Origin of the sequence: Eubacterium multiforme (assembly GCF_030813415.1) — a bacterium.
Classification (GTDB): domain Bacteria; phylum Bacillota; class Clostridia; order Clostridiales; family Clostridiaceae; genus Clostridium; species Clostridium multiforme.
Map to the genome: position 1 here is coordinate 57,672 of NZ_JAUSUF010000013.1, position 42,637 is coordinate 100,308.

At 25.7% G+C, this 42,637-nt stretch carries 38 protein-coding genes and 1 riboswitch (1 of these 39 running past the window's edge); of the genes, 7 read left to right on the forward strand and 31 right to left on the reverse strand.

Going from position 1 to position 42,637, the window contains the following annotated elements; all coding sequences use genetic code 11:
- The 5 genes from tyrS to J2S18_RS13910 form a co-directional block, all read right to left on the reverse strand.
- On the reverse strand, positions 1-267 hold the 5' portion of the coding sequence (tyrS, locus tag J2S18_RS13890; RefSeq protein WP_307487673.1) for a tyrosine--tRNA ligase. It extends 960 nt beyond the left edge of the window; the window shows 267 of its 1,227 coding nt (coding positions 1-267); its start codon is at positions 265-267; its stop codon lies beyond the left edge, outside the window.
- Between the two features lie 290 nt (positions 268-557).
- Positions 558-971 carry a hypothetical protein gene (locus J2S18_RS13895; protein ID WP_307487675.1) on the reverse strand — a complete coding sequence of 138 codons (414 nt, stop codon included), beginning with the start codon at positions 969-971 and terminating at the stop codon, positions 558-560.
- An 86-nt stretch (positions 972-1,057) separates the two neighbouring features.
- The gene (locus tag J2S18_RS13900; protein WP_307487677.1) at positions 1,058-2,191 is read right to left on the reverse strand and encodes an AlbA family DNA-binding domain-containing protein; all 1,134 of its coding nucleotides are present in this window, start codon (positions 2,189-2,191) and stop codon (positions 1,058-1,060) included.
- Between the two features lie 198 nt (positions 2,192-2,389).
- On the reverse strand, positions 2,390-3,520 hold the full coding sequence (locus J2S18_RS13905; protein WP_307487678.1) for a Ger(x)C family spore germination protein: 1,131 nt from the start codon (positions 3,518-3,520) through the stop codon (positions 2,390-2,392).
- Positions 3,492-4,925, reverse strand: a complete 1,434-nt coding sequence (locus tag J2S18_RS13910) for a spore germination protein (protein WP_307487679.1) — start codon at positions 4,923-4,925, stop codon at positions 3,492-3,494. Before J2S18_RS13910 ends, J2S18_RS13905 begins: the two co-directional genes overlap by 29 nt.
- Positions 4,926-5,027: 102 nt before the next feature.
- Here J2S18_RS13910 and J2S18_RS13915 point away from each other — a divergent pair, with 102 nt between their 5' ends.
- The gene (locus J2S18_RS13915; RefSeq protein ID WP_307487681.1) at positions 5,028-6,134 is read left to right on the forward strand and encodes an endospore germination permease; all 1,107 of its coding nucleotides are present in this window, start codon (positions 5,028-5,030) and stop codon (positions 6,132-6,134) included.
- A gap of 107 nt (positions 6,135-6,241) precedes the next feature.
- Positions 6,242-7,246: a tryptophan--tRNA ligase gene (trpS, locus tag J2S18_RS13920; protein WP_307487682.1), complete on the forward strand. Its 1,005-nt coding sequence runs from the start codon at positions 6,242-6,244 to the stop codon at positions 7,244-7,246.
- Positions 7,247-7,391: 145 nt separating this feature from the next.
- Here the strand turns inward: trpS and J2S18_RS13925 are convergent, their stop codons facing one another.
- From J2S18_RS13925 to galU, 6 genes are all read right to left on the reverse strand, one after another.
- Positions 7,392-8,348 (reverse strand): ABC transporter ATP-binding protein, encoded by a 957-nt coding sequence (locus tag J2S18_RS13925; RefSeq protein ID WP_307487684.1) that lies wholly within the window; start codon positions 8,346-8,348, stop codon positions 7,392-7,394.
- Positions 8,349-8,354: 6 nt separating this feature from the next.
- The gene (locus tag J2S18_RS13930; RefSeq protein WP_307487686.1) at positions 8,355-9,368 is read right to left on the reverse strand and encodes an ABC transporter ATP-binding protein; all 1,014 of its coding nucleotides are present in this window, start codon (positions 9,366-9,368) and stop codon (positions 8,355-8,357) included.
- A 16-nt stretch (positions 9,369-9,384) separates the two neighbouring features.
- Positions 9,385-10,302 carry an ABC transporter permease gene (locus tag J2S18_RS13935; protein WP_307487688.1) on the reverse strand — a complete coding sequence of 306 codons (918 nt, stop codon included), beginning with the start codon at positions 10,300-10,302 and terminating at the stop codon, positions 9,385-9,387.
- Between the two features lie 9 nt (positions 10,303-10,311).
- The gene (locus J2S18_RS13940; RefSeq protein WP_307487689.1) at positions 10,312-11,259 is read right to left on the reverse strand and encodes an ABC transporter permease; all 948 of its coding nucleotides are present in this window, start codon (positions 11,257-11,259) and stop codon (positions 10,312-10,314) included.
- 25 nt (positions 11,260-11,284) lie between these two features.
- The gene (locus tag J2S18_RS13945) at positions 11,285-12,931 is read right to left on the reverse strand and encodes a peptide ABC transporter substrate-binding protein (protein ID WP_307487691.1); all 1,647 of its coding nucleotides are present in this window, start codon (positions 12,929-12,931) and stop codon (positions 11,285-11,287) included.
- A 720-nt stretch (positions 12,932-13,651) separates the two neighbouring features.
- Complete coding sequence (gene galU / locus J2S18_RS13950; protein ID WP_307487693.1) at positions 13,652-14,530, reverse strand: UTP--glucose-1-phosphate uridylyltransferase GalU; 879 nt, start codon at positions 14,528-14,530, stop codon at positions 13,652-13,654.
- Positions 14,531-14,869: 339 nt separating this feature from the next.
- On the opposite strand from galU, the gene brnQ reads away from it, so the two are divergent.
- The 4 genes from brnQ to J2S18_RS13970 all read left to right on the forward strand — a co-directional run bounded on the left by brnQ (position 14,870) and on the right by J2S18_RS13970 (position 18,991).
- Positions 14,870-16,138 carry a branched-chain amino acid transport system II carrier protein gene (brnQ, locus tag J2S18_RS13955; RefSeq protein WP_307487695.1) on the forward strand — a complete coding sequence of 423 codons (1,269 nt, stop codon included), beginning with the start codon at positions 14,870-14,872 and terminating at the stop codon, positions 16,136-16,138.
- Between the two features lie 142 nt (positions 16,139-16,280).
- The gene (locus J2S18_RS13960; protein ID WP_307487696.1) at positions 16,281-17,111 is read left to right on the forward strand and encodes a Cof-type HAD-IIB family hydrolase; all 831 of its coding nucleotides are present in this window, start codon (positions 16,281-16,283) and stop codon (positions 17,109-17,111) included.
- Positions 17,112-17,306: 195 nt separating this feature from the next.
- A complete protein-coding gene (locus tag J2S18_RS13965) occupies positions 17,307-18,236 on the forward strand; it encodes an LCP family protein (protein WP_307487697.1) in 930 nt (309 codons plus the stop codon).
- Between the two features lie 182 nt (positions 18,237-18,418).
- Entirely contained in the window at positions 18,419-18,991 is a 573-nt protein-coding gene (locus tag J2S18_RS13970; RefSeq protein ID WP_307487699.1) for a sigma-70 family RNA polymerase sigma factor, read from the forward strand.
- A gap of 82 nt (positions 18,992-19,073) precedes the next feature.
- Here the strand turns inward: J2S18_RS13970 and J2S18_RS13975 are convergent, their stop codons facing one another.
- The 20 genes from J2S18_RS13975 to J2S18_RS14070 form a co-directional block, all read right to left on the reverse strand.
- Positions 19,074-19,595, reverse strand: a complete 522-nt coding sequence (locus J2S18_RS13975) for a CpsB/CapC family capsule biosynthesis tyrosine phosphatase (RefSeq protein ID WP_307487700.1) — start codon at positions 19,593-19,595, stop codon at positions 19,074-19,076.
- A gap of 426 nt (positions 19,596-20,021) precedes the next feature.
- Positions 20,022-21,449 carry an NCS2 family permease gene (locus J2S18_RS13980; protein ID WP_307487701.1) on the reverse strand — a complete coding sequence of 476 codons (1,428 nt, stop codon included), beginning with the start codon at positions 21,447-21,449 and terminating at the stop codon, positions 20,022-20,024.
- A gap of 102 nt (positions 21,450-21,551) precedes the next feature.
- Positions 21,552-21,652: riboswitch (purine riboswitch) on the reverse strand.
- Between the two features lie 96 nt (positions 21,653-21,748).
- A complete protein-coding gene (locus J2S18_RS13985; protein WP_307487703.1) occupies positions 21,749-22,750 on the reverse strand; it encodes a GNAT family N-acetyltransferase in 1,002 nt (333 codons plus the stop codon).
- A gap of 34 nt (positions 22,751-22,784) precedes the next feature.
- Positions 22,785-23,861 carry a DegT/DnrJ/EryC1/StrS family aminotransferase gene (locus J2S18_RS13990; protein WP_307487705.1) on the reverse strand — a complete coding sequence of 359 codons (1,077 nt, stop codon included), beginning with the start codon at positions 23,859-23,861 and terminating at the stop codon, positions 22,785-22,787.
- Positions 23,862-23,977: 116 nt separating this feature from the next.
- Positions 23,978-25,114, reverse strand: coding sequence for a DegT/DnrJ/EryC1/StrS family aminotransferase (locus J2S18_RS13995; RefSeq protein ID WP_307487707.1), 1,137 nt, complete (start codon positions 25,112-25,114; stop codon positions 23,978-23,980).
- A gap of 24 nt (positions 25,115-25,138) precedes the next feature.
- Complete coding sequence (locus J2S18_RS14000) at positions 25,139-27,010, reverse strand: polysaccharide biosynthesis protein (RefSeq protein ID WP_307487708.1); 1,872 nt, start codon at positions 27,008-27,010, stop codon at positions 25,139-25,141.
- Between the two features lie 2 nt (positions 27,011-27,012).
- Positions 27,013-27,663 (reverse strand): CpsD/CapB family tyrosine-protein kinase, encoded by a 651-nt coding sequence (locus J2S18_RS14005; RefSeq protein ID WP_307487709.1) that lies wholly within the window; start codon positions 27,661-27,663, stop codon positions 27,013-27,015.
- Positions 27,663-28,370, reverse strand: a complete 708-nt coding sequence (locus J2S18_RS14010; protein WP_307487711.1) for a YveK family protein — start codon at positions 28,368-28,370, stop codon at positions 27,663-27,665. Before J2S18_RS14010 ends, J2S18_RS14005 begins: the two co-directional genes overlap by 1 nt.
- Before the next feature lie 156 nt (positions 28,371-28,526).
- Positions 28,527-29,579 carry a glycosyltransferase gene (locus tag J2S18_RS14015; protein WP_307487713.1) on the reverse strand — a complete coding sequence of 351 codons (1,053 nt, stop codon included), beginning with the start codon at positions 29,577-29,579 and terminating at the stop codon, positions 28,527-28,529.
- The gene (wecB, locus tag J2S18_RS14020; RefSeq protein WP_307487715.1) at positions 29,579-30,703 is read right to left on the reverse strand and encodes a non-hydrolyzing UDP-N-acetylglucosamine 2-epimerase; all 1,125 of its coding nucleotides are present in this window, start codon (positions 30,701-30,703) and stop codon (positions 29,579-29,581) included. The genes J2S18_RS14015 and wecB overlap by 1 nt, the downstream gene beginning before the upstream one ends.
- A 28-nt stretch (positions 30,704-30,731) precedes the next feature.
- Positions 30,732-31,856, reverse strand: a complete 1,125-nt coding sequence (locus J2S18_RS14025; protein WP_307487716.1) for an EpsG family protein — start codon at positions 31,854-31,856, stop codon at positions 30,732-30,734.
- 9 nt (positions 31,857-31,865) lie between these two features.
- Positions 31,866-32,984, reverse strand: coding sequence for a polysaccharide biosynthesis C-terminal domain-containing protein (locus J2S18_RS14030; protein ID WP_307487717.1), 1,119 nt, complete (start codon positions 32,982-32,984; stop codon positions 31,866-31,868).
- Positions 32,984-34,006, reverse strand: coding sequence for a polysaccharide biosynthesis protein (locus J2S18_RS14035; protein WP_307487719.1), 1,023 nt, complete (start codon positions 34,004-34,006; stop codon positions 32,984-32,986). Before J2S18_RS14035 ends, J2S18_RS14030 begins: the two co-directional genes overlap by 1 nt.
- A complete protein-coding gene (locus J2S18_RS14040; RefSeq protein ID WP_307487720.1) occupies positions 33,999-35,213 on the reverse strand; it encodes a glycosyltransferase family 4 protein in 1,215 nt (404 codons plus the stop codon). The genes J2S18_RS14035 and J2S18_RS14040 overlap by 8 nt, the downstream gene beginning before the upstream one ends.
- Positions 35,214-35,237: 24 nt before the next feature.
- A complete protein-coding gene (locus tag J2S18_RS14045) occupies positions 35,238-36,194 on the reverse strand; it encodes an ATP-grasp domain-containing protein (RefSeq protein WP_307487721.1) in 957 nt (318 codons plus the stop codon).
- A 51-nt stretch (positions 36,195-36,245) separates the two neighbouring features.
- The gene (locus J2S18_RS14050) at positions 36,246-37,430 is read right to left on the reverse strand and encodes a type III PLP-dependent enzyme domain-containing protein (protein ID WP_307487722.1); all 1,185 of its coding nucleotides are present in this window, start codon (positions 37,428-37,430) and stop codon (positions 36,246-36,248) included.
- A 60-nt stretch (positions 37,431-37,490) separates the two neighbouring features.
- On the reverse strand, positions 37,491-38,873 hold the full coding sequence (locus J2S18_RS14055; protein WP_307487724.1) for an MATE family efflux transporter: 1,383 nt from the start codon (positions 38,871-38,873) through the stop codon (positions 37,491-37,493).
- A gap of 31 nt (positions 38,874-38,904) precedes the next feature.
- On the reverse strand, positions 38,905-39,774 hold the full coding sequence (locus J2S18_RS14060) for a LicD family protein (protein ID WP_307487725.1): 870 nt from the start codon (positions 39,772-39,774) through the stop codon (positions 38,905-38,907).
- 177 nt (positions 39,775-39,951) lie between these two features.
- The gene (locus J2S18_RS14065) at positions 39,952-40,917 is read right to left on the reverse strand and encodes a GNAT family N-acetyltransferase (RefSeq protein WP_307487727.1); all 966 of its coding nucleotides are present in this window, start codon (positions 40,915-40,917) and stop codon (positions 39,952-39,954) included.
- A 28-nt stretch (positions 40,918-40,945) separates the two neighbouring features.
- Entirely contained in the window at positions 40,946-41,578 is a 633-nt protein-coding gene (locus tag J2S18_RS14070; protein WP_307487729.1) for a sugar transferase, read from the reverse strand.
- Between the two features lie 167 nt (positions 41,579-41,745).
- On the opposite strand from J2S18_RS14070, the gene J2S18_RS14075 reads away from it, so the two are divergent.
- A complete protein-coding gene (locus J2S18_RS14075) occupies positions 41,746-42,543 on the forward strand; it encodes a CapA family protein (RefSeq protein ID WP_307487730.1) in 798 nt (265 codons plus the stop codon).
- Positions 42,544-42,637 lie beyond the last annotated feature (94 nt).

Sequence of the window (42,637 nt, forward strand, 5' to 3'; positions counted from 1 at the left end):
CATTTTTCTCATATCAGTTTTTCCACTTGGATCTCCAACCATAGCTGTTCCACCACCAAGTAGTGCAATTGGTCTATGTCCTGCTCTTTGCATGTGTGCCATAAACATCATTGCTATAAAATGTCCAACATGTAAACTATCTGCAGTTGGATCAAATCCTATATAAAAAGTTATTTTTTCTTTTTCTAATAACTCTCTAGTTTCTTTCTCATGAGTAAATTGTTTTATGTACCCACGTTCTAATAATTGGTCTAATACGTTAGCCATATTTATGTCCTCCTAATTGTAATTTTTCCATACATTTTCATATAAATAGTATATATTCTATATGTTACTTTTGCAATAAAAATAGTGTTTATTCTAAACTTTATCATTATTGACTATTTTTACCTAGTGATTTGTTAATTTTTCTCTAAAATACAAACTACCTCAAATATAAAATTATAAATTTTTATAATTCCATACTTAAGGTAGAAGTTAAATTTTATATAATTATCTTGACCTATATCCCATGCTAATATACTCAAGTGTATTTCAAATTTAAATATTTTAAAGATCTACGCAACATATAATTTTATAAATTCTGGAATATTATCCTCTTCTTCATAATTTATATTTATAAATATATTTACTCCAAATCTAATTGAAAGTGATCGTAATTGATTAAATAATTGTGAAGTTTCATTAAGTGCACATGACACTATTCCAAGTAACCCATCAACATAAACATTTTCTATATCATAATTATTAGCAATAACCCCGCAAAGCATTCCATAAAAGCTATTGCAATCAGTTACATTAAATTCATCTGTTGATATAAACCTTATTTTCCTATTTAATTGCCTAACGTATCTTGAATCGTCATCTATATATACTGAATCTCCCTTTGCCTTCTCTAAATGAGAATTTGCAAGCTCAATTAATCTTTTTGTTTTTCCTGAGCCTCTTCTGTTACAAAATACTCGAATCATTAGGACCACTCCTTATTTTTAGTTATATTACATTATATTCATAACTTTTAATTTAATCCTAATTAAAATAAGTTTTTATCTATTAATTAAAAATTTTTTGGTAATATAACTTTAAAGGAATTTTTAGATTTGGAATTAATAAACCTAACTCTATCCTTACCTTTAAAAGCACCTTTAATTCTTAAAAGACCTCTTCCATCATTTAAAAATCTTTTCTTCTTATCTAAAGTTATTAACTTTTCATATATCCACATATTTCGTTTACTACAGGAAATCTTATTAAAGTTAATATTTTTATCTATAAATCCACCGGGACTTGTTATAGTTATACTTTTATCTGTAATATCAACTTCTATAATCTTATTTACCTCTGCATATTCCCTATATAAAATAGCATTTTTTATTGCTTCAACAATTGTATTTTTAGGATAATTTTTAGGTAAAATATTATTTATCTCTTCTTCAGCCTTATCTATCATAGTTAAAAGGCTTCCTTGAATTATTTTTATATTGTTTTTTTGCTTGTCTACAATTTTTATCATATTGTTTGGAATTGCTAAACTATTTATTTCTGAAAAAACAAGAAGTCCACCATAGGTACATCTATAATCATTAAGTTTATTTACATAATTTATTATTCCAGCACTTTCAAGAAGAAAATCTCTATTTTCATCATTTAATTCTATTCCCTTTTGTTTAAAATATAGTTTTAATAAGTTATCATCTAACATATTTACATTACTTCGTATTACACTGCTTGTTTCAACAGTTAACTCCATATTTTCCTCAAAGGCTGCTATAAGCTCACTTCTCCTCATAACATCAGTTGTTGATCCTCTTCTAATATAAAATATACCATGTTCTTTTATTTGGTAAGGCTTTTGTTCTCCATCACATATTGTAATTACACCTATTATTTTCCCATCAACATTAAGGAAATCAACAATAAGAGGAATTGGTGGATCGCATCTTGAAGAAATAATTTGCTGAACTTGTTCTTCACTAAAAATATCTTCTTTTTTTATTCCCTCTAATCTTTTGCTTTTATCCCTTATTCCAACTACTATATAGCCTCGTCCCCCACCTGAATTTGCAATTGCACAAATATCCTTTGCAAATTCTTTTTTTCCACTATCACTTACTAAATCCAGTTTTAATTTAAAATCTAATTTTTGTCCTTCTTCACGTTTAATCAAGGAGTTTAATTTTTTTCTATCCACAATATTTATTCTCCTTTTCATTAAAATATATAATCATTTAATTTATTTCTAATATCACTTAATATATTACTATTTTAAAATTATTAAAAGGTGATACATAAATGAATTTAATTATAAATCATTCTAAATCCATACTACAATATATCACCTTCATTAACAATTATTTATATATTTTACCTATTTAAATCATAACCCAAACTAGAAGAAACTACTTTTTACCTTTTCACTTCCATCAATCTCTAAATCTATTTCAACCTTTAAAGCAGTTTTTGAAATAGCATCTTCTATAACTAATTTAGGATATTTAATTTCTAATAACCTTTCAACTTGAAGAATATCTATATTTTTACTAGAAAATTTATAAAAAAATGTATTAAGATAATTTCTAATATTTTCTTCCTCTTCTTTTTTTAACATTTCAATTGATTCTTCAGATGAAATAAATCTACCTTGAGCCTCTGCAATAGTAGTCTTTATTTTTATTTTTTTAGTAAGTATTACGTTGTTACCATCATACTCTATTTTAGTTTTAGTTTTGTTACGGAGTATTTCCAAGGTAATGAAACCATTATCCATCTGTGGATTTTGCACTTCTAATGTTCCTGTTTTTATGTTGTCTGTTAAGAAATTATAGCTAAGTCCATCATCTATGCTTATTTTCTCTACCATAAAATTATTTCTCATAAGAGCTGCTCCTGAAACTTCTATTCTTTTATCTATAACATCTTTTCTAAGTTCTAATCCACTAATTAGTGCATAATTATTTCCTACTTCTGATTTTACAAGATAATCATTTATATTAGTAATTGTAAGTCTAGAATTAGCTTTATTTTTTTGAACTAATTCACTTAAAAATATTCCAGTATTCTCTTCATCATTTGCACTAATTTTAATTAAATTTTCAATATCTCCAAAATATACAAACATATAAGGCTTAACTTTAAATTCTTGATCATTATTTATTAAGTTTAAATATTTATTAATTCCCTGCTTTGCTGCAGCTTCAGTAAATATTAAAGCTCTATTTTGAGAAAAATTAATTTTATAGCTTGCAGCTACATTTATGTCTCTTATTGCCTCTAAGGCAGTTTTCCCAACACCTTTATATATTATCCTCTTTCCATTGTCAGAACTTTCACTTGTATTTCTATAAGGTTTTACGCAGTCTAAATATATAACTACCCTTCCTAAGTCATCAATATCAAATATTGCACTTGTTGTAAATGTTACTGTATTAATCTCATTATAATTAAAACAACCAGATAATGTAGAAGCTATTAAAATAAATACTAAAGTTAATTTAAATATTTTTTTCCCATTCTTCTTCATACTTTTGTCCCTCTCCAATTATAGTTCTAGATATCCTTTTAAGCTTTCCTCTAAAAAATACATCTTTAAATTTAAATGTATCTAAACTTCCAATAGGAAAAAGATAAGAGTATCCAGTTGATTTTAAATCTGCAAGCCTTGTTAAAAATATAATAAATCCTATAAATATTGCTGGAAGTCCATATAATGATCCTAAAATTACAAATATTATAGACCAAATTGATAATGCTCCATACATTTTAGGAATTAAAAAATAACTTAATGCACTAAGAGCTACAATTATTATAGTTATTCTTGAAGCTATTCCAGCTCCAACTGCTGCATCACCTAAAATAAGGGCAGCAACAATACTCATAGCCCCTCCAATAGGCTGTGGAAGTCTAAGTCCAGCTTCCTTAATAATCTGAAATGCAAGCATCATAACCAAAACCTCTACTATTGTAGGAAGAGGAACTCCTGCTCTAGATACTGCAAGCCTAAATAGAAAGGAGGATGGAATTAATCCAAAATGGTGAGTTATAACAGCCACATATAACCCTGGAACAAAGGTTGCAAAAAAGAAAGCTAACCATCTTAAAAGTCTAGTAAAGTTTGCAAATAATCTATTTGTATAATAATCATCTGGCATTTGAAAATTTTCAATAAAAAAATAGGGTGCCGTTATTACAAAAGGTGTTCCATCAACTAAAACAGCCACTCTGCCCTCCATCATTTTAGCTGCAACCTCATCTGGTTTTTCTGTATAGCCAATAGTATCAAAAACTGATTGTGATTCCTTAAGCTGACTTTCTATATAGTTGCTATCTAGTATAAACTCCATATCTATATTCTTTATAACATCTTTTATATAGTTAATTAAATTATCAGGTGCAACTCCTTTTATATATGAAATACATACAACAGTTTGGCTCTTATCTCCAACATATATAGGTTCAAATTTAAGATCTGGATTTTTAACTCTTCTTCTAATAAGGGCAATATTATCAACAAATAACTCATTAAAACCTTCCCTAGGACCCTTTATTACTGATTCAGTAAGAGGAATGGATACGCTTCTTCTTACAAACCCTTTAACTTCACAGTAAACTATCTCTTCATACCCTTCTACAAATATAACAACATCCCCTGAAACAATATGAAGCATAGCATCATCTATGTTAGTCTTATCCTTTACAAAATCAGCAATATTAATTTCTAATACATTAGTAATTAAATCTTCCATATCATAACATCTTGTTCTTTTATTTTTTATTGGTGTTACAATATAATCACTAAGAAATTGGGTACTACAAAGATTATCAATAAAAACTAAAGTAGTTTTACCTAATATTCCATTAATCTCTCTATATTTAATATCAAAACTATCTTTGAATCTTTCTTTAATAATATCTAAATTATTTTTCATACACATCACCTAAAAATATTATTCCTCAATAAATGTTTAATATTCATTATTTTGTTAATACTATATGTGAATGTTGTAACTTACAGATTTAGAGGTGATGGAATGAACAAACTATCAAACAAACATTATTTATTTTTTATATTAATAGTATCTTCCATAAGTTTAAGAAGTTATTCTTCCGTCTTTATTAACTTAGGAGGTAGAGATACTTGGATTGCTAGCATTATCGCTGGTATTATATACATAGCATACATATATTTCATTATTTATGTATGCAAAAAAACAAACTCATTTGATATTAAAGAAATTTTTAAAAATACTTATCCAAAGACAATAGGAAACATACTATTATTTATTTTTGCTTTTGCTTTATTTCTAACTTCAGTTGAAACTGCTGCTGTCCAAAGTGACTCAATACACTCTACTATATTTCTTGAAAGCCCTGTTTGGTATTGTTTATTATTTTTTATAATACCAGCAGGTTACTTAATTACAAGAAGAATTGAAACATTATTAATTGTAATAATAATTACTGTAATATTAGTTTTCTCCTCTATATTTTTTGTTGAAATTCTTACATTAAAATATCATAATTTTGAATATTTATTACCTTTTTTTGAGTTAGGAGTTAACAGAGGCTTTATTATTTCAATTTTACTAATACTAGGTTCCTTGTCATCAACTGCAATAACCTTCCCCTTTTTAAAATACATAAGCAAAAAGGATAAAATATCAAAATATAGCACTATAGGTACAGTAATTATTGTTGTTATTTCAACTTTAAGCATATTATCTGCCATATCAACCTTTGGTCCAATACGTGCAAGTAATATTTATTATCCTGAATTTTTAAGGGTTCAAAGAATTCAAGTTAGTGGATTTATTGAATTTGGTGACTTATTTTTTATATCTAAAACAGTTTGTGTATGGTTTATTAAATATGTTTTATGTGCAGTTGCCATACTATACCTTTATAAAGATATTTTTACAAACAAAAAGATATTTGCAATAGGCTATTCTTTTTTAGCCTATATATGCTCTTATTTTGTTTCAAAAAAACATTATTTACTATTTGAATTTTTAAAATATTATGAGCTAATAGCCTTAGCATTACTTTGCATACTTCCTTTTGTAACATTTTTTATTTACTACTTAAAGTGGAAGAAAAAAGCTAACTCAAATAATAAAGAAAAAATAGTATCTAAATAAATTTAAAACTTCTCTCCTTAAACAATAGCCTTATAAATTGACATTACTTAGGTGTAAACATATAATTTATATTATGACTTTAGTTTAAATTTAAGGAGTGACGTACTATGGAAAATAGCGAAGCTAAAAAGGTTATCTTTAGTGGAATACAGCCATCTGGAGACCTTACACTTGGAAATTATCTTGGAGCTATAAAAAATTGGGTTAAACTTCAAGATGAATATAACTGTTATTTTTGTGTTGTAGATTTACATGCAATAACAGTTCCTCAAAAAGCTGCTGATTTAAGAAGAAGAACATTAGAACTTCTTTCAATATATTTAGCTTGTGGAATTGATCCTGAAAAGAATACACTTTTCATTCAATCTCATGTACCTGCTCATTCAGAATGTGCATGGCTTTTAACTTGTAACTCATATATGGGTGAACTTTCAAGAATGACTCAATTTAAAGATAAATCTAAAAAGGCTGGTAATTCAGTAGGTGCAGGTTTATTTACTTATCCTGTCCTTATGGCATCTGATATACTACTATATCAAACAGATCTAGTTCCAGTTGGAAAGGATCAAATGCAGCACTTAGAACTTGCAAGAGATATAGCAATTAGATTTAATAACACTTATAGCCCTACATTTAAAATACCAGAAGGATATATAGCAAAAGCTGGTGCTAAAATAATGAGTTTACAAGAACCAACTAAAAAGATGTCAAAATCAGATGATAATTTAAATTCATTTATATTAATAATGGATCCACCAGATGTTATAAGAAGAAAAATTTCAAGAGCTGTTACAGATAGCCTAGGTATAATAAATTATTCTGATGACCAACCGGGAGTTAAAAACTTACTTAATGTTTTATCTGCTATAACTAATAAAACTCCAGAAACTCTTGTTAAAGAATATGAAGGAAAAGGCTACGCTGATTTAAAACTAGATGTTGCTGAAGCTGTAGTTAATGAATTAGCTCCAATTCAAGACAAAGTTAAAGAGCTTTTAAATAACAAAAAAGCCTTAGAAACTATTTATAAAGAAGGTGCATCTAAAGCATCTTATATAGCAAATAAAACATTAAGAAAAATTCAAAAGAAAATTGGATTTATTCCAAGATAAAATAGAAAAACCCTCTGTGCAAGACAGAAGGTTTTTTATTTTTTATAAAGTGAAAAAAGCACCCATACTAATATACATGATGGGTGCTTTTTCTAATGTAATATTTATTTAATGAAATTCCACTAAATATTTAAATTTACATTTATTAATACAAATGACAAGCAACAAAATGATCCTTTTCTAATTCCTTTAACTCTGGTTGCTTTTCATTACAAATAGGTTTTGCATATTTACATCTACTTGCAAATCTACAACCTGGTTTAGGATTTATTGGACTACTTACTTCCCCTTCTAGCTCTATTCTTTCTTTCTTCTTTCCACCATTATATTCCGCTACTGGTATTGAAGACATAAGAGCCTTTGTATATGGATGAATTGGATTTTTATATAACTCATTACTTGGAGCTACTTCCATTAAGTTTCCTAAATACATTACTCCTACTTTATCTGAAATATGTCTAACCATAGATAAATCATGAGCAATAAATAAATAAGTTAATCCCATTCTTTTTTGAAGATCTATCAATAGATTTACTACCTGTGCTTGTATTGAAACATCAAGAGCTGAAATAGGCTCATCACAAACAATAAATTCTGGTTCTACTGCAAGTGCTCTAGCTATTCCTATACGCTGTCTTTGACCTCCTGAAAACTCATGAGGAAATCTTGATGCATGTTCCTTGTTAAGTCCAACTAAATTTAATAATTCATATATTTTTTCTGTTCTTTCTTTTCCTGTGTATAGCTTGTGTATATCTATTCCTTCAGCTATAATATCTCCTACTGTCATACGAGGATCTAATGAAGCATATGGATCTTGGAAAATCATTTGAGATACTCTTGAATATTTTCTCTTTTCCTTATTACTTAATTTAGTAATATTTTTCCCATTTAAGATTATATCTCCTCCAGTTGCATCATAAAGTCCTATAACAGTTCTTCCACAAGTTGTTTTTCCGCACCCTGATTCACCAACTAACCCCAATGTTTCACCCTTATTTATAGTAAAGCTAACACCATCTACCGCCTTCAGTGTTTTCCCTTTTCCTACATTAAAATATTTTTTTAAATTTTTTACTTCTAAAAGTACTTCTTTGCTCATTAAACCCTAAACTCCTCTCTTTAAAGGTGATTCTACTTTTGGTGCATTTTCATGCATTAACCAACAATTTACCTTATGAGAATCTGTAACAGTTGTTTCTTCTGGCATTGATTCTTTACATATTTCCATAGCGTATTCACATCTTGCTGCAAATGGACATCCTGTTGGTGGATTTAATAAATCCGGTGGTGTCCCACTTATAGAATACAGTTCACCTTTATGTTCTGTATCTAAAGTTGGCATAGATTTTAATAATGCCCATGTATATGGATGCTTTGCATCACAGAATATTTCTTCAACTGTTCCCCTTTCAACTATTATTCCAGCATACATAACTTGTATCTTATCAGAGAATTCTGCAACAACTCCTAAATCATGAGTTATTAATATTACAGAAGTATTAAACTTATTTTTTAATTCATCTATAAGATTCATTATTTGAGCTTGAATAGTTACATCAAGAGCTGTAGTAGGTTCATCTGCTATTAATATTTTTGGATTACATGCAAGTGCTATTGCAATCATCATTCTTTGTCTCATTCCACCTGAAAATTCAAAAGGATATTGATTTACCCTAGCTTCAGCATTAGGAATATTAACTAATTTTAATAGTCTAACAGCTTCCTTCTTAGCCTCTTCTTTATTCATCCCTCTGTGTATTTTTAAAACTTCAATTATTTGCTTTCCAATCTTCATTGTTGGATTTAATGAAGTCATAGGATCTTGGAAGATCATACTTACTTCTCCACCTCTAAAATTTTGAAGTTCTTTTTTATTTAAAGATAATACATCTTTTCCATCACATATGATTTTTGAATTTTTACCAATTTCAGCTGGTGGAGTAGGAAGTAATCTCATTAGTGATTTAGCTGTTATACTTTTTCCGCATCCTGATTCTCCAACTATAGCTAATGTTTCTCCTTCTTCTAAGTCAAAGCTTACTCCTCTAACAGCTTTAACTTCTCCAGCATAAGTGTGAAATGATACTGCTAAGTCTTTTACCTCAAGTATTTTTGACATTTCCTTCGCCTCCTAATTATTGTCTTAATTTAGGGTCTAATGCATCCCTTAATCCATCACCAAATAAGTTAAATGCTAACATTGTTAATGCAATTGCAAGTGATGGGAATATTAGCTGACTTGGGTAAAATTGCATAACCTGTTGTCCAGCCGATGCCATAGCTCCCCAACTTGTTTCAGGAGGTTGAATACCTAATCCTATAAAGCTTAAAAATGCTTCAGCAAATATATAACTTGGTATATCAAAAGTAATATATACTATTATTATTCCAAGTGTATTAGGTAACATGTGTTTCATTATTATTCTAAAAGGACTTGATCCTAAAGTTTTAGCCGCCATAACATATTCTGATTCCTTAAGCTGCATTACTTGTCCACGAACCATTCTAGCTATTCCTGTCCATCCTGTTATAACTAAGGCTAATAAAAGTGGTACTATACCATTTCCAAGTCTTACTGCTATTAGTATAACTATTATTAAGTATGGAACACTATTTAGTATTTCAACAATTCTCATCATTACGCTATCTACTTTTCCACCAAAGTATCCACTTATTCCACCATACAATATTCCAACTAAACATTCTACTAATGTACCAACAAAGGCAATTATTAATGAAACTCTTCCACCAATCCATAATCTATCAAATAAATCTCTTCCTAGATTATCAGTTCCAAAAAAATGTTTTGCTGAAGGTCCTTGATTTGCCTCAGCTAAATTTTGAATTTTATAAGCTCCATTAGATATAATAGGTTGAATTACACACATTAATATTAGTATTGCCAAAACTAAAAGTGAAAATAAGGCAACTTTATTTTTCTTAAGCCTTCTCCAAGCATCTTGCCAATATGTTAAATTTGGTCTTGTAATTTGTTCTGCTTTTGTTTTATCTATTCCAATAATTTTAAATTTGTCTTTACTTATCTCTGCCATATATACCCCCTACTTTCCCTCTAATTTTATACGTGGATCTATAACACTGTATAAAATATCAACAATTAATATTGAAAGTATATAAAGAGCTGAGAAAAATACTGTTAAGCCCATTATAATGTTATAATCCTTAGCGTATATTGCATCAATTAGAGCATTTCCTATACCTGGTATAGCAAATATTCTTTCAATTACAACTGTACCTGTAATTATTGTAGCAATTTGAGGTCCTAATATTGTAATTATTGGTAATATAGCATTTCTTAAAATATGCTTTACTGAAATTGCAAAGGAAGATAATCCTTTTGCTTTAGCAGTTAATATATAATCTTGACTTATAACTTCTAAAACTGATGCTCTCATGTATCTTGCATATGTTGCAATTCCTCCAAAGCTTAAAGCTAATGTAGGTAGTATTACATATTTCATTTGTTGGAAAAATGGAGTTGAAGGATCGTACCATCCCGCAATAGGTATTCCACCTTTTCCACCAAAAGTTAGCTGTATTAATGTAGCTAGAACAAAACTCGGTATTGATACACCGAGTATTGCTATGAACATAACTACATAATCTATAGGAGTCTCTCTTTTAAATCCGGCTATAACTCCAAGTAACACTCCAACTATTAAACCAAAAGCAACTGATTGAAGACCTATTCTAACAGAAGGTGGAAAATTATCCTTCAATTTATCATTAACACTTATTCCTGGTGTTACAAATGAATCCCCTAAGTCTCCTTTTATTAAGTTTTTAAGATATATTACATATCTTTCAGTAACTGGTTTATCTAATCCATATTTAATTTCCATATTTTTTGCAACTTCTGCTGGTAACTTTTTTGCTTGAGATGTTACTGGATTACCTGGCATACTGTTCATCAAAAAGAATGTAGCAGTAGCTATGACAAACAAAGTAACAACCATTAAAGATAACCTCTTTAAAAGATATTTAACCATATAGTATCGCTCCTTAATATTTTGCTTATTCTTGAATTGATGTCCATCTTAATTGGTATGTTCCACCAAATTTAGGAAGTTGTAATCCCTTTACTTTTTTCTTTTGGAATGAGAACACATCCTTATAGTAAGTAGGTGTTACTGCTGGGTTATCAACAACTTCTATCTTTTCAATTTCCTTATACATTTGAAGTCTCTTGTTGTTATTTGTTTCATTGTCTAATTGTTTTAATAATTTATTTACTTTAGGATCATTATATTTACCAGTATTATTTGTATTTTTATTTCCAAATAAATCTAAGAATGTTATAGGATCATTAAAGTCTGCTCCCCATCCTGCACTTGCAATTTCATAATCTCCATTATCTGTCTTAGTTAAGAAATCTGAGAAATCTGCTGATGTAACTAATTCAATCTTAACACCAAGCTTCTTTTCCCATTGGTTTTGCATATATTCACCTTGGCTCTTTGCTGTTGCATCACTAGTTTGTAGTAAGAACTTAAAAGTATGTTTTGATGGGTCTGGATTTAATCCTGCCTCTTTTAATCCTTCAATTAATAATTTCTTAGGATCTTTATTCATAACAGCCTTTAATGGTTGCTCAACTTTATCACGATAATCAACATCACCAACAACAATTCCTTGTGGCACTAATCCATAAGCTGGAATACCTCTCTTTAATACGTCCTTTGTATATCCATCCCTATTAGAAGCAATTGATAATGCTAGTCTTACTTTAGGATTGTTTAAAGCTTTATTTTTACTCTTTAAATTATATTGTCCATAGAAAACTGATGGAGTTATATCTTTTATTTCATTCCATTTACCATCTTTTGCTCCCTCTTTAAGCTTGTTTAAGAATTCTCCTGTACCACTCATTACATCTAATTGATTGTTAGTAAACATTTGGAAAGCAGTACTTGGTTCTTTAACTACCATTAAATCTACTTTATTTAATTTTATATCTTTTTCATTCCAATAATTTGGATTCTTCTTTAATTCAATTTTTGATCCACGTTGCCAATTTGATACTGTAAATGGTCCACTATAAACAAGTTTTGATGGATCACTACCATATTTATCTCCTTGAGCTTTAACTATATCTTCTCTTTGTGGTGCTAAAGCTGGGAAAGCAACAAGTTGGTCAAAATAAGGTACTGGATTTTCTAATTGAACAACTAATGTATTGTTATCCTTTGCCTTTATTCCAATATCTTCAGCCTTTGCCTTTCCATTAAAATACTTTTCAGCATTTTTTACCTTAAATAAAAAGAATGCATATGATGATGCAACTTTAGGATTTAATAATCTCTTCCATGCATATTCATAATCTTTTGCTGTAAGTTCCTTTCCATCACTCCACTTTAGTCCTTTTCGTAAATGGAATGTGTAAGTCTTACCATCTTTACTCTTCTCAAATGATTCTGCTGCACCAGGTACAGGTTTGTTATCATTATATACAAGTAATGTTTCTTGTGTATTTTGTGCAATATTAAATGAAACTTCATCTGTTCCTTTTACAGAGTCCATTGTTTTTAACGCCCCAGATGTTAATTTTAATGTCTCTGAACCTCCAGATGATGCTGATTCATTTTTTCCTCCACATCCTACAAATAATGATGCAGTTAATCCAACTACAATCAATGCACTGATAATTTTTTTCATTTTCATTTTTAATGCCCCCTTTTTTTAAGTTATATTTTATCAAATATCTCCCTTAAAAATTATATATTTTTTGAAAATTTTTTATCCTGATATAATTCTTCTAAAATTTAGCCTAAATTTTTATCATCTTAACATATGTATTTCAACAAAATACACATGTATTTTCATTGTAAGTGTATCAATTTTAAAGTTATTTTTAATATAATATTTAATATATAATAAGTAAATTTAATACATAAATTCAAAATAATCGATTTCATTAAAATTATTTTCCAAATAAAAAAAATGTTATCTAATCCTTTTATATAAAGACTTTGATAACATTTAAATTTTATTTACTTTAATATTTTTACAATTAATACTTAAATAGTCATATTTATTTTTTACTTTTGTGTATTAATACACTTTTTGTAATTTTTTTCAATATATCGAAATATGAAGAAAGTAATCATATATTTTTTATTAAAATATTTATATAATATCAATATTTTAATGAAATTATATGATTTTATGGCCTTTTTGTGAAGTTTTGTTCATAAAGTTAACTTTTAATTCACATATTTAGTTTTTATTTTTATAATTTTTTATTATAAATTTTTATACTTTTATAATGATTAAGGTAAAGTAAAATTTTTCACTCGCTAAAAGGACTATCTAAGATAAATAACTTATTGAATAATTTATCTTAGATAGTCTATTATATGTTTTCTATATAATATTTTTATTTTACTTAAGAACTTTTTCCCATTCTTTATCTTCTAAATATTTTAATAATTGAGGTCTTAATTCATCTTTTCTTAAACCAAATTCAATTGTAGCTTGTAAAAATCCAAATTTATCCCCAACATCATATCTTCTTCCCTCAAAGTTATATGCATACATAGCTTCTTGAGATATTAAAGTTTTTAAAGCATCAGTAAGTTGAATTTCATTTCCCTTACCAGGCTTAGTATTTTCTAATATTTCAAATATTTGTGGAGTAATTATATATCTTCCAAGTATTGCTACATTAGAAGGAGCTTCTTCCTTCTTTGGTTTTTCAACTAGGTCCTTAACTTTATATACTCTATCTTCTATATGAATACCATCAACTATACCATATTTTGATACATCTTCCTCTGGTACTGTTTGAACTCCTAATATTGAAGTCTTATATTCTTCAAAACAATCCATAAGTTGTTTTAAACATGGTGTCTTACTATCAACAACATCATCTCCAAGTAAAACTGCAAATGGTTCATTGCCAACAAAAGTTTTTGCACAATGTATTGCATGACCTAATCCCCTAGGTTCCTTTTGTCTAATGTAATGGATATCAACCATGTCTGAAATATCTCTTACAAGTTCTAATAATTCAGTCTTACCTGACTTTTCAAGTTCAAGTTCAAGTTCAATAGATTTATCAAAATGATCTTCAATACATTTTTTATTTCTTCCTGTTATTATTAATATTTCTTCAATTCCTGATGCTATTGCTTCTTCTATAATAAATTGAATTGTTGGCTTATCAACTATTGGTAGCATCTCTTTTGGTTGTGCCTTTGTTGCAGGTAAGAATCTAGTTCCAAGTCCTGCTGCAGGTATTATCGCCTTTTTTACTTTCATTATTTATCACCTTCAACTAAAATTTTTGCCAAATATAAACTTTTATTAAAATTTACAATATAAATTGATTATATCATAATACATGCCTTTTTTTCCATTTAACATATTTATAATATAAATGGTATTTTTTTATCAATTTGTTATTAACCCTTTTGTTTATTTTAATATTTTCCATATTTTTTCGTAATTTTTTATTGATTTTTGTATATTTCAGTGATATTATAGTTGATATATTAATTTTAATTAATATTTAGAAGGAATCAAATAAGTTATTAACAAACTATTTGTTTTAATTATAATCTAGTATTTTTACTATATTAATAAGAAAGGATTGAAATTATGAATAAAAGAACAAAAGATTTTTTAGTAGTGGGATTTGCTTTATTTGCTATGTTTTTTGGTGCAGGTAATTTAATCTTTCCACCATTTTTAGGAAATATGGTTGGAAGTCAATATATTTTTGCAATAATTGGTTTCACATTAACAGGAGTTGGTGTTCCCCTACTTGCAATAATAGCATGTACAAAGGGAGATGGAACTTTTGAAACAATGGCTTCAAAAATAAGCCCAAAATTTGCAGTAATTTTTGCAACACTTTTATTTGTAGCAATTGGTCCAATGCTTGGAATCCCTAGAACTGCTGCAACTACTTACGAATTAACTATTCATCCTATAATACCTGGTATATCACCTCTTGTTTGGATGTTTATATATTTTGGAATAAATTTATTCTTCGTTTTTAGAAAATCAAGTATTATAGATACAATTGGTAAATTTTTAACTCCATGCTTACTTATTTTATTAGCAATAATAATTGTAAAAGGAATTATTTTCCCAATTGGTAATATTACTTCAACAGGTGCTACTTCAGTATTACCTCATTCTTTACTTGAAGGATATCAAACAATGGATGCTCTTGCCGCATTACTTTTTGCAGCTATAGTATCTGGTAATATATTAGCAAAAGGTTATAAAAATAAAGATTTAGTTCCAATGACAATTAAAGCTGGTGTTGTTGCTGCAATTGGACTAGCATTTGTATATGGAGGTTTAACTTTTATAGGAGCTCAAACTACAGCTTTAACTTCAGGAGAAGTTACAAAAACAGGTTTACTTCTATTAATATCTCAAAATATTCTTGGAAGTATTGGAACAATAATAATTGGAATAGCAATGGGACTTGCATGTCTTACTACTTCAATTGGATTAATAACAGCTGGATCTTCTTTCTTTGAGCAAGTATCTAAAGGAAAGTTACCTTATAAAGTTAATGCAATTATTATTTCAATTATAAGTATAGTAATTGGATGCCTTGGAGTTGACAATATAATAAAATTTTCAGGTCCAATATTAAATATTTTATACCCTGTTGCAATAACACTTATAGCAACTACTCTATTAGATAATATATTAACTAACCTTAATGCTGTAAGACTTGGTGTTTATACTTCTTTAGTATTTGGAATACTTGGACAAGTTCCTGGAATTAACTTAAGTTTCATTCCTCTTGCAAGTGTAGGTTTTGCTTGGTTACTTCCAACTTTAATAGCAATAGGAGTAGGTTACGTTATTTTTAGAAATAAATGTTTAGCTCCATCTGAAATGTAAATAAATACTAAAAAAATGGGTTGTATCAAAACTTTGTTTTGATATGGCCCATTTTTTCTATAACTTTACATTATTTATTAATAATGATAAAATTTCCATGGACATATTAGGGTAAAATACCAATAATAAAGGAGGCTATAATATGGCTATAAAATTAATTTGTATAGATATGGATGGTACATTATTAGATAATAACCACAATATATCAGAAGAAAATAAAAAAGCTTTACTTGAGGCTACAAAAAAAGGTATAGTTGTTGCAATAACAACTGGAAGACTTTTTGCATCTGCAAAATATTATTCTGATTTAATAGGAATTAATGCTCCAATAATTTCATCAAATGGTGCTTATATAAAGGAGAAGGACTCTTCTAAAGTTATATATGAAAGCACCCTTTCATTAGATGAATGTTTAGAAATATATAACATATCAAAAAAATATAAATTTGATTCATATTTTAATACATATAATACAACTATTTCTTCAAGTGAAATAAAAAAAGATCATGCTTATTCAATTACAAATGAATTAGTTAATGAAGAAGATAAAATTATTTTTAAAATAACTGATGACTTAACAGATATACTAAAAGAATATAACCATGATATATTAAAATTTATTGCAGTAGATCGTTCTGAAAAATATAGAAACGAGCTAAATGAAGCTAAAAATAAATTTATAAATCTTAATAAATATGAAGTAGTAAGTTCTGGATTACACAACTTTGAAATTATGAAAAAAGGAACTTCAAAAGGTACTGCTGTAAGTAAACTTGCAGAAATTTTAGGAATTTCAAGAGATGAAGTTATGTGTATTGGAGATAGCGAAAATGATTTATCTATGATTCAATATGCTGGTATTGGTGTTGCTATGGGTAACGGTATGGATTTATTAAAAAATGAAGCTCAATATATAACTGATACTAATGTAAATTCTGGAGTTGCAAAAGCAATAAAAAAATTTGCTCTTTAATTAAATATAAAAAAGTCTATTACAAAATAAAATTTATTTTGTAATAGACTTTTTCTTTTCTTTAAAATATCTAATATCTCAAATATACTTTTCTAGTTGTACATTAACCTTCCATTGATAACTTTTATTTACATTAAATACTTAAAATGGTATACTGTTATTGTATTTGTTAAATAATGGTTTAAGGAGATTAATATGAAATTTTTTAAAAATATGGCTACTTGGAAAAAAGTTATTTTAAGTTTTACTCTATTAGCTATATTATTTATAGGAGGAAGCTTTATCTATTTAAATTATCTATTAAATAAACCAACAAAAGTAACAATAAATAAAAATAACTTATCAGTAAATACAGAAATATCAAAAAATTTAGATACTAAAAAAGAAATAAAAAATATTGCTTTATTTGGGATAGATGCCCCTGAAGGTAAAAATGGTCGTTCAGATTCAATAATGATACTAACAATTGATAAAAAGAATAATGAATTAAAGCTTTCATCTATAATGAGAGATTCCTATTTAGATATTAAGGGTTATGGTAAGGATAAAGTAAACCATGCTTATGCCTTTGGCGGCCCAGAACTTGCAATAAATACATTAAATAGAAACTTAAATTTAAATATTGAAAATTTTATAACTGTTAATTTCACTACACTTCCAACTATAATTGACGAGCTTAATGGAATAGAATTAAATATTACAAAAGGTGATTTAAAATACCTTGGATCTTCTATTACAAAAACAGGACTTCAAAATTTAAATGGTGATGAAGCTTTAGCTTATTCTAGAATTAGGTATGATGGTGGAGATCAGATGAGAACTCAAAGACAAAGAAATGTTATAGATGCTATATTTAAAAAAGTTATTGCTATACCTGTTTCAAATTATCCTTCTATATTAAATGAATTATTACCATTTGTTAAAACTAATTTAAGTTCAAGTGAATTCATGGCAATTGGAAAAGATATAGCTTTTATGAAAATATCTAAAATAAAACAATACAGATTACCTTGTAATACTCATTCAAAAGGTAAAAATATTAATGGAGTATATTATATGACTTTTGATACAAATATTGAAAAAAAGGAGCTACATGATTTTATATACAACAAAAATTCTAAATAAAAATATTATTAACTAAGTATATATTATTGCTTGGTAATTTTAAATATAAAGTTACTAAGCATATTTTTTGAATTTTAATAGAACATATGTTCTATTTTCTTTCTAGTAAATTCCAATATATGCATATATATTAAGTATAAATATTAATTTTAATCTTATTTAAATAAAAGGGGGGACATCATATGTACGACATAAATTTAATAAAGTTAGCTAAAGAAAATGACTTTGAAGCAAAGGAAAAATTAATAATTAAATATTCTCCTATTATAAAAAAGCAAATAAAAAAATATTCTTTTATAGATTGTTATGATAATGAAGATCTTATGCAATATGGTATTATGTCTATACTTAAAGCTATTAATACCTTTGATATTGAAAAAAGCCCTTCCTTTTCATCTTATGTAAAATTTGCAATTTACAACAACTTTGCTTATCTTTGTAGACAAAATAATATTACAACCAAAGCTTCCAGCTTAAATATACAAACTGAAGAAGGTTCTGAAATTATAGATTTAATTGAAGATAAACTAACTGTTGAAGATATATTTATGAATAACTATGAGAATGAAAAACTTTTTAAAGCTTTAAATATGTTAGACTATGAAGATAGAAGGCTATTTAAATTCTTAATGTATAGTGGGGTTAAATGTCCTCTAAAAAGATACTCTGAAATCTATAATATAAAGTATTCAGCCTGTTTATATAAAAAAAGTAAACTATCAAAAACACTTAAAAATCTCCTATTAACACTATGAGTACTAAAAAGGCATTGAAAGAATAATTTATCTTTCAATGCCTTTTAATTTTATCTAAGTTAATAATATTCATTTTATTACTTTAGAATACTCCTAATATCTTCTTTCTAATATTTACCCTTCTGCCCAAAAATTCAACTAAATCACAATTAATTAAATTCTTAAAACTTTCCTCTAAAACTTCACTACAACCTTCATATTTGCTTATTATATTTCTTATTTTTTCCTCAGCTACTCTATTTTTATTTATAAAATTATATATTCTATTTTTCAAAATAATTTTTGAAACTTTTTTAATTTTACTACCATAATCGCCTTCTAAACTTTTAGCATCCAATATAAATAAACAGTTGGCATCAATAAAATCATTTATATTATTTACATCTTCAACTATAGATTTTAATTTTTCTGGATAAAGAATTATTGGTATATATCCATTTAATTGAATATCATATATCTTTTTAAATATACTTGGTAAATAATCTTCTTCTAAATCTAATAACTTATACATTTCAAAATTTATATTTTTATCATTAAATTCAATATTATTAGGATTATACATGTTTTTAATATCCATATCCTTTATTTTTATTACCTTTTTCATTTTACACTCCTCCTTCTTCAAATTTTATATACACTTAATTAATATTATTCACAATTTATTCATTTGATTATATCATCTTCCTTTTTACTTTGTCCACTTAATTTATATTAAACAAAGGGGATAGTTAAATTCTATCCCCTTTTGTGAAGTTATTCAATTTTTGGTCTTTTCTTTTCCTTTTATTTCTGGAACTTCTGGTAAATCATTTTTTTTTGGACTTTTAAATCTTTTACTATTCCATGAAGATTGTTGATCTTTCTTAGCCAATAAAATCTCCTCCTAACAAAATACTCCTAATAAGTTTTTGTATTTAAAGGATTTTTTATTCTAATAATATTCTTCTCTTATTAAGATTTTACTCCTATAATATTACTTTTGAATTACAAAAAAATTAATTTTAATTATATTTTATATAAGTATTAATTTTTATTGTGGAAGTACTGTAAATCTTAAAATAAATAATAAAGCCAGTATATATACTATAGGATGTACTTCCTTATATTTTCCTGTAACTATCTTTACTATTGGATAAAATATTATTCCTGCTGCTATTCCATTTGCTATGCTATAACTAAAAGGCATAATTGCTATTGTAAAAAATGCTGGAAGTGCCTCTGTAAAATCGCTAAAGTTTATTTTTGTTATTCCACCTATCATAAGAACTCCAACTATTACAAGCGCTGGTGCTGTAGCTTCTGCTGGAACTACTCCAACAAGTCCACCAAAAAATAAAGCTAAAACAAATAAAATTCCTGTTGTTAAAGAAGTAAGTCCTGTTCTTCCTCCTTCTGAAACTCCTGCTGTAGATTCTACATAAGTTACTACAGTACTTGTTCCAAGTGCTGAACCTACTGTTGTTGCAACTGCATCTGATAATAATGCTTTATGCATATTTTTAACTCTTCCATTTTTATCTACCATTTTTGCCTTTTGCGCTGTTCCTACTAGTGTACCTATTGTATCAAATAAATCAACTAAGCTAAAAGTAATAACTACCATAAATAAACTTGAAAATGCTCCAACTATTCCAGCCTTTCCAAGACCTAATAATCCTTTAAAATCAAAAGCAAATAAAGTTGGTGCAAGTGATGGTGGTGCACTTATAACATGTATTCCTGTTAAGTTAGTTACTCCAAGTGGAATACCAATTATTGTTGTAAGAACTATCCCAATAAGTATTGAACCTTTCACTCCTCTAGCCATCATTATAGCTGTTATAACTATCCCTACAAGAGTTAAGATTGTATGTGGGTTTGTAAAGTCTCCAAAACTAACTAATGTAGCTGGATTTGAAACTATTATTCCACCACTTTTAAATCCTATAAGAGCAATAAAAAGACCTATTCCTCCTGATATTGCAAGCTTTAAATTATTAGGTAAAGCATCAACAATCTTTTCTCTTATAGATGTTAATGTAATTATTATAAATAATAATCCTGAAATAAATACTGCTGCTAAAGCTTGTTGCCATGTATATCCTAAAGTTAAACATACACTATATGTAAAGAAAGCATTTAAACCCATTCCTGGTGCTTGAGCAAAAGGTAAATTTGCATAAAGAGCCATTATAAATGTTCCTATGGCTGCTGCTATACAAGTAGCACCAAATACTGAAGCTATAACTGGATCATTAATAGCTGAAAGTCCTGAATGAATTGCCGCCTCTCCCATTAACCCTTTTGAATTCATTCCAGCTTGCATTAAAATTGATGGATTAACAAATATTATATATGCCATTGTTATAAATGTTGTTATACCTGCTATAATTTCTGTTTTCACCGTTGTTTTGTTTTCTGTAAGTTTGAAAAATGAATCTAAAAATGATTTTTCTTTTTTGCTTTGCTCTTTTTTCATATGTTATTTTCCTCCTCTTTAGCTTAAATAATTTAATTGTCTAAAAAATAAAAAGATTCTATTTTAGATTTATGAGTAAATCCAAAATAGAATCTTTAAAATTACAATCTTAGATTCACCCATAGTCAGAGATTTATGGTACTCTGGTAGATACTCCCAAACCTTATTTTTGGGATTATACGGATGAACTATTCTTTTTACAGTTGAATATTATCACCATACACGAATATTGTCAATTAATTTTTATTTAATTTTAGTATATTTATAAAATTTTAAGGATATTTACTTTATTTTTCTAATTATAATTCGTTTTTTCTGTAAGCTGGAAAGAATTTTTCTACTTCACTAACATTTTTACTCTCACAAAGTTTTCTATAAATACCTTCATTCCAAATCTTTTTTCCTATATAAAAATCATAAAATGTATTTTTTGAAAAATTCTTTTTAAACTTATAAAGTCCATCTTCTAAAGATGAAGTCCTACCTCCTCCATAAAAAACTAATTCATATCCATTTTCTTTTCCCCAAAGAGTTACTGCATATCTTAATACATAAGTTGGAGATAAGGATAGATAATCAGTTAAACTTCCTGATAAATGAATATGAATTGTTTTATTTGAAAGAAAACAAAATTCTGATGCAATTACCTTATCTTTAAATATTGCTTTTACAATTACTATATTATCCCTAAACCTTTTTAAAATATTATTAAAATACTCTTTATCAAAATAGTAGTATTCTAAAGCATTATTTCTATCCATTGTTAAATAATATATTTCAATAAATTCATCTAAATTTTCAGGAGATTTTTCTACTTCAAAGGTTACCCCATCCTTTAAAGCTTTTTTAATTTTCCTTCTACAATTTTTGCAAAATTCACTTCCTATAGGATCTTCAAAATCCTTTAAATTAGTTCCTAAGGTTATTCTGTTTTTTTCTATATTATAAATTCTTTTAAAATCTAATGCATTTTTCTCTATTGGATGAAACCTTATAAATTCACTAACTATATTATTATCCATACAAAATTTAAAAAACTCTTTTTCATATTGATTAATAAGATTTTCCTTACTATGCTCATCACAATCTAAAATTATTGGGCCCCCATAACCATAAGGTGTTATTATATCATTATATATTTTTCCATTTATAACTATTGGAATCTTCCTTCTAATAAATATATTTTTTATTTTTCCAAAATTACATTCTAATTTAAAAGATTTTAAAATTCCACCTTCTATTTTTTCATATAGTCTTCCATAATCTTCATTGAAATATATATCTAAATCTTTTTTAGTCATTATTTCCCCTTATATTAAAATTGCTAAATAACTATTAAAGTAACTTTTCTATTTCTTTTACTATTCTTTTCATATCATTAATATCATATCTTTGATCGCAAGGAATACAAAGTATATGGTTATATACATACTCTGTATCATCATTAATTTTTGAAATTGGATACTTAGACATTGGCCATATTACAGGGCAATATATTTTTTTACTAGCTAGTTTACTTTGTATTTCTTCTCTACTTTTATCAATTAATACTGGAAAATATAAAGGCACTACTTCTAGTGTTATATTAGTTAATATAGGCTTTATATTTTTAAAGTTTTTAATATTTTCTAATAAAAACTTATAATTTAATTTTCTTTGCATTTTCATATACTCTACATTTAATCCATTATATATTCTCTTTGAAATAGGTGATATCTTATATATTGCATTCCATTCTTCCATTTCCATAATTCCATTTTCAAATAAAGCTCTAAATTCATTTTTTAAATCTTTATTTCCATTTTCCATATATAAGCTTTTCTTTTTAAAAGCTTTTAAATTATATTCCACTAACTTATTATTAGTATTTAAATTTTTATCTCCTTTAATTTCTATATCCTTACTAAAAAGAAATCCCCCATCTGGAATAGCCATCCACTTTCTTAAACTTCCCACTAAATAATTAGCCTCTTCCTTAGGAAAATTTGAATACATATCCTGAGTAATATCCTCTATAAGAACTATCTCACTTTCTCCTATTTTCTTTAAAATATGTCTTATATTTTTTAATGTATCAAAGCCAAAATATGAATGTACTAATATAATACTTGGTTTATTTTCATTTATTTTATTTACAAACTCATTTACATTTACTGTTAAATCCTTATTTATATCATAAAAGGAAACCTCAAAGCCTGCAGCTATAAATGGTTTTATTACAGTCTCACAAGTAAATCCAGGTAATAATGCTCTCTTTGCTCCATTTATCTCTTTTATTGCAAGCTTTATTGCATCTCTTCCTGAAGATAAATAGGCTTTGTATTTAAAATTTTCAGTTAATAAAACTTTTGGATTATTTTCATTTTTAAAATCTTTATAATCAAAAAAATAACTACCTATTTCTTTTCCCATAATCCCTCCTAATTTATTTAAATTTTATTAATTACATTTAATAATCAATATATTAAAATATTAGACTTTAGTTGAGTTTTTATTTTAGATAGCTAAACATTAAAATACTTTTTTATTTATATAAATAATTTTTTTATAATTTCTATAATTCTTACCATGTCCTTTTCAGTATTTTTTGTATCTGATGGTAAACATACTCCCCTATTAAAAATATCCTCTGCTATAGATTTCTTACCCTTTGTAAAAAACTTATACTTATTATATAAAGGTTGCATGTGCATTGGTTTCCATATTGGTCTTGCCTCTATATTTTCCCTTTCAAGAGCTAAAATTATATCTATTGGTTTAACCTTTGATTCTCTAGATAAAGTTATACAGCTTAGCCAATAATTTGGAGTCCCATAATCCTTTATAGGCATCATTTTAATATCAGAAATATCTTTAAATCCTTCTTTATAAGTTTCAAAAATTTCTTTTTTCTTTTTAATTCTTTCATTTAAAACCTTAAGCTGTCCTCTTCCAATTCCTGCAACAATATTACTTATTCTGTAGTTAAATCCTAATTCCTTATGCTCATAATGCCTTTCATTTTCTCTAGCTTGTGTACTCCAAAACTTAATTTTTTCAATTTTTTCTTTATCATTAGAAACAATCATTCCTCCACCAGATGTTGTTATTATTTTGTTTCCATTAAAAGAAAAAATACCAAAGTCTCCTAAAGTACCTGTTTGTATACCTTTATAAGTAGCTCCTAAACTTTCTGCTGCATCCTCTATTATTTTGCAATTATACTTATTGCATAACTTAATTATCTTATCCATATTTGCTGATTGTCCATAAAGATGAACTACAATTATAGCTTTAGGAAGTTTTCCTTCCCTTTCACATTCTAAAAAGGCTTTTTCAAGAGCATAAGGACACATATTCCAAGATTCTTCTTCTGAATCTATAAATATTGGTTCTCCACCTTCATAAATAATAGGATTACAACTTGCCGAAAAAGTAAGGGTAGAACATAAAATTCTATCCCTTCTTTTTATTCCAATAGCTTTAAGTGCCATATGAATAGCAGCCGTTCCAGAAATTAAGGCAGCTCCATATTTTATTCCTAAATATTTTGAAACCTCTTTTTCAAAATTATTTACATTAGGTCCAAGTGGTGCAATCCAATTAGAATTAAAGGCCTCTTTAATAAATTTTTCTTCATCCCCACCCATATGTGGAGATGAAAGAAATATTTTTTTATATTCCATATAACTTCCCCCATAGCATATACTTTATATTCTTTGTGCCATATCTATTTTTTCATCTTTAGATATATTTACATAGGTTGGTACTATTTCTTTTATCTTTACTCTTAAAGCTTTTTCATCCTCATTTAATGTAATAGTTAATAAATCTTCTATATCTCTCTTTATATCATTAATATTAAATTTTGAAGGTTTTCCTATAAATATACTTTTATTTTTTGTAGCTTTTAACCCTTCCTCCTTCATAAGAAGTTCCTCATATAATTTTTCTCCAGGTCTTAATCCAATCTCTTCTATATCAATATCTCTATTAGGTTCAAATCCAGAAAGTTTAATAAGTTTTTTTGCTAAATCATATATTTTAACTGGACTTCCCATATCAAGAACAAATATTTCTCCACCTTTTGCATAAGCTCCAGCTTGAAGTACAAGTTGTGCAGCCTCAGGAATTAACATAAAATATCTTGTTATATCCTTATGAGTTATAGTAACAGGGCCTCCAGATTTTATCTGCTCTTTAAAAAGTGGAATAACTGATCCATTACTACCAAGAACATTTCCAAATCTAACAGCAACAAATTCTGTTTTACTTGAATTATTCATACCTTGAACTATCATTTCACAAAGTCTTTTAGTTGCTCCCATTATATTAGTTGGATTTACTGCTTTATCTGTAGATATAAGTACAAATCTACTTACTCCATATTTACTAGAAACTTCACAAGTATTTAATGTACCAATAACATTATTTTTTATAGCTTCTTCTGGATTTCCTTCCATTAAAGGAACATGTTTATGTGCTGCTGCATGAAATACTACATTAGGTTTATATTTCTTAAATATCTTTTCCATTCTATTTTTATCTCTAACTGAAGCTATAATTATTCTTTTATTTAACTCTTTAAAATTTCTAGTTAACTCATTTTGCAAATCATATACATTGTTTTCATATATATCTAAAATAAGAAGTAATTTAGGTGAAAATTTAGCTATTTGCCTGCAAAGTTCTGAGCCAATGGATCCCCCTCCGCCTGTAACTAAAACTATTTTATCTTTTATATAATTTTCTACTCCACTTTTATCTAAAGTTATTTCTTCTCTCCCAAGTAAATCTTTAAAATCCACATCTCTCATTTTATTAATATTAACTTGACCTTGAATATTTTCATAAATTCCAGGTAATATTTTAACCTTTGCCTTTGTTTCACTACATATTTCTATAATTTCTTTTTTATCTTTAGCTGATATTTTAAAAATAGCAATTAAAATAACTTCTATATTTTCTTTCTCTACAATATTCTTTATATCATTTCTATTTCCAATTACTTTTATTCCTCTTAAAATTTTCCCAAGCTTTTTTTTATCATCATCTATAATTGCTACAGGAATCATATTTCTTTCTTCATTATTAAATATCTCTTCTATAACCATCTGACCACAATATCCTGCACCTATAATTAAAGTCTTTTTCTTGTTTTCATAATTTTTTATTTTTTTATATAAAGATAATCTAGTAATTATTCTATAAGATAACCTTGCTCCCATAATTAAAATAAATATTATAATAGAGCTAATTATTATTACTGAATTAGGTATACCTTTATGAAATACTACATTGTAAATTAAATTTAAACTTCCTCCAATTAAACAAGCAGTAGCCCCTTTGATAAATTCATCAATTCCAGCACTACTCCATATACTTTTATACATATTAAAAAAATATAATGGCACAAAATATAAAAAAAATAAAATTAGAACAACTTTTAGGTAGTTATTTAAATATATGTTAGGTATATTCAAATCAAATCTTAAATAAAAGCTAAAAAGATATGCTAAGTTTATTAATATAAAATCTATAAAAAATAAAATTGGCAATTTAAATTTATTTAATAAATTCATTTTTATTCTCCATAATAAGCATAATAGCTTTCTCTATTCTTCTCTCTTCCATTTAAAACAGCTCCTAAAATTTTTGCATTAACTTTATCTAAAATAGATTTTGCTGAAGCTAATGTTTCTACCTTTGTTTTTCCTGCTCTAACAACTATTAATGTCCCATCAACTTTGGTAGATATAATTTGAGCATCTGTAACTGCAAGTATTGGAGGACTATCTATTATAATTAGATCATATATTTCTGAAAGTTTTTCTAAAAGCATATCCATAGTCATTGATCCAATCATTTCTGATGGATTTGGAGGTGTTTTTCCTGAAGGGAGAATATCTAGGTAATCAGAATATTTTATAATTGCATTTTCTAAGTTTCCCATATTAATAATTACATCAGAAAGTCCTATATTATTTGATATTTTAAATTTTTTATATATACTAGGTTTTCTTAAGTCACAATCTATTATTAATGTTTTCTTTTTATCTTGTGCAAAAACTATAGCAAGATTTCCAACTGTAGTTGATTTTCCTTCACCAGGTTCTGAACTAGTTATAAGTATTCTCTTAATCTTATTATCAAAAGACGAATATTGAATATTAGTTCTTAATGCTCTATAATCTTCAGCTACTTGTAAATTTGGATTTTTATCTAGTATAATCATTATTTATTTCTCCTCTTTTTATTTTCTTTTATTTTGCTCACACTATTTTTTAAATTTGGTATATCTCCTAATATTGCAATATCATTAATATCTTCCTTTGTTTTTATAGTGTTATCCATAAAATCTAATATAAGTACTAACCCAATACTAATCATTATTCCCAAAATAAATGCTATAGATATATTAACCATCTTATTAGGACTTACAGGTTCAAGTGGTATTTTTGCCTTTTGTATAACTTGAATATTTCCCATAGGAATTAGTTTTTTTGATTGTTCAGTAAACTTACTAATCAATCCATTTACAAATTTAAGTGCTGTATTTCTATCTTCATCTATATACGCTACTTCAATTATTTGAGTATCTTCCCTTGGAATAACCTTTAAATTTTTATACACATCTTTATCTTCTATATATATTTTTTCTGAATCTAATGCATCATTAATTAGATCTTCTGATTTCATAATTTCTGCATATGTAGTTAAAAGTCTTTTGTACATTTCTACATCGCTACTATCATATTCTTTATTTAAACTTCCTTCCTTTCCAATGAATAGTTTAGCTTTAATTTCATACTTAGGTGTTATTACAAAAAAACTAATTAATGCTGTAACTACTGTAATTAATGCTGTAATTCCAATAATTAGTTTTAATTTTTTCTTTAAAATAGAAATAATTTTTCTTATATTTATATTTTCTTCATTCACTATAATCCTCTTCCCCCTTTTTAATTAAATTATTCTATATGGATATATAATATTTATTCAATCTTCAATTAATTAATTACTTTTAATTTTATTTAGATAAATTTTTATAAAAAAATAAGCTAGAAACTAAATTTCTAACTTGTAAAACTTATAATTCTATTCTAATATTTCTTTTAAACACATTTCCCAACCAGAATTTTTTATTATTAGATTTTCTCTTTCTAACACTAATGGTTTATTTTTTTTTATAAACTTTTCCATAAGATATGCCAATTCCATAGAATTAAATGGATTAAAATAGTATGCATTTTTATACTCACCTAATACTTCCCGTGAAAATTCGCAATTTGAAGCTAATATTATAGTTCCTACTTTTCTACTTTCAAGTAATGGCAATCCTACAGTTTCTATATAAGATGGAAATATTAATATACTATTCTTATAAATATCGTATACGTTATTTATATTTAAATTGCCCATGGCATATATGTTACTTAAATTTCTATTTAATTCATCTGGATTTATTGTAAGGATTACTTTAAAATTATTTATCCCTTTATCATTTAATATTTTACATGCCTCAAATATACAATTATGATTTTTATATATTTCATTTGATGCTGGATAAAAAAATAAATTATCCTTTATTTTAATTTTATCATCATTAATATTTTCAATTTTAATGTCTGGTAATATATCTACTACCTTTGTTTTATCTAAATTTGAATACTTTTCTATTTCTTTTTTCATCCATTTAGTTTGAACTATAACTTTATCAGATACACCAATAGACTTTTTTATAATCCAACCTATTATATATTGGTAAATAGCTAGAATTCTTTCTTTTGATTTGAAAAATGAAAATTTTTTAGATTTTTGGAAGGGTATAGATTGATGTATATATAGTATTTGAGGAATTTTTAATCCAAATATTGCTGTATTCTGAAGAGATACCACTCTATCTACCTTAAGATTATTTATTAATTTTTTTCCTGATATATAGTCAAACTTTAACCTTTTTAACCAAGATTTTTTAATATCTTTTCTAACTATTATTTTTATTTTTTCTGTCTCTTTTAAATAGTCATCACCAATTAAAAAAATCCATTCGTTTCCTATATCATTTTCTTTTATATACTGATAAAATTCCTTTAATATTGTTAATGCACCACCATTACTTGCTGCTATATCATTTACTAAAATCCTCATTATTTTCTCCATAAAAATTTATTTATTATTGAAGTATATCCTTGGATAATATTTATAACTTTAGTAGATACATTGCAATCATTATAATCATTAACTTTAACTATTTCCTCATTATTACCTTTTTCTTTTGTTATAACTTCAATAGATTGAGTTATACTATTAAAATTTATTCCACCTAATATAAATGATCCTTTATCAACAGATTCTGGTCTTTCTGTACTTGTCCTTATTGATACTGCTGGAAATCCTATAATATTTGATTCTTCTGCAAGAGATCCTGAATCTGAAAGAACGCAAAAAGACTCTTTTTGTAGTTTATTATAATCATAAAATCCAAATGGTTTTAATTGTCTTATATTTTTATGAAATTTGACATTACTTTCTTTAATTTTTTTCCAAGTTCTTGGGTGTGTTGAAAATATAATCTGCATATTATATTTTTCTGAAATAAAATTTAATGTTTTTATTAAATTATTAAAGTTACTATCATTATCTATATTTTCTTCTCTATGAGCGCTAACTAATATAAATTTTCTTTTTTCAAGATTAAGTCTTTTAAGAACATCGCTTTCATCAATTTTATTTATATATCTTTTAAAAACTTCTGGAAGAGGTGAACCTGTAACAAATGTATACTCTCTTCTCATTCCTTCTGCTAAAAGATATCTTCTTGCATGTTCTGTATAAGCTAAGTTAACATCGCTTGTTACATCAACTATTTTTCTATTTATTTCTTCTGGAACATTTTGATCAAAACATCTATTTCCAGCTTCCATATGGAATACTGGAATTTTTAATCTTTTAGCTGAAATAGCACTTAAAGAACTATTAGTATCTCCAAGGATTAATAATGCATCTGGTTTTTCTTTAACTAAAATATCATAACTTGTTGCTATAATATTCCCCATAGTTTCCCCTAAATTATTTCCTACAACTCCTAAATAATAATCTGGTTTCCTAAGTTCTAATTCTTCAAAAAATATATCATTTAATGTATAATCCCAATTCTGCCCTGTATGAACTAATATATGATCAAAATACTTATCACATTTTTTTATAGTTTCTGAAAGCCTTATTATTTCAGGTCTAGTTCCAACTATAGTCATTAATTTTAAACTTCTCATAAATAAATTACCCCTATTTTCTTAAACATTATATATCAATGTTAATATTCATATTTCTATACAAATATATTTCATCTTTATTAAATATACTTATATATTTATAATCTAAAATATTTTTACTAAAATATGATCCTTGTTCTAAAAAGCTTTTTGTATCTTTTATATATATACTGCTACAAATAATAATATAAAAAGCTACGCAAACAGTTCTTTTCGATAAATTTACTCCTTTTAAATAAGTTAATAAATTGGGTATAAGTATTACTTCAATTATAGAAAAATACTCTGTTAATCTAGACATAATATTAATTCTACAAAAAATAAAATATATAATTAATCCTATATAAACTAAGTATATTTGAAGCTTTTCAAATTTTCCTACACTATTCTTTTCAGAGTTTACATAAAGATATATAATAAACATCAATATTAATACTCTTAATAAAATTGCTAATATTTTTACTTCTTCTGGCTTATAATTTATATTAAATAAAGTTACAATCAACCCTTCACCTTGAAATAAAAATATAGTTATAGCTGTAAATAAAAAAAATATATTTAATTTTGTTTTATGAAATAAAAATTCTATTTTATTATTAATTAACACTATAATTAATGTTATTAAAATAGATTTATGAAATAAGGCTGCAAACATTATTGCTATAATATATTTTTTAATTTCTTCATTTTTTAGATATTTATAAAATGCATAAATAAAAATACTTAGTGCTATTCCTTGCCTTATTGCACTATTAATATATATTTGATAATATATAGAATAAAATACAAATAAAGATAAAATTCTATTTTTTGAATTACTAATTATCATGTAAGTTACTAAAGCTATCATTATAAATGAAATAATCATTATAAAACCTTCAAAACTTATTCCAAGTTTCTTACTTATTCCCATAAAAATTCTATATCCTATATCCATATGGTTATTGAATTTTATACTATTAATTACGCCTACTTGGTTAACCTTATAATAATTTAAATAGGCAATATAATCGGTACCAGTTCCATATCTAAACATACTTAAAATAAGAATAATAAAAGTAAATATAAAAAAAATTATTTTACTATTTTTTTTGTAAATTGTACTAAAAAAAGCTATATACCCCATAATAATTAATATAGCTAAAAATATCATAAATTTATTTTATACCTCCCTAAAATAAGTATCAGGTATATCTTTATCAAATATTTCGTTTACCCACATAATAGTTACCAAATCATTTTTTCCCGTATTTATTATATTATGGGTATATCCAGCAGGGATATCTATAACTTCTAATTTTTCACCTGAAACCTTATATTCTACAATTTCCTCACTATAAATTTTTCTAAGTTTAATTACTCCTTCTCCAGAAAGGACTAAAAACTTTTCATTTTTACTATGATGCCAATGATTCCCCTTTGTTATTCCAGGCTTAGATATATTTACTGATACTTGTCCTCTATCCTCTGTTTTTAAAAACTCAGTAAATGATCCTCTATTATCTATATTCATTTTTAACGGATAAGAAAATTTTTCTTTTGGTATATAACTAAGATAAGTACTATATAACTTTTTAGTAAACTCATCTTTCATATTAGGAATCATTAAATTTTTTCTGCTTTCTTTAAAGGATTTTATTAAATTAACTATATCTAAAATAGTAGAATTATATTCAACATCAATATTTAAATATCCACTAATAGAATTTTCATCTTCAATAATATTTATAATATTTCTTACAACATCATCTATATATACAAGTGTCATTTTTTTGTTAGGATCAGATATCCATATATTTTCTCCCTTAGCTATATTGTTACAAAAGGTAGCTATTGCTGAATTATAATTAGGTCTGCACCACTTTCCAAATACATTAGGAAGTCTAAATATAAATATTTTAGCTCCAGTTTCCATGCTATATTTTATTAAAACCTCTTCAGCAATTTTTTTGCTTTTTCCATAAGGATTATCTAATTCTGCTTGTATTGAAGAAGTTATAAGTACTCTAGTATTTTTATTATTTCCCTTCAAAATATTTGCTATACACTCTGTTAAATTAGCATTTCCCTCCATAAATTCATCTTCACTTTTTGGTCTATTAATGCCAGCTAAATGAATAATAAAATCTGAATCTAAAACACTTCTAGTCAATTCTTCCCTTGAATTATCTTTATCAATTTCCAAAATTTCATATTTATATTTCTTCTTATTAAATTCCTTTAAAGTAGCAATAAGATTTTTCCCAATAAATCCTTTTGCCCCTGTAACAAGAATTTTCATTATCTATTCCTCCAAGCTTCTAATTCTTTTTTTATATAATTTAAAGTAAGTAATTTTTTCTTTACTTCATAAACATTAAGAATATTTGTGTTATCAGAGTTATATTCAGAAACTAAACCTATTTTTCTATCACCTTTATTGAAATATTTGTCATAATTTAAATCCCTCTTATCAGCTGGAACTCTATAAAAACTTTCCATATCTATTGCATTATAAGCTTCCTCTTTAGTTAATAATGTTTCATACATTTTTTCACCATGTCTTATTCCAATAACCTTTACTTCATTATCTACATTAAATAATTCCTTTAATGCTTTAGCCAGCACTCCTACTGTACATGCTGGAGATTTTTGAACCATTATATCTCCTGGCTCTGCATTTTCAAAAGCAAACATAACAAGTTCAACAGCCTCTTCTAAACTCATAATATATCTTGTCATATTTGGATCTGTAACTGTAAGTGGCTGTCCACTTTTTATTTGTTCTATAAATAAAGGAATAACTGATCCTCTTGAGCACATAACATTTCCATATCTCGTCCCACATATTAATGTTTTGTTTTTGGGTACTGTTTTAGATTTAGCTATAAATATTTTTTCCATCATTGCCTTTGATGTTCCCATTGCATTTACTGGATATGCAGCCTTATCAGTTGAAAGACAAACTACTTTTTTTACTCCTTCTAAAATAGCTTCTGTAAGTAAATTTTCAGTTCCTATTATATTTGTTCTTACAGCTTCCATAGGAAAAAATTCACATGATGGTACTTGCTTTAGTGCGGCGGCATGAAATACATAATCTACATTATATATTGCATTCCTTATACTTTCAGAACTTCTTACATCTCCAATAAAAAATTTTATTTTATCACTTTTGTATCTCTTTCTCATATCATCTTGTTTTTTTTCATCCCTTGAAAAAATTCTTATCTCTTTTATATCTGTATCTAGAAATCTTTCTAATACTGCATTTCCAAAGGAACCAGTTCCTCCAGTTATTAATAAAGTTTTACCATTAAACATATATTTTTTCTCCCTCATTAAAATGATCTTCTAATATAGTTATAGATTTTTTTACATTAAAATTTTCTTCTAAAAATCTACGTCCATTTAATCCAATATCTTTCAATTTCTCTTTGTTAATATAAAAATATTCTATACTTTCTTTAAAACTATCAATATCATTTGAATAACACCACTTACCACATTTTGCTTCTTTCTCAATTAATTCTTTAATATCTGTATTTTTATCTGTACAAGCAAGTATAGGCATCCCTTTATCCATATAAGATAATGTTCTAGATGGATAATTAGGTATTGTAAATCTGTAATCAAGAGATAAAATCCCAACATCACATTCTTTTATTAAGTTCTCATATTTTTCCTTTGGTAATCTGTCTATAAAAGTAATATTTTTTGTTTTACTTGCAAAACTTTTAACATCTTCCTTTTCACTTCCATCTCCAACTATAAAAAAATAAGCTTTATCATAGTTTTCTATACTCTTTATCCCTTTCATTAAAAAAGATAACCCTTGAGGTTTACCTAAATTACCTCCAAAAACATATAGTATGCAATCATCTTTAACTCCGTATTTTTTTCTGTATTCTAAAGAAGTATTATCTTCTAAATTTGAAATATTTATTGTATTTGGAAATACTTCAACCTTTTCTTCATTTATTTCCTTATTATTTTCAAGTAAATACTTCATATTCTTTTTAGACATACATCCTATAAAATCTGATAATTTATATAATTTCTTTTCTTTTTTTCTAAAAAACTTATGGATAATTCCCTTATCTTTAAATAATCCAATATCAATTGCATTTTGTGGAAATATATCCTTTAACATTAAGTAAGTTTTACAATTATACTCTTTTTTTAAGTATTCAATTACATTTGCAAAAGTTACTGGTGGAGTTGCATAGAGTATTAAATCAAAATTTTTATCTTTTAAATATTTTTTAATTCCTTTTTTAAACTTTTTTTCTATTAATATGTTGTTAATTCCTTTTTTTATAAAATTAACTCCAAAAAGATTTCCAACTTTAATTCTAAGGACATTAATATTATTTTCTTTTAAAAAAATAGTTTTATTTAATACTCTTGCTTCATTCGCCATAACAAGAGTAATATTATGACCTCTTTCTTTTAATCCATTTATTAAATCTTGATATAGACCTCTTTCTTTTAAATTTAAATTAGAAATTGTTAAGTATAAAATATTCATATTTCCATCCTTTTAATTTAAACTTTACTTTATTAATACAAAATCATGTTTTATCATATATTTATTTTCTTCATATTCTCCAACTCTAGATTTATTTTTTCTTCCTTTTATATTATTAAATATAAATTTAGGATAATTTTCCTTACATTCATAAGCTAAAGGATATCCTCCTCCAAATCTTGGGTTTATCTCAGATATTATCCAGCCTCTATCTGTTTTAAACACATCTATATCTAAAACACCCTTTAAATTAAGTTTTTTTACTAATCTAGAAATTTCCTCAAATAAAACTTTATCCTTTATAGAGACTGCCTTATCTGTTTCTCCTGACCTCATTTTTATTTTTTTCTTTATGAAAATAGAAATTACTTCATTAGATATTAGATCAACATAGCAATCTACTCCATATTCTTCTCCATTTATAAATTCTTGAAGTATAGTATCTGGATATAATTTAAACAATAACTCTAGAAACTCCATATCATTAACTTTATTTATTCCTAAGCTAGCACTTCCTTTTCTAGGTTTTACAAAAACAGGAAAATCTATTTTTTTATCATTATAGTCTCTTTTAAATTTATTTAATGATTTATATGTCTTAGCATATTTGAATTCATTATCTTTTAAAAACTTAGCAAATTCATATTTATCAAAACAAAGTTCTGTTGACTCATAATCTGATCCAATTATCTTAACTCCTATTTCAGCAAAAGCTTTCTTATTTTTTGATAATAAGCTTAACTCTGGATCTATTAATGATAATATTCCTTCTATTTTTTCTTTCTTGCATATTTCTAATAATTTTTTTATATAATTTTTGCTAGTTATTCTTTCTGTTATATAATGTTTATTAGCCAAATATAATGTTGGTGCTAATTCATCACAATCTGTGACAACTATATTCCCAAAGCCTTTAAATTCCTCTTTAAAATATTTTATTAATTGTGTTCTTCTACCAGAACTTGTTATTAAAATATTCATATACCCCTCCCCGAAATTAGTTAAACAAATATAAATTTCTTCTTTAAATCCTTATTCTAAAATTGATTTTTGTATATATTCATTAACATCCCACGCTTCTCTTATACATTTAATTTTATTGAATTTATCTATCAGATATACATTAGGAAAATACTCTATAAAAAGCGGTGATAAACTCATAGTATATGCTCCAACCTTATCAAAAATAATTTTATCTCCATAAGTTAATTCCTTTTCATTAAATACACTCATTAATCTATCATTCTCCATACATGTATATCCTGATATTATTTGTCTTTCAGTACATCTTTTATTATTTTTTGTAATAAATTTATAAAAATAATTGTTTTTTCTCATAAGAGGATCTATATTATTTCTACTCCCATTAATAACAACAACTTTACTACTCCCTATCCTTTTTACATCTACTACTTCACATAAAAATTTAATTGGCGAAGCTATTAATGATGCTCCTGGTTCAACTATTAACTTTGTATTTTCCTTTTTGAAACTTTTAGAAAGTCCCTTTGATATTATTTTCATATAATCTAAATATGATGGCTTACCTTCTAAACCTCCAAAAAAGCCTCCACCAATATCTACATATTCTAGTTCATAATTAAATAACTTTGAAATTTCACATGCTTTTTCTGATAAAGCTTTATATATATTTAAACTCCTTGTTTTTGTACTATTATGCATATGCACTCCAACAACTTTTACATTTTTAATTGAATTTATTTTATTTATTACATTTTTTAAATCTCCATTTTCTAGTGAAAATCCAAACCTGCCAAGTTCCTTTCCCATAATAGTTTCACTTGGGCATTCCCTCTCCAAATTGAAGTTAACTCTTATTTCAACCTTTATTTCATAATTAAATTTTGTATTTTCTAACCAACTAATTTCTCTAAAACTATCAATATTTACTATAGAACCATTTTTTAATGCATCAAAAAATTGATTTTTTCCCTTATTAGGTCCATTAAATATTATGCAATCCTTTGTATATCCTATTTTTAGTGCTAATTTATACTCTAAATCTGAAACTACCTCTGCATAACAATTATTTTTTTTAAGATAGTTTATAATCCATAATAAAGAATTTGTCTTATAGGAATAACCAATAATATAATTATTCCAATACTTTTTTAATGCTAAATTCATGTCTTTGATATTCTTTTCTAATTCTTTTTCCATTACTATAAAACAAGGTGTATTTAAAACTTCATACATATTTACTATCTCCTAAAATAAAACTTTTCTTTTAAATTATTTTTTAATTTAGCTATAATTTTAAAGTAGTTTTGATTTAAATATTTTAGATTTAATAATATAAATACCTTCATTAAATTCACAATTAAAGAAAAAATATATAGTTGCTATTATTACTGCTAAATATATTACTCCACCTACAAACCAATTATTTAGATGTGCTGTAAATAAAAAAACAATTAAATTTATACTTAAAAACATCATTTCATTTTTGCTTGGAGTTAAATATTTAAAATCTCTTGATGAATACAAATACCATGTAATAAATCCTATAGTTGTAGCAACTGATATTAAAATAGGATTATCTGATATAATTACAGCTAAAAAATTATATATAAATGAAACTATAAGCATACCTGTAACAACCTTTAAATACTTTTTTTCATCCTTTCTTGCCTTGTACAAATTAACAAATAGAGCATTTATAACTATCATATAAGGATATGCTGAAAAGGAAACTGATATTATACTTAATGAAGGTATATATTTTTTAATAATTAAATTAACTGCTGCTGCAAAAGCAAAGTATAAAAGACTTGAAAAAACGCCTAATATTATTAAATAATTTTTAAGCTTTTTTATTGATTCTTCTACTTCATTTTTTGAAATGTAATTATAAAAAATTACTGAGATAGATTTTACTAGAATATTTATTAAATTAAGCATAGATAAAGCAAAGGAATAATAGGCAAAATCCTCTACTGTAAAAAATATTTTTATAAACCATCTATCTAATCCATAAAATAACATTACAGATAAGTTAGCCATTAGTATAAAAAATCCAACTTTAAAATTTTTTAAAATGCTTCTATCATACTTGCAATTTATACCTTTAAAATTTTTATATATACTAAATTCAATACATATAGTAACTAATATATTAGAAACTATTGTAGCTAAACAAAAATATACATAGTTATTACTTTTAAAAACAAAAACTAGAAGTAAATTTAATATTAAATACGATAAAGTTTGTATATATATTAATTTAGTGTATCTTTTAAATTCTCCTATAGCCTGATAATTAGCTCTAAAAAATCCAACCATATTAAAAGGAATAATTGTTATTGCCATAAATATTATTATTTTATTTTCAATTAAAGTTCCTATAAAAAAAAATATACTTGCAAATAAGATTTGTAATATTACATATGTTAGATGTTCTGTTTTAAGCAAACTTTTATCTAAATCTTTAAAATCTTTACCTCCATATTTTATATACATTCCCTCTTCAAAACCTAAGGTAAAAATTGTTATATAGGAAATATAAAAAGTATAAGTTTTTAAATTAGAATATTCATTTACTGATAAAGCCATAGGTATAATAAATGCTATTACTATTCCTGAAATCATATTTAAAAAATTAGCTGAAAATACTCTCAATATATTTCCTTTTAAACTCATAAAATTATCTCCTTTAAGTTCAACTGTATTTCTAATTAAAATAATTTTTATTCAAATTAATATACTCTTCTTTTGTCAATTTAAGTTTTAGCTCCATTATATGATGTGGCTTTCTATCTTCCACCTTTGGTAACTTCATATAGTCACCAAAAAATGTTTTTAGAAATCTATCATAATTATTTGGAGCTCTAAATTTATATCCTTCAAACTCAACTTCAATAAGTGGAAAAATATCCTCCCTATGATATATATAGTTATGAATGGATTCAATTCCATATCTTATATGATCTTCATTTTCCACATCATATTTCATATTTGAAAGATACATTTTTAGTTCTTCATTTATATTTTTATAGTCATATTCTTTATTAATAGAAAAATACGTTTTAGCTATTATTTTTACAACATTTCCTTTTATATTTTTAAAAAAAGGACTCTTTATTTTTGCGTATTTCATCCAATGAAATTTTATTTTTCTCATCAACTTATTTTTTATAAATATTTTAGAATCATTTTTAGTAAATGAATCCATAGGAAATATATCAATAAATATTCCTGTATGCCCTTTTTCTCTTTTATTCATTCTCAATATACTGTTTCTATCTCTTACCTTCATAAATTGATTTTCAGAATTTTCATCACTATAAATAGATTGAATAAAATATTTATGATTTAATTTATCTTTTCCTATTTCCATAAACTTGTTGTAATCTTTCCTCATCATAGATATATCTATATCATCATCCCATGGAATGAAACCTTTATGCCTTATTGCACCTAATAATGTACCTGCAGTTAGCCAATAATCTATATTATTTTCTCTACAAACTTTATCAACATCTTTAAGCATATTGACCAATTTGATTTGGGCCTCTCTTAGTTCATTTTTGTTATACTCCATTGACATACCACCTTAACAAACAAAATTAAGCAAATCACTAATTCACTTTTTTATTTATATTATTTAAAACAAAAATATATTCTTTAAATATAAAGTATTTTAATATGGCAAATAATTATTTTAGACTAGAAAAAAGGTAGCACTTCATAAAATGCTACCTTCTTACTATACAAATTTTTATCTATATTCAGGAAAATATCCTTTATTACGTCCATTTATTTCAACTAATTTATAATAAATATCTTCATTTCTTATTTTTGTTCCAACAAAAAAATCTAATACTCCACCTTTAGTAAATTGCTTCTTAAACTTTAATAATGCCTTACCATTAGCGCCTCCTAAATGAAATTCCTTTATCTCTTTTTTCTTTGCAAACTTAGCCACCTCATATAATATGAGACTATTTCCTCCAAGTGTTGTATGATTATAATCATTCCCTGATAAATGATAATGAATATAATCTTTATTATATAAAAACATAGCTGATGAAATATACTTTCCCTTATACATTGCGTTGGCTATAAATATATTTCCTTTCATGCCATTAAATAAAGCCTTCAAAAAATCAATATCAAACTTATAAAACTCACTTACATTATTTTTATATGCCATTTCATTATATAACCTATAAAATTCTTCTATAGTATCCCCATAAAAATCAAATTTAACTTTTACATTATTTTTAATTGCCTTTCTTATAACATTTCGACATTTAGAACTAAACTCTTCATAAAAAAAATCCTTTTTTAAATCCACATATAATGTAACATTATTATTTTTAATATTATATATATTACTTAAATACTTATGATTTTTAAGCCAAGGAGAAAATCTTATATATTCACTAACAATATTATTTTCATTACAAAACTTATTAAATTCATTATTAAATTCTTCTACTAACTTATCTATATCATCACAAAAATTTTCTATAATTACAGGTCCATTGAATCCATAAGGTGTTACAATATCATAATAAATCTTATTATTTACTTTTATATCTATTCTTCTTTTTATAAATGGATAATATAACTTACCTAAATTACTTTCAAATAAAAAACAATCCCATTTACCCTTATCCTTACTTTCATTTAACTGTCCCCAAATTTTTGAATAATATATATCTGGATAATCTATCACCATTTCACATCCTTTAAAAATCATCTAATAACTATAAATCATTATTTTCTATTTGTTTCTTTCTATATACATCAAAATCATCAAGTTCTCTACCTTCAGACATTGTAATGTTTTCCCTAAAAAATACTTTTTTTATAGTTAAAAATAATATTTTTAAATCATTTATAAAGGTTATATTTTCAGAATACTTAATATCATATTCAAAACGTTCTTCCCATCCTATAGCATTTCTACCATTTATTTGAGCTAGTCCTGTAAGGCCTGGAGAAACTGAGTGTCTCTTTCTCTCTCTTTCATTATAATAATCTAAGTATTCTACTAATAATGGCCTTGGTCCAACTATACTCATATCCCCCTTTAATATATTAAAAAGTTCTGGTATTTCATCTAAAGAAGTTGACCTTAATATCTTACCAAATTTATTTAGCCTCTCTTCATCAGATAATAGCTCTCCATTTTTATTTTTTTCATTAGTCATACTTCTAAACTTGTACATATTAAATATTTTTTCCTCTTTTCCTACTCTAGTCTGTTTAAATATAATTGGAGAACCTAAATTAATTCTTACTAATATTCCAATCATAATATATATTGGAATAAGCAATATTATTGCAATAATTGAAAAAATCACATCCAATAATCTTTTAAAATATTTTCTATACATTGTTTCACCTTTTATAAATCAATTGTCCATTATAAATAATATTAATCTTAATTAAAATACATTACTAATAAGTAAATTTAATTTTCTAAAAACAACCTATTGTATCCTTTAAGATTTATATTTTATAATTAGATACATATATTTGATTAAACACAGGAGGAAATATTTTGAAAACCAAACATAAATATAAACGTAGAAAATTACGTAAAAAACAAATACTACGAAATAGAATTATATTCTTTTCCTTAGTTATCTTAATACTTGGTATAATACCTTACTCAATATATAGCCATATCACAAAAAAATCCTCTAGCAAAAATACAAAAACAATAACTAATTCTGAAACAAACCCCGAAACTAAATTTCAGAAAAAAGAAATAATTTTTACAGCAGCAGGAGATTTTACTTTAGGAACTGATGATGCTCTTAATAAAAGCACAAGCCTACCAGCAGCTTTTAAAGCTTCTGGAAATGATTACTCTTACTTCTTAAAAAATGTAAGAAATATTTTTAAAGATGATGATTATACTTTAGTAAATTTAGAAACTACTTTTACTAATAGTAATTCTAAGATAGATAAAGGACATGTGATACAATTTAATTTTAAAGGGCCCAGTTCTTACGCAAAAATTTTAACTTCATCTTCTGTTGAAGGAGTAACAATAGCTAATAATCATATTTATGATTATGGTAAAAAAGGCTTTGATGATACAATAAATGTACTACAAAATAATAAATTAGATATAACTGGTGAGGGTTATAAAATAGTTAAGGATATAAAAGGTATAAAATTTGCATTTTTAGGATATCAAGCTTGGGATTCCGACGAAAAAAATAAAGAGAAAATCAAAACTGATATTGAAATCTTAAAAAAAGAAGGAGTTCAAGTTATAATTCCTTATTTTCATTGGGGTAGAGAAAAAGATTACAAACCAACAAGCTATCAAAAAACTTTAGCTCATTAGGGAGAGTAGTTATATTTGTGTAATAAACAAATTTAACTACTCTTTTTTTGTATGATGAGTTGGTTAATTTGGAATAATATACTATAAAGATTTT

What these genes read in the sequence shown, in the direction of transcription:
- J2S18_RS13895 (WP_307487675.1), bottom strand. Translation starts at nt 971, where the DNA reads ATGATTCGAGTATTTTGTAACAGAAGAGGCTCAGGAAAAACAAAAAGA.
- J2S18_RS13905 (WP_307487678.1), bottom strand. Translation starts at nt 3,520, where the DNA reads ATGAAGAAGAATGGGAAAAAAATATTTAAATTAACTTTAGTATTTATT.
- J2S18_RS13910 (WP_307487679.1), bottom strand. Translation starts at nt 4,925, where the DNA reads ATGAAAAATAATTTAGATATTATTAAAGAAAGATTCAAAGATAGTTTT.
- J2S18_RS13915 (WP_307487681.1), top strand. Translation starts at nt 5,028, where the DNA reads ATGAACAAACTATCAAACAAACATTATTTATTTTTTATATTAATAGTA.
- trpS (WP_307487682.1), top strand. Translation starts at nt 6,242, where the DNA reads ATGGAAAATAGCGAAGCTAAAAAGGTTATCTTTAGTGGAATACAGCCA.
- J2S18_RS13925 (WP_307487684.1), bottom strand. Translation starts at nt 8,348, where the DNA reads ATGAGCAAAGAAGTACTTTTAGAAGTAAAAAATTTAAAAAAATATTTT.
- J2S18_RS13930 (WP_307487686.1), bottom strand. Translation starts at nt 9,368, where the DNA reads ATGTCAAAAATACTTGAGGTAAAAGACTTAGCAGTATCATTTCACACT.
- J2S18_RS13935 (WP_307487688.1), bottom strand. Translation starts at nt 10,302, where the DNA reads ATGGCAGAGATAAGTAAAGACAAATTTAAAATTATTGGAATAGATAAA.
- J2S18_RS13940 (WP_307487689.1), bottom strand. Translation starts at nt 11,259, where the DNA reads ATGGTTAAATATCTTTTAAAGAGGTTATCTTTAATGGTTGTTACTTTG.
- J2S18_RS13945 (WP_307487691.1), bottom strand. Translation starts at nt 12,931, where the DNA reads ATGAAAATGAAAAAAATTATCAGTGCATTGATTGTAGTTGGATTAACT.
- galU (WP_307487693.1), bottom strand. Translation starts at nt 14,530, where the DNA reads ATGAAAGTAAAAAAGGCGATAATACCTGCAGCAGGACTTGGAACTAGA.
- brnQ (WP_307487695.1), top strand. Translation starts at nt 14,870, where the DNA reads ATGAATAAAAGAACAAAAGATTTTTTAGTAGTGGGATTTGCTTTATTT.
- J2S18_RS13960 (WP_307487696.1), top strand. Translation starts at nt 16,281, where the DNA reads ATGGCTATAAAATTAATTTGTATAGATATGGATGGTACATTATTAGAT.
- J2S18_RS13965 (WP_307487697.1), top strand. Translation starts at nt 17,307, where the DNA reads ATGAAATTTTTTAAAAATATGGCTACTTGGAAAAAAGTTATTTTAAGT.
- J2S18_RS13970 (WP_307487699.1), top strand. Translation starts at nt 18,419, where the DNA reads ATGTACGACATAAATTTAATAAAGTTAGCTAAAGAAAATGACTTTGAA.
- J2S18_RS13975 (WP_307487700.1), bottom strand. Translation starts at nt 19,595, where the DNA reads ATGAAAAAGGTAATAAAAATAAAGGATATGGATATTAAAAACATGTAT.
- J2S18_RS13980 (WP_307487701.1), bottom strand. Translation starts at nt 21,449, where the DNA reads ATGAAAAAAGAGCAAAGCAAAAAAGAAAAATCATTTTTAGATTCATTT.
- J2S18_RS13985 (WP_307487703.1), bottom strand. Translation starts at nt 22,750, where the DNA reads ATGACTAAAAAAGATTTAGATATATATTTCAATGAAGATTATGGAAGA.
- J2S18_RS13990 (WP_307487705.1), bottom strand. Translation starts at nt 23,861, where the DNA reads ATGGGAAAAGAAATAGGTAGTTATTTTTTTGATTATAAAGATTTTAAA.
- J2S18_RS13995 (WP_307487707.1), bottom strand. Translation starts at nt 25,114, where the DNA reads ATGGAATATAAAAAAATATTTCTTTCATCTCCACATATGGGTGGGGAT.
- J2S18_RS14000 (WP_307487708.1), bottom strand. Translation starts at nt 27,010, where the DNA reads ATGAATTTATTAAATAAATTTAAATTGCCAATTTTATTTTTTATAGAT.
- J2S18_RS14005 (WP_307487709.1), bottom strand. Translation starts at nt 27,663, where the DNA reads ATGATTATACTAGATAAAAATCCAAATTTACAAGTAGCTGAAGATTAT.
- J2S18_RS14015 (WP_307487713.1), bottom strand. Translation starts at nt 29,579, where the DNA reads ATGAGGATTTTAGTAAATGATATAGCAGCAAGTAATGGTGGTGCATTA.
- wecB (WP_307487715.1), bottom strand. Translation starts at nt 30,703, where the DNA reads ATGAGAAGTTTAAAATTAATGACTATAGTTGGAACTAGACCTGAAATA.
- J2S18_RS14025 (WP_307487716.1), bottom strand. Translation starts at nt 31,856, where the DNA reads ATGATATTTTTAGCTATATTAATTATTATGGGGTATATAGCTTTTTTT.
- J2S18_RS14030 (WP_307487717.1), bottom strand. Translation starts at nt 32,984, where the DNA reads ATGAAAATTCTTGTTACAGGGGCAAAAGGATTTATTGGGAAAAATCTT.
- J2S18_RS14035 (WP_307487719.1), bottom strand. Translation starts at nt 34,006, where the DNA reads ATGTTTAATGGTAAAACTTTATTAATAACTGGAGGAACTGGTTCCTTT.
- J2S18_RS14040 (WP_307487720.1), bottom strand. Translation starts at nt 35,213, where the DNA reads ATGAATATTTTATACTTAACAATTTCTAATTTAAATTTAAAAGAAAGA.
- J2S18_RS14045 (WP_307487721.1), bottom strand. Translation starts at nt 36,194, where the DNA reads ATGAATATTTTAATAACAAGTTCTGGTAGAAGAACACAATTAATAAAA.
- J2S18_RS14050 (WP_307487722.1), bottom strand. Translation starts at nt 37,430, where the DNA reads ATGTATGAAGTTTTAAATACACCTTGTTTTATAGTAATGGAAAAAGAA.
- J2S18_RS14055 (WP_307487724.1), bottom strand. Translation starts at nt 38,873, where the DNA reads ATGAGTTTAAAAGGAAATATATTGAGAGTATTTTCAGCTAATTTTTTA.
- J2S18_RS14060 (WP_307487725.1), bottom strand. Translation starts at nt 39,774, where the DNA reads ATGGAGTATAACAAAAATGAACTAAGAGAGGCCCAAATCAAATTGGTC.
- J2S18_RS14065 (WP_307487727.1), bottom strand. Translation starts at nt 40,917, where the DNA reads ATGGTGATAGATTATCCAGATATATATTATTCAAAAATTTGGGGACAG.
- J2S18_RS14070 (WP_307487729.1), bottom strand. Translation starts at nt 41,578, where the DNA reads ATGTATAGAAAATATTTTAAAAGATTATTGGATGTGATTTTTTCAATT.